Source organism: Paenibacillus sp. TSA_86.1, from assembly GCF_052691815.1.
In genome coordinates, this window is the sequence record NZ_JBQZGE010000003.1 from 403700 (window position 1) to 461370 (window position 57671).

Here is a 57671-nt window from a genome sequence, read left to right on the forward strand (position 1 = left end):
GGGAAATCCAGATTCGCGGGGAATCGGTGACTTCCGGATATTATAATCTGCCAGAAGTGAATCAGGAGTTATTCGTGGACGGATGGCTTAAGACGGGTGATCTCGGTTTTATGGCGGAAGGTTCCCTGGTAGTAAGCGGACGAATCAAGGATATCGTATTCATCCGTGGACAGAATCATTACGCGCACGATCTCGAAGAGATTTTATATCATAATCCCAGCATTCCAAGAGGCAATCTGACGGTCGTGGGACATTTCAATAGCGTTTCTCAAACGGAAGAACTGCTTGTATTTGTGAAGTATAAATCGAACACGCCGCAGTTCCTGGAAATCAGGCAGGACTTGATGGACCGGATGAGAGCCGGTCTGGGAATCGAGATCACTCATGTTCTTCCGATCAAGGTCATCCCCAAAACGACCAGCGGCAAAGTTCAGCGCTTCATGCTGAGAAACGAGTATGAGGGTGGCACATTTAACAAAGATATCGAGGCTATTGAAGACATGCTTCTTCAAAACAAACCGAGGTCCATTGCGGAGACTGTTCATCCTGTATCTTTGGAGCAAGTGGTACGGGCTGCCTGGGCTGAAGTTCTACAAACACCTGTGGAGAAGGTTGCGGTCAACACTCCGTTTCTGGCTCTAGGGGGAAACTCCATTCTTGCCTACCAATTACTTGATAAGTTGTCTGCTCACATGGGGCGTGAACTTGGACAGGAAGTGCTCGTTTTTGGCAGAACCGTACAGGAGATGGCGGAATATCTTCAGGAACTTCCCCAAGAGAAGAAGTTACTCGAAAAGGAAATCCGCTCGGATAATCAGCTGAATATACATCGAGCGATTGCAATAACCGGGTTGTCCCTTCGTCTGCCTGATGCAGATACCCAAGAGGAATTCTGGGGCAATCTCGTTCAAGGTTTGGACAGTGTGGATCGGGTGAGTCTGGAACGGGCTACTCGTTCCAAGCGTCCGGATTGGGATGATTGGATTGGTGAATTAAAACACCCGGACACCTTTGACCATGAGTTTTTTGAGATTCCATCGGAACAAGCTGCATTTATGGATCCGCAACACCGCAAACTGCTGGAGGTTGCTTATGAGGCACTTGAAGATGCGGGTATGATCGTGGATCGGGAAGAGAAACGTGATGTCGGTGTATACGTTGGAATTAACCCCAGCTCCTACTTTGATCTCGTTGTAGATTACATGAATCGTAGCAAGGAATGTGAGGTGCACTCGCACGCAATGGTTGGCAATATGTCCAATATCGCAGCAGCATCCATCTCACACCTGTACAATTTCACGGGCCCGGCTCTTGCCATCGACACAGCCTGCTCTTCCTTTCTCGTGGCCTTGACACAAGCGGTGGCAGCGATTCAGGACAAGCGTATCTCCGGTGCAGTCGTAGGTGGAGCGAGCATTCTGGCAACACCTCATGTGCACCAGCTGTCGCGCAATGCGGGAATATGTTCTTCCACACAGCATACGAAGGTGTTTGATCAGAGTGCGGATGGTTCGGTTATCGGTGAGGGTGCGGTGGTTGTGTACCTCGAGCCGCTAACAGAAGCAGTTCGCGCGAACAAACATATCTATGGCTTGATCCGTGGTACAGCGGTGAATAACGACGGGTATTCATTAGGCATTATGGCACCTAATCCTCAGGGACAATATGAAGTGCTGCGTGCTGCATATAATGATGCCAATCTGAATCCAAAAGAAATTTCGTATATTGAGGCGCATGGATCAGGAACAAGAATCGGAGATCCCATCGAGGTGAATGCTTTACTCCGATTGTTTCAGGAGAAGGGATACGGAGAAGGTACCTCTATTGGTCTAGGTTCGGTCAAAACCAATATTGGACATTTATTTGCAGCATCCAGTGGAGCCAGTATGGCAAAAGTTCTACTTAGTATGCAGCACAAGGAACTTGTTCCGAGTCTACATATGGATCATCCTAATCCAGCTCTCCGGCTGGAGAAGTCTCCTTTTTATATCGTCAATGAACACAAAGACTGGACGGTAACCGAGGGGAAAACACGTAAAGCTGGCATTAGTTCATTTGGTCTGGGTGGCACGAATGCCCATATTGTGTTGGAGGAATGGAACGCACCTGCAGTTTGGGGAGAGGACCCGGCGCGTGATCAATTGTTAACCTTCTCTGCCAAGTCAGAGCAGGCATTGCAGAAGTTGATTCATAACACAAAACACTACGTGCAAGAGCATCCTGATCTGCGCCTGACCGATCTGTGCTTTACGCGGAACAGGTATAGAAAACATTATCGTCACCGTGCTGCTGTAACCGTAAGTGGCACCGGAGATTGGAGCCAGGAAGAGGTGCAATTTGGCTTCAAAGCAAGAAGCCGAGCGGCTCGCGTCAACATCATTATGGGAGGAAACAAGCTGGATCCGGCTGATCAGGAATACTGGTTGAATCTGCTTGAATCGCTCGTTCGCGCTGTACCTGCCATCCAGGAGATTCGTGGCATTGATGGCGCAGAACCAATGTTGTCGCAATTCAAGCAGAAGGATCAGGGCGATTCTATCCCGACTTCGGATCAGCGGGCATTCCTGCTGAGCAACAAAATAACATTCGGAGATATTCAGGACACGAGCTGCGCGATGGGAAATGCAGATATTGTTGTAACGCTGGCTACAGTTGAGGCGATGAAACCGGCGGGAAGCACAGGCAAAGAGAGTTATATCCATCTGCCTGCAGTGACATCACTTGTTGTGGAAAAACAATTAGCCGTATTGCTGGGGCAACTCTACGTGCGAGGTGCTTCACTGGATTGGGAACAGTTACACCCGGATGGATCTGGCCAGATCGTACATCTGCCAGCGCATCCTTTCGAGCCATATGTCCATTGGGTAGATGTGAATCAGGGAACGGAGGTCTTGATATGACAAGAGAAGAGATTGAAGGGTTTATCAAAGGCGAAATTGCTGCGGCACTGAAACAGGATCCTGATGAGATTGATGAAGAGACGAATTTTCTGAAAATAGGCGTGTCTTCCGTTCAGGCACTCAAGATCATTAATCGTACACGTAAACATCTGCAGGTGGATATTAGTCCTGTTGCGTTGTTTGAATACAAAACGATTGCAGAGTTCGCTTCGTATCTCCATGAATCCCTTCTTCAAGGGGAGGCAGTCGAATGATTGAACTGGATTCGAGACAGGAGCAAGAGATTCTTCATGAAGCCGAGCTGTTTGCTGCCCGTGAGATTCGCCCTTATGCCCGTCAAATTCAGGAGCAGCAGTCCATTCCCAAATCACTGATTCATGCCATGGCTGAAAAGGGTTATTTAGCCGCCTCCATTCCACATGAGTATGGGGGAATGGGCCTTGGCCCGAAAGCGTATGGACTATTAACTGAAGTATTTGGCAAAGCGCTTCCGGCGGTTCGAAGTTTGTTAACGGTACATACTTCACTCGTGAGCGAAACTTTGGTACGTTTCGGATCGCCCGAACAGAAGGCGTCCTGGCTGCCTAAGTTAGTCCGTGGGGAATGGATCGGAGCATTCGGCCTGACTGAGCCTGAGGTTGGATCGGATGCAAAGAACGTGAAGACCACTTGGCGGGAAGAAGCGGACTGCTATGTACTGAACGGAAAGAAAAAGTGGATTACTTTTGGAGACGTAGCGGATGTATTCATTATTGTTGCCTCCCAAGAGGGAAGAAGTACAGCATTCTGGGTCGAACGGCAGTTTGAAGGTGTTCAGACGCAAGCTATCGAGGGTGTAATGGTTGGCGGCGAGACGGGGATTGCTGAAATTGATCTTCATGAGGTTCGTGTACCCAAAAGCTATGTCATTGGACGTATCCATGAAGGCTTTGAGTACATCGTAAGTGGTGCACTTGATCAGGGAAGATATAGCATCGCATGGGCAGGATTGGCCATAGCACAGGAAGCTCTTGATTCCATGGTGACCTATTCTCGGAAACGAAAGCAGTTTGACCAGAAGCTCAGTCATTTCCAACTGATCCGCGGCATGATTGGTGATGCCGTAACGAAAGTGCATGCAGCCAGAGCATTATGCTTGCGAGCTGCCGAGCTCAGAGAAGCGAAGGATCCGCAGGCCATTATGGAAACAACCATTGCCAAATATTTCACATCCAAAATTGCTGTAGAAGTGGCAAACGATGCACTTCAGGTTCATGGAGCCAACGGAATCAGCAGTGAGTACCCGGTGTCCAGACTGTACAAGGAGGCTAAGATCCTGGAGATTATTGAAGGCTCCTCCCAGATGCAACAGGAGATGATCTCACACTACGGGTTGAAAACCTACTACAAGCGTGGCGGTGGACTATGACAATCTGTGCATTGTTCCCTGGGCAAGGAAGCCAATATATCGGAATGTGCAGTGATCTCTTAAATAACGAACCGGAAGCCATGTTGATTTTTGCTGAAGCGAGCGAAGTTGTCGGATTTGATCTGAGAACGTTGATTCTGGCAGGTTCGCTGGAGCAACTGACCCAATCCGAATATGCTCAGCCTGCTGTGCTTACTGCTAGTTATGCACGGTTTGATTCCTTCGTTCGCCGGACAGGAATTACTCCGGATTATGCGATTGGTCATAGCTTGGGAGAGATTGCTGCCTTGGTAGCTGCAGGCGCATTAAAGTTCGGAGATGCAGTCCGCTTTACAGCTGCACGGGGCGCATTGATGCATCAGGCGATACAGGAGCAGAAGGGTAGAGCAGGCATTGTGGTTGATATGAGTCAAGCGGAACTCGAAAGTATCGTTACAAATATTCGTGAGACTCATTATGTGACGATCTCGGGGTATAACTCGCCTAACCAATTTGTTGTTGCAGGAGAGGCGATCGGTTTGCGTTTACTGGATGACATTGTGGATCGAGCCGGAGGGGAATTCATTCCCTTCCGCATGATGCCTATGAAGGCAGATGCGCCATATCATAGCGAACTGATGCAGTTTATTCAGCCTGAAATGGAAGCAATGGTATCCAAACTTTCTTTCTTTACACCTGAATTTTCGATATGTTCTACCGTAAACGGGAAGTTCATTCGTGAAACGGAAGAAATTCCAAGGTTGCTGACGGATCAGCTTCTGCAGCCGATTCACTGGATTCAGGCTTTAGCACAAGTCCAGCGTATGGGTGCAACAACCTGGATGGATGTCGGTCCGAGCCAAAGTGTAAGAAATATGCTCGCTGAGTATGACACCTCAATCATTGCCTATTCATTGGATGATCCGCATGATCATTCAAAACTGCTGGAGATCTGTAAGGCGGAGATTCAAACATACCGGGGAGGCGAAGCTCGATGATTACTACATATATGACGGAGTATAACCAGCGGGTGAAACAGCATCTTCCTGGCGGTGTGCATTATAATTTCCATCTTCCCTGGGAAGAGACGCCGCTGCACTTCACCCATGCTTCTCGAAGCAGGGTAACGGACATGAACGGCCGTGAATATTTGGATCTCTACGCCCGCTTTGGTGCACTTATTGTAGGTCACGGTAACGAGGAGTATAACGAGTGTCTGAAGGATACGATTGACCGTGTTCTGTCAGTAAGCCATTGTGATCTGGATGCTGAGGCATTGGAATTAATTCACCAATATGTGCCTTCAGCAGAGATGATCCGGTTTGGATTGTCAGGTACGGAAATTGTGCAAAATGCACTACGCCTTGCCCGCGCATGGACAGGCAAGAACCGTTTTGTCCGTTTTGAAGGCCATTATCACGGCAATTCGGACAACATTATGGGAGGTAAAACGCCTCGGACAGGCTTGCCCGTACCTTCCGACTATCCTGGCGACATGAAGGGAACGCAGGGAAGGGCAAGGGATATCATGGAATCCCAATCCTATCTGCTGCCTTGGAATGATGCTGTCCGTTTAGAGGAGCTGTTTGTTGAACATGGTGATGACATTGCAGCGGTAATTATGGAGCCGGTATGTGTGAACGGAGGCGGGGTCATGCCATCTCCAGGATATCTGCAAAAGGTCAGACAGCTATGTGATCATCATCAGGTTGTCCTTATTTTTGATGAGATCATTACAGGGTTTCGCATGGGACTTGGCGGGGCTCAGGAGATGTTTGGTGTTACGCCTGACCTGACTACGCTGGGCAAAGCGATTGCTGGCGGCGGTGTTCCCGTGTCTGCTCTAGTTGGACGAGCCGATATTATGAAGCTGCTGGTGGACAAAAAAGTAATTCATGCGGGAACGTTTAACGGTTATCCGTTAGGCACAGCCGCGGTGAAAGCAACGCTCGAAATGTTGGGCCGCAATGGAGGAGAAGCCATGAATCGTATGAATCTTCACGCCGAGATGATTCATGACATTCTCACAAGGGAAGCGGCGAAGGCGGGGCTCCCCCTTGTTGTTCAAGGCCCAGCGGGATGCGCTTCCTATCATTGTTGCACCGAAGAACTTAGCAGTACGGCCGATTATACATTTGAATTGATGTCCTTTGATATTTTGTTAAATAGCAAGCTTGCGGAGCACGGTATTCTCGTATCTACGCTCTCCCGCATGTATCCCAACATTATGCTGGATATGAAGGATGTGGCCTGGTTCAACGAGCGTGTACCAGCGGCTATTGCAGAGATGAAAGAGATTTACGATGAACTTGTATAAGACCAGATCAACAGGGAGAGAGGTTAGGTATGCATAATCAGCTCATCGCAATCATTGGCGCAGGCGTTATGGGATGTGCTACGGCACTGGATGTTGCCAGAGCCGGATATAAGGTCATTTTGCAGGATCATTCGGAGTTTGCCATTGCCCAGGCTCCAGATATCATACGACGTGAATACCGCTCGGCCTGCTTCTTGAAAAGAGGATACGGTGAGGTTCCGCTCGATGTCATTATAGATCGAATCTCCTTCCAGATACAGGACGAAGGTGTGGAAGAGGCCAGCATCATTATTGAAAATGTGACAGAACATATAGAGTCCAAAAAGGAAGTCTACGCGCGTTTAAGTCAAAAGGCTCGTCCTGATGCTCTTTATGCGTTGAACACAAGCTGTATTTCAGTCACTAAACTGGCTTCCTTTTTACCTGACCCGAGCCGTGCAATTGGCGTGCATCTGATGAATCCGGTTCCGGTTAAATCCTTGGTGGAGGTGATCAAAGGACATCATACAACACCTGAGACAGAGCAGGAGATGGTAACGTTTCTGGAGTCTCTTGGCAAAAATCCGGTCGTCATCGAGGATCTGCCAGGCTTTGTATCGAACCGGCTCTCTCATTTGTTAATGAATGAAGCAGCCTTTATTGTCCAGGATGGTATTGCTACAGCTGAGCAGATCGATGCCATTATGAAGAAGGGGTTTAGTTATCAGATGGGTCCGCTGGAAACAGCAGATTTGATCGGCCTGGATACCGTCGTGCACTCGCTTAAAGTGTTGTACGAAAGTTACCAGGATCCTAAATTCCGCTGTTGTCCGCTATTGCAGAAAATGGTGGATGCTGGACACTGGGGACGCAAGACAGGTCAAGGGTTCTATGCCTATTAACCAAAGGGAGGCATGTCCGTGGAGCAGATAAAAGATATCAAATGTATCGTATGGGATCTGGATCACACGATCTGGGATGGAGTCTTGCTTGAATCGGGGGATGTGCAGCTGAGGACGCGCATGAAGGAGGTGATTGAACAATTAGACCGCCGCGGCATACTGCATTCCATCGCCAGTAAAAATGATGCAGAACTGGCCTGGGCCAAACTTACCGAATTGGGCATTGCCGAGTATTTTTTATACCCCGAGATCCATTGGGATGCGAAGTCCATATCCGTTGGACGTATTCAGCAAAATATCAATATCGGAATGGATGCCATCTTGTTTGTAGACGACCAACCTTTTGAACTGGAGGAAGTGAAGAGCGTACATGCCGACATCCATGTTCTTCATGCAGATCAATATGAGACGATGCTGGATGATCCGAGACTGATGCCTCGATTTATTACAGCAGACTCTTCCCGCAGAAGGCAGATGTATCAGGCAGATACACTTCGAAAGCAGGCTGAAGAACAGTATGAAGGTCCTTCGGAGAAGTTTCTGGCTTCACTTGGTATGAAATTTACCATCTATGAAGCGACAGAGGATGATCTTCAGCGAGCTGAAGAGCTGACGGTTCGAACGAATCAGTTGAATGCTACAGGGATCACCTACAGTTATGAGGAGTTACATCAGTTGATGACTTCGCAGGATCACTTGCTATTGGTGTGTGAACTTGAAGACAAGTACGGAACATATGGAAAGATCGGGCTTGCGCTTATTCATAAGCAGCCGGATATATGGAGACTGAACATGTTACTGATGTCGTGCCGAGTTATGTCAAGAGGAGCAGGAAGTGTACTGCTTACTTATATCATGCGTGAAGCACAGCAACAGGGCAAGCAGATGCTTGCTGATTTCAGAGATACCGGCAGAAACCGGATGATGAACATCAGCTATCGTTTTGCTGGTTTTACACAACGGTCTGCAGATCCTGATGGAAAGATCGTCTTTTCACATGATTTGAAGCAGGTTGTGGAGTTTCCAGACTATATTGAAGTTTGTGTGCCTGAAAGACAACATCAATAACAAGGGGGAAGGAAATTGGATTATCGTCAGGAAATTCGAGAGTTTATTGGAAACAACCTCACCATGGAACATGAGGATGCTCAAATTAGTGACAACGATAACTATTTTGAAATGAGATTTGTCAACTCACTCTTTGCCATGCGTTTGGTGGATTTTGTAGAGCGCAGATTCCAGATTGAGATCGGAAATGACGATCTGGACTTGTCTAATTTCAGTACGATTAACCGGTTGCATGATCTCATTGAGAGAAAGCTTGCTGCGAAGGAGGTGGCACGATGATTTCAGCAAATCAGCCATCGGTGCGTCCAATCGCGAGCCCGGCAGCCAGTCCTTCCAATAAATATATGTACCTGTTCCTGGCGATGTCCTTCGGTACTTGCTACGGTATTGCCAGTTTGTTCATGTTCTTTCCTGATTTTATTGTGCCCATCACAGGTGAGCTGCATCTGATGCACCCGCTAGCCATGGTTGCTTTGTACTCTCCTTCCATTGCCGGCTTAATTACCTGTTATTTAATGGGGGGCAAAGACGCGCTGAAAGGCATGTTCCTGAAGCTGGTCCCGCGCAAAAAGGATCTGTTCTGGATTCCTGTGATTATCGGTATATCCGTCGTATTTGCTTCATCGATGCATTTTGGTTCTCTGCTATTCGGCATACCGGTTCCTGATCTGACATATAGTGTACCGGAAATGATCTGGCTTGGCATTTTGAACTTGTTCAAGGAGACCGGGCTCATCGGCGGGTTGTTTGGATGGATTGGATTTTTGCTTCCGTTCCTGCAAGGCAAGTTGAAAAACAATGTAACAAGTGCTCTGATTACAGGACTCCTGTTTGGATTATGGGTGCTTCCGGGTTATTTGATCTCATCTTTCGGCACCTCAACCACATACATATACTACGTGGTGCAACTTATGGCATTTATCGTATTTCAGAGCTACATCTTCAATGCTACCAAAGGCACGCTGTTATTTTACCTTTTGGCATTCTGGCTTGTGGCTACTGGAAGTCAAATCGATCTGTATTACTTTAATCCGCAGGTACAGATCATGCAGTTTTTCTTCTTCGTAACATCGGCAATTATTATTCATATCATCTTTAAGCGTAAAAAAGTAGACACAACGCTCCAGACTTTTCCTGCATATGTTCTGGACACGAAATAGCAATTAACGGTGGTGATGGAGTGATGGCACAGACTTATCTTGAACGACTGCAAAAGGGCAGGGGGAACAGGCAGGTGATCTGTTTTCCTTATCTGGGTGGGTATGCCCAGAATTTTTATCCTTTAGTGTCTCACTTTCCGGATACGGAAATATGGGCATTCACACCTCCCGGTCACGGGATGAACTCCGAAAAGCCTCTGGAACATATGCGGCAGCTTGTAGACCTCTACACAAACGAACTGCTGCCTGTCATCCAACCTGGTGCAATGTTGTTTGGGCATAGTCTGGGTGGAATTACAGCTTATTATGTTACCCAGCGGTTACAACAGGAACTTCCAGATGTAGCGAAGACATTGCGGCTTGTGTTATCCGCCTGCAACACGCCTGCCGAATGTGGAATGAACCGTTACGACCAGATGTCTGATGAGCATCTGATCGATCACCTCTTTTCCTATGACGGTCTGCCCAGAGATCTCATCCACGAAAAAGAACTTTTGCAGTATTTCATGCCTGTAATTCGGTCGGATTTTCGAATGCTGGAATCCGCAGCAACACTTGAATGTCAGCCTCTTTCATTGCCAGTGCTGTATCTGTGGGGAGAACGTGACAGTGCCGTTCCCCTGCAGTCAGCGCTAAAGTGGGAACGATATTTCAATGTGCCGATGAAGCTTCAGACCATTCGAGAAGGTACACACATGTTCATCATGCATCTACCTTCAACGGTGGCGCATTACCTGACAAGCTTTATGACTCCAGAATTAGAACGACTAAACATAGTAGAGTAGATGAGAGGAGCCATGTTCTTTTATGCTGCTGAGAATGCTGAGAAACGACTTAATGAGGAAAAAAGGAATTACGGCTGCACTGTTTATCTTTGTAATGCTTGCCGCATTGCTGGTGTCTTCCGGTTCTCGAATGATCATGGAACTGACAAGTTCCATTCAGTACCTGTTCTCTGAATCAAAGACACCGCATTTTGTGCAAATGCACTCTGGAGAACTAGACCAGGCCAAAGTGAACACATGGGCTGAAGGTAATGCAATGGTTGAGCAGCATCAGATTGTCGAGATGGTTAACATCAATGGAGCCAATCTGTACCTCGGGGCGGAATCCGAAAAAAACACGGTCATGGATATTGACCTTGTTACACAAAATCAGCAATTCGACTATTTACTTAATCTGAACAGTGAGATTATCCAGGTTCGTGATGGTGAGATTGCTGTGCCTGTGTACTATTTGCAGCAAAACAAATTAAATATCGGTGATCAGGTTCGGATCAATAATGGGGATTTTGAGCGTTCGTACACCATTGTTGATTTTGTGCGTGATGCGCAGATGAATCCGTCTGTAGTCCACTCCAAGCGTTTTATCGTAAGCCCAAGTGATTTACAGCAATTAAAGCAGGGCGTAGGCGAGATGGAGTATCTGATCGAATTCCGTCTGCATGATCCTTCCAAAACCAGTGAATTCACGCAAGCTTATCAAAATGCAGGGCTTCCTAACGCTGGCCCGGTGGTGACATACGGTTTGTTCCAATTGCTTAATGCGATGACAGATGGGATTATCGCGGCTGTCATTATTTTGGTCAGCCTGGTGCTGATTCTAATTGCGATGCTGTGTATTCGGTTTACCATGCTTGCGACCATCGAGGAAGATTACCGCGAGATTAGTGTAATGAAAGCCATCGGGATCGCGGAGAAAGATATCAAGCGGCTCTATCTTGCCAAGTATGTGTTTATGGCAGGGGCGGCTTCCATACTTGGATACGTGGCTTCCCTCGGAGTGAACCAACTTTTTGTATCCAACATTATGCTTTATATGGGAAAAGCACCGGCAACATTGCTGCATTTCGCCATTCCTTTGCTCGCAGCAGGCTTAATCTTCGCGATGGTTGTCCTGTTTTGCCGGACGGTGCTGCGACGTTTTCGTTCCATCTCTGCTGTGGAAGCCCTTCGTACCGGAAGTCTGGGCGATACAAAAATCATCCGGAATCGGTTAAGTCTGTCACGTAATCGATGGTCTTCCGTCCCTGTTTTTCTCGGGCTCAAGGAAGTGTTGCAGCGTGTCAAAATGTTCCGTTTGTTATTGTTCGTGTTCATTGTCAGCTCATTTATTATGATTGTGCCACTTAACTTTTTGAACACACTACAGGCTCCAAGTTTCATATCTTATATGGGTGTAGGGCAAAGTGATATTCGAATCGATCTTAGGCATAGCGATGATGTAGAGCAGCGTTATGCTAATCTGGTTACCCAGATTAAAAATGATCCAGAAGTCCAAAAGTATTCACCACTCGTAACGAGCCAGTTCAAGATCCGTAATGAAGAAGGCAGTTACGATAATCTTAGCGTAGAGAGCGGAGATTTCAGCATCTTTCCTTTATCTTATCTGAGTGGAAATGCCCCGGTGACTGATCGAGAGATTGCTCTCTCGGATGCAAACAGTAGTTCACTCAAACTCAAAACGGGTGATCAACTAACCTTGCAGGTAGGTGGCAGAGATCAGGTGATGACTGTCAGCGGTGTCTATCAGGATGTGACGAACGGCGGAAAAACAGCGAAGGCGCTTGTACCTTACAACAAAGATAGTGTGCTCTGGTATGTAGTCAGTCTGGATCTGAAAGACCGTGGTGTTATGGCTGCCAAAATTTCATCGTATGAGAAAGACTTCTCTCCAGCGCGCGTAACCGATCTCCAAGGATACTTAAGTCAAACGCTTGGTGGCACCATTCAGCAATTGAAACTGGTGACTACACTTGCACTGACGATTGGTGTATTCATATCGATTCTGATCACTTCACTGTTCCTTCAGATGATGGTTGCCAAAGATAACAATGATATTGCTGTATTACGAAGTCTCGGTTTTGCTTTATCCAAGATCAAGCTGAAGTATGTTGTGATGTCACTCGCCATCCTGATTGTGGGTGTGGCAGCAGGTACAATCCTGTCGAATACACTTGGGCCGAAGCTGGTTAGCGCTATAATGTCCTCGTTTGGCGCTTCGGATATCGTGTTTGTAGTTGATCCGATGCAGGCGTATGTGCTCTGTCCGTTGCTGCTGGCAGGAACGATTATTATTACAGCGTGGATCAGCATTCAGTCGATTCGGGAAACTAGCATTTCGAAAATGATTGTGGAATAGGGAGGCATAACCATGACAACGATACTTGAAGCAAAAGATGTGAATAAATCGGTGGCAATTGGCGAGAATGAAGAACAGCGTATTCTGAAAGATATCAATCTTCAGCTAAAAAAGGGAGAGTTTGTTTCTATCATGGGCCCGTCCGGTTCGGGCAAATCGACCTTGCTCTATAACATCAGCGGCATGGATCAGATCAGCACAGGCAGTGTGTTCTTTAATGGCAAGCAAATATCAGCGTTTCCAGAGAAAGAGCTGGCGAGTCTGCGCTTGACCAAAATGGGTTTTATTTTTCAAAATATCCATCTGCTCAAAAATTTAAATCTGCTGGACAATATTATTCTTTCCGCTTATCTGGCCAATAACAGCAACCGGGATACCATCAACAACCGTGCAATGTCATTAATGAAAAAAATGGGGATCGACGAGCTGGCTCAGCACAACATTACCCAAGCTTCGGGGGGACAACTGCAACGGATCGCGATCTGCCGGGCACTGATCAATAATCCAGACATTCTGTTCGGAGATGAGCCGACGGGGGCACTGAATTCCAAATCTACTCACGAGATTATGGATATTCTCGGTGATATTAATGCAACAGGAACTACGGTTCTACTCGTGACACACGATGTCAAAGTTGCCGCCCGCTCGGAACGAGTGCTGTTTATGATGGACGGCAATCTGGTTGCGGATAAAAACATCGGAAAGTATGACAAGGATAAACAAGATCTGAAGATGAGAGAGAGTCGATTGGCTCAATGGTTAACGGAAATGGGGTTCTAAACTTAGAGCTTCATGACTAAAATAGACCGACAGTCGGTCGAGAGGTAATGGAGGACAGAATATGAGATTGATGAAAAATCCGGAGGAACGCAGAAATGAAATTTTGAATGCGGCCGAAATTCTGTTCGTGACCAAAGGGTACACCAAAGCAACGATTATGGATATCCTCCAAGCCTGTGACATTGCCAAAGGCACATTTTATCATTACTTCCAGTCCAAAGAGGAGGTCATGCATGCCATCGTTATGCGTTTTATTATGAGCGGCGAAGCTGCGGCGAGACGTGTGGTCGCAGATCCCAAGCTCAGTGCACATGATAAAATTTTTCGCATTATTATGGCCCAGAATCAGCCTGACGATCGGAAGGTTGGCGTGATCGAGCAACTGCACAGTGTGCAAAATGTGGAGATGCATCAAAAAAGTTTGGTCGAGACCGTACTTCGTCTAAGCCCCATCCTGGCAGAAGTGGTGGAACAGGGCATTCAGGAAGGGGTATTCCATACCCCGGATCCTCAAGAGAGCATTGAGTTTTTACTGGTATCTTCGCAGTTTCTGCTGGATCAGGGCATTTTTCATTGGGAGGAAGGGGAGTTTCAGAAAAAGGTGAGAGCATTCAGCCAGATCATGGAACGGGTGCTGGGTGCCGAAAATGATAGCTTTGCCTATGTAACGGAATTGTATTTTCCACATCAAGCTTAACAAGTAAAGGAGTCGTAAATATGGAACAAACTGCTCACAAATCGTTTGGTAAATTTCTGATTGTCTGGTTTGGCCAGTTGATCTCGATGATTGGTATCGGGCTTACCGCGTTCTCTCTGGGGGTGTATGCCTTCGAAAAAACAAACACAGCAACCAGCGTTGCGCTGATTACCTTATTCACATTTTTGCCCAACATTCTGCTTCGTCCTATTGGCGGTGTGTTGGCTGATCGATTTGACCGCCGTACGATGATGATTATTGGTGACCTTGGCTCTGCAGCCGGACTGGTGTTTATACTGTCTATTATGCTCACGGGGGATATTCAGTTATGGCATATCTACGTGGGTGTGGCATTCAGTTCTATATTCTCGGCGCTGCAAAGTCCGGCATATAAAGCCTCAGCAACGGACCTGCTGGATAAGGATCAGTTCGCTAAAGGCAGCGGGCTTGTGCAGCTCGCGGAATCCTCCAAGTTTTTATTTTCACCCATTATCGCAGGTATTTTGCTTAGTGTCACAACGATTGAAGTTATTATGGTCATTAATATTGCGACGTTCCTGATTGCCATTCTGGCCGTGCTGGTTATTCGCAAGAGCATGAAGGTGGAGCGGGAGGACAAAGAAGATCACAACTGGTTGACGGATATTAAGGAAGGCTGGAGAGAGGTTGTAACGAATAAAGGAGTACTGCTGCTCGTTATTATCATTTCTTTGGTAACTTTTTATCTCGGGTTTCTGGAGACACTTATCGGTCCTATGCTGCTGTCGTTTACCGATGCCAAGACCCTGGGAACGTTTCAGTCCGTTAGTGCAATCGGTATGCTGATCAGCAGCCTATGCATCGGTATTTTCACCATGACCAAGAAATATGCAAGTGTGCTGGTTGCAGGATTAGTCATGTGTGGTCTGGCCTTCTCACTGTTGGGCGTTTCAACAAATATCTACTTTATCATCTTTGCCGGATTTTTGTTCCTCTCCTCATTGCCGTTTGTTAATATGAGCGCAGATGTGTTGGTGCGTAATAATATAGCGAATGAAAAGCAGGGCAGAGTGTGGGGGATTATCGGTATCTTGTCCCAACTTGGATTCATTGTCGCCTACAGTTTAGCTGGATTTTTGGCAGACCATGTGTTTAATCCACTTATGATGGAGGGCGGAGCATTGGCATCATCCGTAGGTCAGATTATCGGAACCGGGCCAGGTAGAGGCATTGCTTTGTTGTTTATCATTGCAGGTATATTCGTCATTCTGATCGCAATCGTGACGTCACGTCTGAAAATGATCAAGTCACTGGAGCAAAGCAGTGATATTACATCACCTCCCGATGTGGGCGGGCTTGCACATGATTAATGCATCTTTAGTTTTGTAGGAAGCAAGATAGCCCTCGTCTGATCCGTGTACCGTTCTTGATATCGAACGAGGTACAGTGGGTTCAGACGAGGGCTTATTTTAATGGATATCCATTATTAATGCTGAGTTCTGATCTAACCTTTCACTGCACCGGAGGTCAGGCCTCCCACGATGTATTTTTGTCCAATGAGGAATACGATCAGGACGGGCAACGAGGTAAGTACGATATCGGCGCTGACCAGATTCCACTTGGCGCTGAATTGTCCGAAAAAATTGTAAACAGCCAGAGTCATTGGCCACATCTCTACGGTGTTCAGCATATAGAGCGGGGCAGTGAATTCATTCCAGACACTGAGGAAATTCAGAACAAATACGGTAACCAACACCGAGGTTAACAAAGGCACAATGATTCGCAGGAACAGTGTGATCCCATTGCAGCCGTCCATAATCGCAGCTTCATCTAGCTCTTTCGGAATGTTGCCCACAAACGCATACGTGATGAACAGGGAGATGGGAATTCCCATCGCGGTATAAAGCAGAATCATGCCTGCATGGGAGTTGATCATCCCCAATGTTTTCATCACTTCCATGAGCGGAATGTAGTTTAGTGGCAACGTGATGCCCAGGATCAGAAAAAAATACAAAAACTTGCTCAGTTTCGAATGATTACGGGATAACGTGAACGCAGAGAACGCCACGACAAATACCAGCAGCAGAGACGACACGCCCGAGTGCAGCAAACTGTTGAAAAAGGAACCTCCCAAGTGTCCTTGTTCATAGACGATTCTATAATTTTCAAATATAAACTTCTCGGGAAGTGTAAGTTTCAGTACCTTGGCTTCGGCATCTGATTTGAATGAATTCAACAGAATGACAGCAAAAGGAATTAATACAACCAGACTTAATAACCAGGCGAGTACATTTAACGTCAGAGAGAGGATCTTTTTTCGAAAACGCATATCAATATTCCACCTTTCGATTCATCAAACGGATGATGAAGAAAGAGATGATCGCCATGATGACAAAGAGAATGGTGGATAGAGCGCTCCCGAGTCCCCAATATCCTTTGGCAAAAGAGGAGTAAACAGCCGTGTTGATAACATCTGTAGCATTGCCCGGGCCGCTGTTTGTCAGCACGTATACCGCATCAAAGACGCGTAGACCATACGTAATATTGAGTACGGTGGCAATGGTGATGGTGGGCATCAACATGGGTAGGGTAATACGAAACAGCTTTTGGATAAAGCCCGCACCATCGATGGATGCAGCCTCATAGTAGTCCCGTGGAATGGCGAGCAGTCCCGCGATAAAAAGCACCATAATATACCCCATGCCTTTCCACGTATCGACAGCCATAATCGATGGCATCGCCCAAGTGAGAGACCCCAGCCAGTTCTGGGCCAGTGCATCCAAACCGATGGAACGCAGGGTAACGTTAACGAAACCGTTGTTCGGATCAAGCAGGCTTTTGAACACCAGACCTACAATCAGGAAGGATAGGACTTGAGGCGAAAAGATAATCATCCGATGCCAATTGGCGGCTTTCACACCGCTGACTAGCAGCAGGGCCAGGAACAAGCCCAGAACGGTTTTGGAGATGGAGGTAACCACCGTAAACAGCACGGTATTTTTAATAAATAGCAGATAGGTTGGGTCACCTGTCAGAATCGTGCGAAAATGTTCCAGACCAATAAAGTTTTTCTCCGAACTATAGCTGTTCCAATCGGTGAAGGAATAGTAGATGCCCAATAGTGCAGGAGCAACGATGAACAGCAGGTATAGTAAAATCGCTCCGGATGAGAAATACCAAGGGTAGATTTTGTTCGTATTCATAACTCTTAACACCAATCCTTCCTGCAAAACGGGAAGAAGCACCCCAGCGTTTGACCGATGGAGTAACTCCATTCCAGTTGTGCATTTGTTTCCGAAATAACCTCCGGCTGTTACTGCCACTTCTCATCCTTCAGCACTTTGGCTTGTTCGGCTCGGCGTTTATCAATATTTTGCAGAATCTGATCAGGGCTCATCGCTCCTGCGAACATACCTGACAAGTCTTTGCCGATATCCATCCATTGTGGATCAATATATTTTACGGCAGCCTGCATGACGGTGCCTTTTTCATGATTTTTCTCATAATCAATGTAATCCTGTGTCAGCTTCGGTTCGATCTCGGGCCAGCAGATCGTCAGATTTCCTTCGCCTCCATCAAACACCTGTTGCAGATGATCATGCTTGGTAATCCAGCGGAAAAACTTCAACACTTCTTCGGGATGTTTGCTGTTTTTGTTGCCAAACATGGCCGCTGAACCTCCGGGGTTCACACCAATTGTCTGATTGTCTCCCCAAGGCATCACGAAGAATCCCATATTATCTTTCATCGCCGGATAGGCTTCAGATACTTCCTTTTCCGTACCTGGAACCCGCAGCAGCATTGCAGCTTTTTCCTGTCCGAACGCTTCAATTCCCGCTTCTACTGTATTGGATAAGAAGTCTTTGCCGAAATAGCCAAGATCAGCAAATTCTTTCAATTGCTCGATAACGGTCTTCAATTGGGTCAGATCTGCGACCTTCATCTCATTATTGTTCAGCTTTTCATAGGTTCCTGCGGCCTTCTGCTCATAGTTTGGCCCGGTCTCGAACAACGGCAGCACCTGATACCAGCCGCTTGCTGGAGCTTGATAGAATGGAATGATATCTTTATCCTTAATTTCCTGGCTAATCGCTTTGAATTCGGCATAGGTCGTAGGAGGTTCAATACCTAGGTCAGCAAAGATACGTTTGTTATAGTACACATACCAGATTTTCGTAGGGGCAAAAGAAACTCCGTACACCTTGTCATTATGACTGACGGTAGGCAAGATCTCTTCCGACATCCGTCCCGTAAACTCCTCATTGGTCAGATCAATTGCATTTTCCTCTGGTCTGACATTGGCTGGCATGCTCAGCGGGTCGACATCTACATTAAAAATATCAGGAGCCTCACCGGAAGCCAGCTTTACCTTGATCAGATCACGCCACTGCGCGTCAGGAACCACCTGAAAATCAATTTTGACCCCGGTTTCCTGCTCGTATTCCTTCGCCATCGTCTGCATAATCCCCGTTCGTGGAATACCGGATTGGCTTGTGCCAAAGGTTAGTGTGACCTTGCCTGTGCCTTCCGCGTTTTTGTTCGAGTTGCAGCCGGCAAGCAGCAGGACAGAGAGAAGCAGCATACTTGTCATTGGAAAAAGAAATCGTTTTCTCATTTTGAACCTCCCTAAAATTCAATCATTTATGCACTTGCCGAAACGCTTTATGTAAGCGTATTCTTATGTGGATAACTTTACTTTGAATAACGAGTAGGCTCAATAGACAAAAGCGTTCTTCGAGGTGGACATTTTCGAAGTCATCGCAGATACGCAGATGTTGATAATGAAGAAGGGGGGTATGGAATTGCGGTATCGATTCAGAACATTACAGCAGAGTTTGTTTGCGTATTATTCAGCGGTATTTATTACGTTTTCCCTTATTGTGGCTGGACTGTTATATGTGTATCTCACCAGTGATATTCGTCATCGAAGTGAAGAGCAGCAAAAACAATTGGGGTTGTCCATTGTTAGTCATCTGGATCAGGAAGTTGTGAAAATGAACAATTTTTCCATGAACATCGTATATTCCAATCTGGTCAAGGAGCATTTCAGTCATTACTTGGCCCCGGCAGAGGGGGTTGAACGAACGATGACAAGTGACCCCTCGCTGTATAAGGACACAACTACACTAATTGATGTCATTATGGCGATTATTAGCAGCTCCAATACGGCCAAACAGGCTAACATTTACGATGTGAATGGAAAGATGCTGGGGGCGGGAGTATTCAACGGACAGCTTCCGGTAGATCTGAAGCAGCGCCCCTGGTATAAGGAAACCTGGGAACGGAGCGGCTGGCGTGTCATTCGTCTGCTACAAGGTGGTGCATTGCCCATGCCCACCGGGGAAGGGAGAACGGATCAACCTTATATCTCGCTTACACGGGTTTACAAGGATGGCAATTACGTCAGTCAGGGTGTCGTTGAAATTTTGCAGCTTGCCGAAGACCTATTCCAGTATTTGCGCGAACTGCAAGCAGGTAATAAGGAACTTCGAGTTTATGTGCTGGATGAGCAGGATACCTTGTTGTACCCGCTTCCTTCAGCCACGTTAGATGCTGATTCCTCTTCAGCTTCAGCTGGCTATTCGGAAGATATGAAACTGATTCAACATCGTACATCTCCGCCTGAAACGATGCAGGAAGTCACCCATTCGCCTACGGGGTCAAGGCAGATGATGACGTATATGACATCGCAGGAAACCGGATGGACTGTTGTTGTCATGCAGTCCAAGCAGTCCCTTTTCGCCAATCTGAACCGGATGGCATTGATCTTTGCAGGTGCTACGCTAGCTACCCTGTTGATTATTTTGATGTTTTCGTATCTGATCTCGAAAAGGGTTACTCTGCCGCTTCATCGGTTGCAGCGCATTATCCAGAAAACAGGTGAAAACGACCTGATGTCAGGTCAGGAGGCTGGTCAGTTGTTATTCAAGCTGGAACATCCTGCCTCCATTCGTGAGATGGCGGAGCTGAATGATACCTTCATCCGGTTGAATCAGCAGCTTGTGCAGTCTTTTCAGGACCAGATGGCCATCAAATCCCGGGAAACAGAGGCGAGGTTGCTGGCATTGCAGTCACAGATGAACCCGCATTTTCTATACAACAACATTACCAATATAAGCATCATGGCGGAGGAGGGCATGAATAAACAGATCGTGGTGTTCTGCGATCATATCGCTTCTATGCTTCGTTATATCTCTACTTCTGGCAAAAACGGCGTCCCGTTATCTCACGAACTTGAGTATTGTGAACGGTATCTTGAATGTATGAAAATTCGCTTTGAGGATGATTTGCACTACGAGTTCTCGATCCCTGATGAGATGAAAAATATCCGGGTTCCGATGTTGATCATCCAGCCTTTGCTCGAGAATACGATGAAATACGGTTTGAGTGATACACTGCCATGGAAACTGCATATCACAGGTGAATTGCATATCGATCAGGAGACCTGGCGGATTCACGTTGAAGATAATGGCCCCGGCATGGAGCCTGAAACGCTCGCACAACTTGTGCATTATATCGACGAATCTCAGGAATGGGATCAAATGCCTCAGCTTGAGATTAACGGGATGGGACTCAAAAATATCTGGGCTCGCTTGAAGTTATGGTATGGTCCGGCAGCCAGGATGTGTATCGAAAATAAATCTACCGGCGGTGTCAGCATTCGTATAAGAGGTTCCATTCGAAAGGAGTAGGGTCGAACGTATGAATATGATGATGAAATACAGAACCATAATTGTAGAGGATGAGGCTTTAATTCGTCGTAATGTGTCACGAAAGTTCAAAGAGCTGAATACAAGGTTTGAAGTCATCGGGGAGGCGAGAAATGGTCAGGAGGCGTTGCAACTTATCGAACAGAGTGTACCTGATCTGGTCATTACCGACATTCAGATGCCCGTGATGAACGGGCTTGAACTAGCGAAATATCTTTATTTTGCTTACCCGCATGTTAAAATTGTTATCCTTAGCGGGTATCATGAATTCGAATATGCACGGCAGGCGATCCATTATAAGGTAGAAGATTATCTGCTCAAGCCGTTGTCGGAAGAACAGCTTCGTGCGCTGCTGGTTGCGATGGAGCTGAAGCTGGGAAGCGCTGTGGATTCACTGTCACATGTAAGTGTCGTGCTAGAGGATCAGGTGAAAACGGAAGATATTGCAGCGTCGGTTAAACTTTATCTCAAACAAAACTACATGCATGAGATTACATTGCAGGATATGGCAGCACAGATGCATTTCAGCTTAGACTATCTGGGGAAATGTTTTAAAAAGGTAACAGGGGAGACACCATTGAAATACCTGACGGGTCTGAGACTAAACGAGGCAAAACGTCTGCTTGCAGCGTATGAGCATATGGATATCAAGACCATTGGCGGAGCGGTAGGGTATGCGGATTCACATTATTTTAGCAGGATTTTCAAAAACAAAACGGGCCTGTATCCGAGCGAGTATCGGCAACAGTGGCTGGTACAAAAAAAAGCTCTGTCCATGGATCAAGACAATCCGGATGGGCTGAGCTGATTATTGGGATAATGCTTCTTCCGTAATTTTGCGGATATCAAACGGGGAACGGTTACCTTCTTCAATGATGTCAGGCAGAATGTGATTGAGGAAATAACGAACACAGTGGAGGTCAATATTTTTGATCTTGATCAATGCGTAGCGGTACATGATAATGAATTCTTTTTCCGTATTGCCGCGTTGTAGCTCTGCAAATGCTTCATACACTTGGTCCATTTTATCAGCTACTTCAAGGATAAGCCCTTCAACGGAGTTGTCTTTACCTTCGCGCAGTTGTCTGCGGAAGATGTCTTGGAACTCTGGCGGGATATTTTCATTAATAAAATGGGATACCATGCCTTCTTCCACCTGCTGCAGCATGGAACGGAGCTCCAATGAGTAATGTTTGACCGGTGTTTTGATATCACCAATGAAAATTTCGCCATAGTCATGGCTGCTGGTGATCTCATACAACTTTTTCCAGTCAATGCTTACACCTTGCTGTTCCTCGATATCGGCGAGGGTTTTAGCATACTGCACGACTTTCCAGGAGTGGGCCGAAACACAGTGTTCTTCAAACTTGAATTTGCCCGGGGTGCGAATGATGCGTTCGAGATCGTTCAGCGATCGGAAGTACGTATGGATTCCCATAGAAGTGATCATCCTTTGCTTGTTTGGGTGGTCAATACACCGACTATACTGCTGTTATGTTAACCGGAGATTAAGGATGTATACACCATTTGTAAATTTGTAAAAGGAAGATCAAAAAGCCACGGAGTGCTGAATCAGATTCAGCATCCCCGTGGCCGTGAGATAAAGATTAAATCGATTTCCAGTGAAATTTCTTCATTTTAGAAATCGATGTCTAATAGAAATGTAGGAACGATCATGACATTACGCTTTTTTACGTACCGGTGAAGTGTACCAGTAAGCCATGCCAACAAACAGGGCGCCACCGATAATGTTACCAATTGTGACTGGAATCATGTTATGGAACCAGCCAGCGAGAGAAATCGTATCCGGGTGGTTGGGCAACAGCCAAGCCAGGGACAGGAGTGTCATATTGGCTACACTGTGCTCGTATCCGCTTGCGATAAAGGCGTACAGACACCACCAGATGAGAACCAGCTTGGCAATATCTTCTTTGGAGCGGGCAGACATCCAGATGGCCAGACATACGAGCCAGTTACAGAGAATGCCGCGGAAGAAGAGTTCAGTCACTGGAGCAGCCATCTTTTTGGCAGACACGACGAACAGCAGATGCTCCGGGGCAGCTGTTTTGAACAGGCCGCTTCCGACAATCAGCAGGCTAAGCAGGATGGCACCGATCAGGTTGCCGAGAAAGACAAGTCCCCAGTTTTTCAACGTTTCATTTACTGTGGTTCGCCCTGCAAGTGTGCTCATCGTAAAAAACATGTTGTTGCCTGTGAACAGTTCCGACCCGGCAAAGATAACCAGCGTCAAGGCGAGGCCGAAGGACATGCCCATCAGCATCGTTTGCAGCGGTGAATGTGCAGCGAGCAACGGAGCTCCGATACTGAAGATCAGGATGATGCCCAGACCCACATATGCACCTGCCATTAGGGCAGCAACCATGTAACGTGGCAAACTTGCATTCATCTGGTCTCTTTTTTTAACGGCTGCTTCAATAATTCCTTCAACACTTGGTGTATACATCTTGGTTTCCCCCATTAATCAACATCAATCTCATCCCCAATGTTACAGTAGAGCAGAGGTTATACAGCAATCCAGACCTGGTCATTCTCCACCTTGACCGGATACATCTGCACTTGACCGTTGTCTGGTGCTTGCACCTGACCTGTTGTCAAATCAATTTTCCAATCGTACAGCGGATCATAGAGATAGTGTCCAGAGACAATGCCTTCCGCCAGCGGCCCACCCTTAGGGTGGGGGGTATGGTTGTCAGCAGCAAAGATGGTACCATCCGAAGCACGGAATACCGCAAGCTGGAGATCTTCGATCTCGACAACTCTGCCAATGCGTGGCAGAAATTCATCTATAGCTCCAGCCGGGAAATACGTGCCTGTTTGTTTGGTTGTCATCGTAAACCACTCCTTTTGTATCCAATTTTTTCTCTACTTGACTCCGATATAATCTGATTTTGGTTATGGGCGAGCCGTAACTTCAATGCTATGGAACATTTTGCTCTGGCCTTCTTCATCACGAATCGCTTTTTGCCATGGTTCTTCCACCTGTTCAAGGGCAAACTCGATCCGTTCCATCAGGGCTTTACGTTCCACAACGTTATCTACAACAACCGAGCGGATATGTTCCAGACCCATACGTTCTACCCATTCGGAAGTACGTTCCAGATAATTACCTGTCTCGCGGTAGTACTGCATGATGGCTCCGCACAATTCAATTAGTTCATCATCGGTTTTCACTTTGCACAACGAGTCAGCAAGTCTTGCTTTGATCCCGCCATTACCACCGATAAAGATTTCCCAGCCGCCGTCATTACCGACGATCCCGATATCCTTCGTGCATGCTTCTGCACAGTTCCGAGGACACCCGTTTACGGCATATTTGAATTTGGCTGGCAGATCCAGACGTTCGAATTTACGTTCGATTCTTTCACCCATTGCCATGGAATCCTGTGTACCGAAGCGGCAGAATTGGGAACCGACACATGTTTTAACCGTACGAAGCGACTTCGCGTAGGCGTAACCTGAAGGCATATCCAGTTCAGCCCATACTTTAGTCAGATCTTCTTTTTTGACACCGATTAGATCCAGACGCTGACCGCCAGTAACTTTAACGGCTTTAATATCATATTTGACTGAAACGTCAGCGATTCGTTTCAGATCGGCTGGTGTCGTTACACCGCCATACATCCGAGGAACAACGGTGTATGTTCCGTCTTTTTGAATGTTGGCATTCATACGTTCGTTAACAAACCGGGATTCTTTTTCATCCTCGTGTGTGTCCGGATAGATCATGCCCAGATAGTAGTTGATGGCCGGACGGCATTTCGAGCAACCCTCAGGCTGGCTCCAGCCAAGTACATTCATCACTTCTTTGCTTGTTTGCAAGCCTTTTTCCCGGATTTCAGCAACAATCTCATCCCGTCCGAGGGATGTGCAGCTGCAGATTCCCTGTTTGCCCCCGGCAGTGAAGCCATCTCCAAGCACATATTGCAAAATCTGTTCCACCACCGGTTTACATCCTCCGCAAGAGCGGGTTGCACCGGTGCAGGCTTTAATTTCATCAATTGTGGTAAGACCTTGATTGGTAATGACATCCACGATCGCACCTTTGGTTACCCCGTTACATCCACAGACGATTTCGTCTTCAGGCATGGTCTCAACAGAAGTTGTTTTTTTGTGACCGCCACAACCCGTACCCATAAGGGAACTGTACAATTCATCCGTCATTTCCGTTTGGTTTTTGATTAGTTTCTGCAGTTCGGCAGAATCGGTAATGTCTCCGAAGAGTACGGCACCTACCATTTTGTTGTCACGAAGCAGAATTTTTTTGTACGTTCGTTTCCAGTCGTCTTTTTGCGAAATCACGGTATGTTCCGGGCTGTCAATGAATTCACCAGTAGAGAAGACGTCTACACCCGAAATTTTCAATTTGGTGGATACAATCGAGCCTTCATACGGAGCAGTTTCGACCCCGCAGATATGTTTTGCAAGAATCATCCCTTGTTCAAACAGTGGCGCCACAAGCCCGTAACACACACCGCGATGTTCATTACATTCTCCGACAGAGTAAACGTCTTTCAGTGAAGTCTGCATGTAATCATCCACGATGATGCCCCGGTTGACTTCGATGCCGCTCTCGCGAGCTACAGCTGTATTGGATTTAATACCAACCGCCATGACCACAAAATCAACATTCAGCACAGATTCGTCGGCAAAACGTATACCTTCAACCCGGTCACCACCCAGCAGTTCGGAGGTTTGGGCACCCATTTTGAACTTGATTCCCTGACGTTCCAGTTCAGCTTTCAACATGGCAGAAGCCTGAGGATCCAGCTGTCGTTCCATAAGATCATCCATAAGATGCACAACGGTAACGTCCATACCGAGTTGTACCAGTCCTTTGGCTGCTTCCAGGCCTAGCAGTCCGCCCCCGATGACAGCTGCCTTTTTGTATTCTTTTGCAGCTTCCAGCATGATATTGCAATCGGCGATATCACGGAAACCAACGACACCCTGCTTGTCATGTCCGGGTACAGGGAGGATGAACGAATTTGAACCCGTTGCGATGATAATTTTGTCATAAGGAGCACGGTGCCCGTCTTCAGTTATCACTTCACGAGTCTCGGCATCAATGCGAGCAACCGTTGTTCCTGTGTGAAGCGTAATGCCATAGTCCTTGTACCAGTGGAGATCATTAAGGACAATGTCATCCAGCGTTTTGCTACCTTCAAGTACGTAGGATAACATAATACGATTGTAGTTAGGATAAGGTTCTGTACCAAAAACCGTAATATCAAAGCGTGAAGTTAATTTTAGAATTTGTTCCACTGTGCTGATTCCGGCCATACCATTACCGATGACGACTAATTTTTCTTTATTTCCGTTCATGTGTGTAGCCCTCCCTTGGATAAACCTGTACATTTACCAACATTTTTAATGGCTTATATTTGAATTATACATCGACTAACTCAATCATAATGTGATTTATTTCACTAATTACGATAGATCATTCATATTAAAATAAGTGTGATGACCGTCACGAAAATAAAAATATTTTTTAGAAATGAGAAATACGAACTATTGTTCTTATTTTTGGTTCGAGGTATGATCATAGTGGGGTCGGTTACGTTCCCTATTTTCTCGAAAGGACGTTTTTGCATCATGATGGGAAGATCCCACCTGATTATCGGTACAGGCGTTTCACTTTCAGTGTTGCAACTCCTTGGAATGCAGGTTACTGCTCCGGCTGTAACCGTTGCACTAATAGGCTCGTTGTTGCCAGATATTGATGAGCCTAATTCATTGCTGGTATCGAAAGCATTGCCGAGCAGTTTGATTCGACTGTTGCAGACGATTCTTTTGCCTGCGGCTGTGTTTGTGTATTTTTACGTTCCGGCCAAACCGTGGAATCTGCTACTTGCTGTATTCATTGGGCTTGTGTCGTTTCTGCCTTCGCGATCACTGCGTAAAGTATTGATGTTTGCCATTGGACTGGGCTTGGTCTTTTATGGTCATGCTTTTGCTCCGTGGAATCTGATTGCAGGCAGCCTGCTTATGTTGTGCACGACACTTACACACAGGGGATTAACGCATACCTTGTACGGAACAGCTGTTTGGACGGGGTTACTGTACAGTACAACGCAGCAACAAGGCCCAGAAATTTGGGTCGCTGGAGGTTCCGCTTATGCTCTGCATTTGATTGCTGATTCGTTGACCAATCGGGGTATACGGCCTTTGCCGCCGTTAAAGCTGCGCATCCGGGCGAACCTAATGAGTACCGGAACCAAGCATGGGGCGGTTGTGGAAAATGTCTGCGTTATACTAACACTGATTTTGGCCTGGTTTGCTTTCTCACCTTTATTTCTGTAGTGTAAGTAAACTTCCAAGTTACGAATAAACGCCAGTCCTAGCCATGGAACTGGCGTTTATCATCATCTGATTGTTGTGGTATGTTTCTGATTTTATCATTCAAAGGTAAAGCCTCAACCTTGTGAAGGTGAATCTGTCAACGCGTCAATATCAGACGAACCGAATACAAACAAAACAACCAAGATGACTACAATTAACAGCTCAGCAAATCCATTTCCGTCAAAGTCAGACATCATTTAAACCTCATTTCTTTGGCGTTAGGAATTCATTCTTTGCTGGAAAGCACGTATGACGTCGTTAAGTGTCATGTCGCCACCAATCTCATCCAGAAATTGCACCAGTTTGTCTTGGTTGGACGGTGTGACTTTTTGCAGTGTTTTATATTGGCCAACCAGCTCTACAACAAGAGTAGCCTCGCGAAACAAAGTTACCGCATCTACTCTTAATTTCCCGCTAACTAGAAGTGCTGCCACGATTAGCTCAAGATTTCTTCCTTTTATATTGCCACCCAAAAGGGTGTTTGCAGCATTTGTTTTTTTGGAACCTTTATTTGATTTTCCAGTCCTCCTCATTGCCATATAAAGGTCCCCCGCTGGTTGATGTGTTTAATATCTTATGTACTCCACTCCCAACATGTTCGAACAATTAATCTGTTTACATCAATAGAAAAAGAGATACCCCGAAAAAGATTCGATAAGGTATCTCTGTAGTTTTAAGCTCGCATAATTTTGCTATATTCCTGAATCAAGCGTTATTAATAATGGTTTCCATCGTTGTGCGATCGAGACCTTTCACCAGTTTTACGATCAGCTCTTTGGCTGCATCATAATCATCCGTATGAATAATGGAAGAAGAGGTGTGGATATATCGGCCACAGATGCCGATTACCGTGGAAGGTACACCAATACCGCTTAAGTGAACCTGACCCGCATCAGTACCGCCTGGCGAGATAAAATACTGCATTTTAATCTGATTGGAGGAAGCTGTGTCCTGAACATATTCAACGATACCGCGATGCGTGAACATACCAGGGTCAAGTATGCGGAGCAGTGCACCCTGACCAATATGCCCAAAGGACTGTTTGTCACCCGTCATATCGTTGGCAGCACTACAATCAAGGGCGAAGAAAATGTCCGGTTGAATGAGATTAGCTGCTGTACGTGCTCCGCGCAGACCGAGTTCCTCTTGAACCGTTGCACCTGAATAGAGAATATTAGGCAACTTTTCCTTGTGGAGCTCTTCCATCAGTTCAAGGGCTAGTCCAACACCGTAACGGTTATCCCAAGCTTTTGCCATGATTTTCTTGGGATTGGCCATCGGTGTGAATTCACAGATCGGTACGATTTGCATCCCCGGACGGATACCCCACGATTCTGCTTCTGCCCGGTCATCGGCTCCAATATCCAGATACATCGAATTCAGATCTACCGGTTTGTTACGTTGGGATTCGTCCAGAAGGTGAGTAGGTGTAGAGCCGACAACGCCTGTAATCCGGCGCTCGGGTGTAATGATCTGAAGGCGCTGTGATAGTACAGCCTGACTCCACCATCCACCCAGTGGACGAAATTTAACCATACCTGCTTCTGTAATACCTGAGGTCATGAAACCTACTTCATCAAAATGTCCGGCAACCATAACTTTTGGTCCAGATTCTTCTCCGCGCAGTACACCAAAAAGACTCCCCAGACGATCCTGTACAAATTCATCCGTATAGGCGGACATTTGCTCTTTCATCCAGCCGCGCAGCTCGCGTTCAAAACCGGAGGCAGAAGGGAATTCCGTTAACGTACGGAACATGTCCAACGTTTTTTCATTCATTTGTTAACAACTCCTCTGTCGATATGTATATGAGCTCACAGTAGAACGGCTACTGGGCTGATGTCCTTTGTTTCGTGTAAAGGACTTCTTTATTAACCACTGGTCACATTATAGTATGAACGTTGTACATAGGATTGTCTATGTTTATATTACGTTTTTAAGGCATGATTTTGCAGGGTCAGTCGGGATTTTCCGTTCATCCCTCCGCATTTGTCTCAATCCCCAGGCTGCTCCCATGAATATGATTATAGAAGGCAGCCATGTTCCTCCGTCGTCCGACTGCCCTGTTAAACTACGTTTAAGCACAAGGGGAAGGAGTCAGATATTAGATGAAGCCTCCTGAAGAAGGTAATGAGAAGGTGTTGTTCATTGTGCTCTTTATTTTGCTCGTCATCATTCTTCTTTATTTATAAACCCATAAGATGTAAACCAGATTAAGCGGCGTGATCTCCTAAACCATTCTCCATCGGTCCTCTTTGGAAACATATGCTGTTCCTCGCCGGATACATAACCTTCCCGATAATAACAAACAATGTATAGAAGTGCTCCACACACGCCATTCAGCTGTAACTGTAAACATTCACATAAAGGAGGTCCTATGCTTGCCAGAACAATCTGCAACCGGAAAAAAGAAAACCTCATCGCTCTCGATGGATGAAAAGGAATATAAAAAGGTCGCCAAAAAACATGAGCCTTCACGCCCGATTTTAAAGAACTGTATCAAGGCGTTCTTTGTGGGGGGAACCGTCTGTTTGATTGGACAAGCCATTCAGGAAGCTTTCATGGCTGGGTTGGACATGACTTCCAAAGAGGCTTCCAGTCCTACTGTCGCGGTTATGATTCTGATCTCGGTTATTCTGACTTGTCTTGGTATATACGACAAAATCGCGCAGTGGGCGGGAGCTGGCACAGCTGTACCGGTGACCGGGTTCGCGAATTCCATGTGTTCCGCTGCATTGGAGCATCGTGCGGAGGGACTGGTACTCGGTGTTGGAGCAAATATGTTTAAACTTGCCGGCTCCGTCATTGTGTTTGGGGTTGTTGCAGCGTTTATTATCGGGATCGTGTATGCCTTTCTGGGATTCGGAGGTGGTCATCTATGAAACGGCTCGGCCGTCAAACATGGGAGTATGATCATCAGCCGCGAATTATCGGGAGAGCCACCGTTGTAGGGCCCGATGAAGGCGAGGGACCGTTATCCTCTGATTTTGACTACATCTATGACAATCTGGAGATTGGTGAGAAAACGTGGGAAAAAGCAGAGCGGAAATTGCTCGAGCAAGCGTCTCAACTGGCATTGGTGAACGCCAATCTTACCAAGGAAGAATTGCATTATTTTGTCGGCGGCGATCTCATGAACCAGATTATCAGCAGTTCATTCGCTGCTAGACAACTCGGGGTTCCTTATCTCGGTGTGTTTGGAGCCTGCTCTACCTCCATGGAAACGTTAGCGCTGGCTTCCATGATTGTGGATTCCGGTGCCGGGGACTATGTACTCGCTGGAACAGTGAGCCATAACTGCACGGTGGAGAAGCAATTTCGTTATCCGACGGAGTATGGTTCCCAGAAGCCACCTTATGCGCAGTACACCGTTACGGGCTCGGGTTGTAGTGTTGTTTCTCGCACGGGTGAAGGCCCGATTATTACCAAAGCGACCATTGGACGGATCATGGATCTCGGTATCAAAGATCCCTTTAATATGGGAGCAGCGATGGCGCCGGCAGCGGCAGATACGATTATTTCTCATTTCAGAGATACCGGGCTGGAGCCAGGGTATTATGATCTGATTGTTACAGGGGATCTGGCATCTGTCGGCTTGCCAATTACCAAGGAACTTTTGCATAAGGAAGGTATTCCGATGGAGCAGACGGTTTTCAACGATTGTGGACTGATGATCTATGATCGTGAGAAACAGACTCAAGTTGTTGCCGGGGGAAGCGGCTGCGGTTGTTCGGCTACCGTAACTTACGGGCATATTCTGAACCGGATGCAAAAGGGTGACCTGAAGCGAGTGCTTGTTGTCGCAACGGGGGCGCTTCTGTCTCCGCTCTCATATCAGCAGGGTGAAAGTATTCCATGTATCGCTCATGCTGTCGCAATTGAACAGGAGGGTTAAAAGACATGCAATTTCTCTGGGCTTTTATCGTTGGAGGTCTGATCTGTGTGATCGGACAGCTGTTGATGGATGGTGCGAAACTGACACCTGCCCATACGATGAGTACGCTGGTAGTGGCCGGTGCTGTAGCGGATGCATTAGGGCTCTATGACCCTCTCGTAAAGTTCGCAGGTGCAGGTGCGTCGGTGCCCATCACGAGCTTTGGCAATTCATTGGTGCATGGAGCATTGACGGAGCTGGAAAAAGAGGGATGGATCGGTGTAATTACCGGTATTTTCGATCTAACGGCAGCGGGGATATCGTCGGCGATTATCTTTTCTTTTCTCGCAGCACTGGTTGTTCGGCCCAAAGGTTAAAATTTAAAGGATTCAAATGATGATATGATAAGGCTTCGGATGAAATTTGTCCGGGGCCTATTTTGTCGTATTCATGCGTTAAATGCGGTGAACCGGACGACTGGAAACAAATTGTGAGTTCCTTCGAGTGTACTCGTGACCCCGGATCATGTACAATAAAAGGAAATCTGTATGCTTTTTTAGGAGGTTAGACCACATGCCTGTGCGCAAAGAGTCGATCCAAATCATATCTGCAGTTCGTTCGAATCTGGAATCCTGCATTATGGGGAAATCCTTTGAAATTCAACTTTTACTCACAGCTTTGCTTGCAGGCGGACACGTTCTGATTGAAGACGTACCGGGAACGGGCAAAACACAGTTAATCAAAGCACTGTCGAAATCCATGCGCGGGGAATACCGGCGTATTCAATGTAATCCTGATATTCTACCGAGTGATATTACGGGAGTTTCTGTTTTTCATCCCAAGGACGAGCGCTTTTATTTCCGACCGGGTCCGGTCATGACCAATATTTTGCTGGCAGATGAGATTAACCGTGCGACGACGAAAACACAATCGGCTTTGCTGGAAGTTATGGAAGAGCGCAGTGTAACCGTAGACGGTGACACGTATGATCTGCCACATCCTTTCATGCTCTGCGCAACACAGAATCCGATTGATTTTGAGGGCACATATACACTGCCAGAAGCACAGCTTGATCGCTTTATGTTAAAGATCAGTCTGGGTTACCCTGACAAAGATATTGAGAAAACATTGCTGAAGCAACATCAATCGGGTCAGCCTGTAGATCGGCTTGAATCTGTCACTCACATGGATCAAATCTCGGCGATTCAGCAGGAGATCAAAGAGGTGTTTATCGGAGATCCTGTGATGGATTATCTGCTCGATGTGGCTCGTCACACGCGTACTCACCCGTCTGTATTGTTAGGTGCCAGCCCAAGAGCGGCCATTTCTTTCATGATGGCCGTGAAAGCTTTTGCCTTTTTGCAAGAGCGAGACTATGTGCTGCCGGATGATGTGAAAACGATGGCTCCATATGTAATTTCTCATCGTATCGTACTTCGTCCTGAATCCAGACTGGACAGTATGAGCTCGGAGGCTGTTTTGAATTCCGTACTACAGCAGGTTCGTGTACCTGTATCCATGGGGCAATAGTTGATGAGACCGCTTTTGACTACAGTTAATCGAGGCCTGCGCCACCCTCGCGTATGGGGCATCGTAGTGGTGTGGATGTGCTGTCTGGCGTACGTTTTATTTCAGGGAGGAAAAACCTCCCTTATGCTCTTGTCCATGGTCACACTGATCTGCCTGTATCTGGCGATTGCCGGGTTCAGTGGAGTGAAACGGACTCAGGGGGTGCGCACGCTCTCTTCTGGTCAGGATCATGAAGAACTGCTTCATGCCGGAGATCAGGTTCAGGTTAAGCTGAGCTTGACCATTCCCGGATTTCTTCCATTACCTTATGTTGTTGTTCGTGAGATATTGCATCGGCACAATGGAGAATTGTGGTCGTTTAAGGAAAGTCTGATCCCCAGTATGCGGGGATCAGGTGAATTGTCCTTCCAGACACCGCCGCTGGAGCGGGGAAAGTACGTTTTTTCGGAAACGGAATGTGCCAGTGAGGATATTTTCGGGCTGATTGAACATCGGGGAACATTCCAGGCAAGGGGGGAGTTTCGTGTATTGCCTCGCACCGTGTTTATTCCTTATTGGCAGTTGTACGATCGCAAGTCGCGTTTGTCAGGGCCACAGACGGCATTGACACGTTCTCGCAGGGAAACTACCCAGATCAATGGGGTGCGTGACTACGTGTATGGAGATCGACTTTCCCGCATTCACTGGAATGCTACAGCAAAGACAGGCAACTGGAAGTCTAAAGAATTCGAACATGAGTCTGTGCCTAAAACGATTCTGGTTCTGGATGCGCTGGCTGGAAGCTACCCACACGGAGAAGCATTTGAACTGGCCGTTTCCACGACAGCCTCTCTGCTGGATTACGGTAGCAGAGAACGAATGGGCATGGGATTGTTAACCTTAGCTGAAAAAGTATCCTTCATGCCTCCAAGTGAAAGTCTGATCGAACGACAGAAAATGATGCATCATCTCGTGGATATTCAGGATAATGGGCAGGATGCCAGCTTGCTTCCCGGGGTCGAGAAAATAGCACGGCAGTTTCCGCAAGGAGCCTATTTTGTGGTCATCTCTCCACAGAAAGATGAAAAAATACTTGAGCTGCTTCGCTGGGCGGATACACGCGGAATGACTCCATGTCACATCCTGATTGATGCAGCAGAATCCCGCCGAAGCTCCGAATGGAATGCCATGCTGCGCGGCAGGGGAACAAGATCATTCACCGTTGCTCACCTGCAGGAGCTTCCAACGGTCATGGGGGGAGGTTCGGTATGAATACCAAAGGACATGAAAGCTTCGGATTGAAAAGGTCCTGGTATCACGCGGCATCTTTGCTCTGGATATTTCTAATTGCTATGCAATGGATATCATTTACACAGGAATCCTGGTATACCGAGACGACTTCGCTGGTGCTGTGGACACTGGCAGCTGTAAGTATTTTGGAGGTTATTCTTCCCTTCAAAGTGGTGTACCGAACGGTGATCAAGGCCGCCGTTGTATTATATATTTTGCATAAAACATTGATCGATTATATGGTGTACATCCCGTACGGTACGTTAACAGAGCGCGTGGAGCAGTTTATCCTGCACATGCCTCCGTATATCTGGTTTTCTTTATGTACCTGGGTGATGTTGGAGGCTGCGCTTCGTCTAGTGAACACAACCCGTCGCATCCTGGTTTTCCTGGGGGTTAATATCATTTCAATGGGGATCCTGGATTCATTCACACAGATTCCGTTGTGGGTTGAGATTGCTTGGGTAATGTTTGCAGGCATGGGCTGGCTCGTATGTCAGCACTTCCGTAATTATCAGCTGCAATACCCGCAGGGTTGGAAACGAATGATTCGGTATCCTTACAAAATACTGGCGAATATCGCTATCATCTTCTCATTAATCATTGTAGCCAGTGTGAACATGCCGGAAATTCCGCCAACTTTGACGGATCCATACACAGCTTGGCGAAATTACACCGGATCATCTGCGAACCCATCTGGAAATGGCGTGTTGGATGTTCCTGCAGCGACGGAATCGGGATACAGTCGGGAAGACAATCAGCTTGGCGGAGGATTTAACTTTGATTACACGCCTGTGATGTCGATTACGACCAGTGACCGCAGCTACTGGCGCGGTGAGACGCGTTCAGAGTATACAGGGACAGGTTGGGATGAGCCTGGACGTGCGGCCATGGAAAATGTGGCAGCCAGTCAGACGCTGGAGAATGAACAGGCCGGGAAAGTGAATACGAAACAGGTCACGCAAAAAGTAACGATGCTGAATGACACCAAATATCCGATCTTGTTCGGTGCGTATTCCATATCAAAGGTAAGCTCGGTGAACGGTGAAGAGAGAGCGGATCGTATGCTTTGGAATACGGAGCGTGCTGAGTTGCATGTGGTAACGTCGCGTCAGCAGCCACAATATCCTAAAAACTATACGGTTGTATCCGAAGTGCCGATTATCGTGGAGGATGAGCTACGTACCAAATCATCTGAGGCTCTTTATACAAGTAATCCGGCAGAGGACAAGTATTTGCAATTGCCGTCCCGCTTCCCTGAACGGGTAAAGGATCTTGCTGCCGAGATTACAGCTTCTGCAAAAACACCGTATGAAAAAGTGGCATTACTGCAAAACTATTTACAACAAAACTTTAATTACACCAACAATCCGGATTTATCCCGGAAAGTGAGCAACGATTTTGTTGAAGGTTTCTTGTTTGATATTCGTGAAGGATACTGTGATTACTTTTCCACTGCGCTTGTGATGATGGCCCGGTCCGAAGGTATTCCAGCCAGATGGGTTAAAGGGTACGCACCTGGACAAATGTCTCTAAACTCGGACTTACAGACCCCTCGTCAGCCTGGTGCGCCGATTGAAACGACATACACCGTAACGAATGCAGATGCTCATTCGTGGGCAGAAGTGTATTTTGGCGAGTACGGATGGATTCCGGTTGAAGCAACACCTGGATTTGATATGCCGCTGCTCACCGAAGCACCAGAAGTTCAGCCAGCTGATCAGCCGGAAGATCAGCCAGAGGAGGAGCCGGTTCAAGAAGAAAAACAAACACCGGCTCCTGAGCAGACTACAGCAACGATTCCGACCTTTGTGATCTGGATTGCAGCTGCTGTTATTGCACTGTGGGTAGCTTACATGTTCTGGCGCAACCGGCTTTCGCTGCGATTCTTGCTGCTGCGCCTGCGTACAGGCAAACCATTAACACCTGAACAGAAGGTGCTAGCTGAGACAGAGCGCTGGATTCGTTATGCAAGAAGACAAGGCCTGACTCGTAGTGGAGACGAAACGCTGCGCGAGTCTGTAACCCGCTGGAGTAAGCTTAGACCATCAGCTCAAGCGACACTGGAAGAGCTGCTGATGAAGTTTGAACAGACCCGCTACAGTCCAGATGCGGTAACCGCCGATGACTGGAAGGTTGTCTATCAGGCAGCCCTGAAGCTGCGGAAGGAACTGAAAGCGGAACGGGCGTAAATGCTGCCCGTCCCGTTTTTCCTTTTTTTATAGTGATAAAGGGTGTTTGCATTTTCAGGAAAGACGGATTTGTGATATAGTGTGTCGTATGAAACTGAGGTGACTTCTTTGTTTAAAATGTTACTACCCAAGCTGCGTGTAGACACAGTTTTTGATATTAATCTGGAAGAACTGTACGCTCAAGGGTATCGTGGAATCATAACTGATCTGGATAATACACTTGTTGGAGCTAAAGCACCTGATGCCACTCCCGAATTGATTGAATGGTTCGCGCGGGTAAAACAGGTGGGATTCAAGCTGATGATTGTGTCCAATAACAATCGGAATCGAGTGTCCCTGTTTGCGACTCCGCTGGATATCCAGTTTGTGCATAGTGCACGCAAACCATCGAATGTACCGTTTCGTAGAGCAATGAAAATGATGGAGCTTGCTCCCGAGAAAACGATTGTTGTGGGGGATCAAATGCTTACCGATGTTTATGGAGGTAACAGACTAGGATTATATACCGTTCTGGTGCTGCCGATCTCTGTCGGAGATGAGGGCTTTATGACCCGCTTTAATCGGAGAGTAGAACGGATTGCCCTGTCGAATTTGCGTAAGAAAGGCTTATGGCTTGAGGAGGAAAAGAAGAAATGACAGAACCGCATAACGGCAATATTGCCGTAAGATGCAGTGGATGTGGCGTGAATCTGCAAACGGAAAATCCGGATTTGCCGGGATTTATTCCTGAGAAAGCACTTGATCGTGAACCGGTCATCTGCCAGCGCTGTTTCCGTATCAAAAATTATAATGAGTCATCATCTGTCACGGTAGATCAGGACGAGTTCCTGGCTCTGCTCAGCAAAATCGGGGATAAGGATGCACTCGTCATTCATATCGTTGATTTGTTTGATTTTGATGGCAGTATCATCTCTGGTTTGCAACGTTTTGTTGGAAATAATCCGGTATTGCTTGCCGTGAACAAAACGGACCTGCTTCCTAAAGTAACCAACTGGAACAAGGTTCGGAACTGGGTACAGAAACAAGCAAAAGAACAAGGATTGCGAACGGTAGATGTTGTCCTGTGCAGTGCCAAGCAGAATCAAGGGTTCGACCGTCTGCTTGAGCTGGTGGGCACGTACCGTGAAGATCGGGATGTTTATGTGGTCGGCGGAACCAATGTAGGTAAATCAACACTGATTAACCGCTTGATTCGAGATTACAGTGATCTGGAGCAGGAACTGACAACGTCACGTTACCCGGGAACAACACTGGATATGGTGAACATTCCGCTGGATGATGGAAAATATATTATCGATACGCCGGGAATTGTGTATCCGTGGCGGTTCAGTGAGATTGTATCACGTAAGGATCTGGCTGCGATCATGCCGGAGAAACCGCTTAAACCTGCGGTATATCAATTGAATTCCGGTCAGACTCTGTTCTTCGGTGGTATGGCTCGGTTTGATTTTATCGAAGGTGATCGTCAATCGTTCACTTGCTTTATCAGTACTGCCCTGGACATTCATCGGACAAAACTGGAACGAGCAGATGACCTATACCGTGATCACCTGGGTGAGTTGCTGTCTCCGCCAACGCGTGAGCACGCGGCCGAGATGCCGGAATGGACGAGACATGAATTCCGGATCAAACGTGGTAGTCAGTCGGATGTATTCATCTCTGGTCTGGGCTGGATCAAGGTTAACGGAGATAACGGTGCCCTGGTGGCTGTCCATGTTCCAAAAGGGATTCGGGTGCAGATTCGTCCTTCCCTGATCTAGTTTGGATGCCAGAACGAATTCCAACAACGGATCAGATCGGAGGCGAGTCGATGTCGGCAGAAAACAAGTTCAATTCTTCACTTCCTGTATTGCTGGGTGTAATGGGTGATCCCATTGCTCACTCCAAGTCTCCGGCCATGCATAATGCTGCTTTGCAGGCAGCGGGTGTGAACGGCATGTATATGCCGCTTCATGTACAACCTAATCAGCTCGAAGCTGCTGTTCGTGGAATCGTTGCACTAGGCTATCGTGGTGTTAATGTTACGATCCCGCATAAGGAGCAAGTGATGCAATATCTCGATGTAATCGATGAAAGTGCTCGTTTGATCGGGGCAGTCAATACCATCGTGAACGAACATGGTACGCTGACAGGCTACAATACGGATGGGACTGGATATGTGCGTTCTCTGAAGGAGGAAGCTGTTCCGCAGATCCAAGGAAAACGAATTGCTGTTCTGGGAGCAGGTGGCGCCGCAAGAGGTGTCATTTATGCACTTGCACTCGAAAAACCCGAGCAAATCAGCATTTTGAATCGTACAGCCGATAGAGCAATCACTCTGGCTGCGGATCTGCGAAATCATGATCTGGGAGAGATCTCCGGTAATGGAATGGAAGATGCTCAAAGGATACTTGCCTCAGCAGATATCGTTATTAACACAACTGCAGCAGGCATGCATCCACACATGGATGACGTACCTGTCAATCCTGCATGGATTCGTGAAGGGGCAGCCGTTAGTGATCTGATCTACAATCCGCTGGAGACACGTTTGCTGCGTGAGTCTCGTTTACGTGGATGTATCGTGCATGGCGGATTAGGCATGTTTGTTTATCAAGGAGCTGTCGCATTCGAACACTGGCTTGGCATTCCGGCTCCGGTAGATACGATGAGACATGCGGTACTGGAAAGTTTTAAAAATAATAATTGAACGGTCAGATCCCTGAATCAGCTTCGCGCTGGATATGGGGTCTGCTCAATATAAGGAGTATGGAGTATTCATGTTAACTGGTAAACAAAAGCGTTTCTTGCGTTCAGAGGCTCATCATCTGACCCCTGTTTTTCAAATTGGTAAAGGCGGCACGAATGAACACTTGTTCCGTCACATTGAAGAGGCGATTGAGAAGCGCGAACTGATGAAAGTACAGGTGCTGAACAACAACCTAGATGATAAAAATGAGATTGCAGCAGAGATTGTCCGTGAAACAGGCAGCGAACTTGTACAAGTGATCGGCAGTACAATTATCCTGTACAAAGAATCACGGGATAATAAACAAATCGAACTTCCAAGATAAGGAGAGTGGCGCGGGTGAAGATCGGCATCATGGGCGGTACGTTTGATCCGATCCACATGGGGCATCTGCTGGCAGCCGAAGCGGCGAGGGATTCGCATGCACTGGATGAAATCTGGTTCATGCCTTCCCATGTCCCGCCTCACAAACCCGGAGCAGGTGCAACAGGGCAGCAGCGCCTCGAGATGACGGAAGCGGCTGTCAAAGATGTTCCTCAATATGAGGTTCTGGGCATTGAAATGGAACTTGGTGGCGTATCCTATACCATCGACACGATGCGTGAATTGTGGCGCCGTCATCCTGAACATGAATTTTATTTCATCATTGGGGCGGATATGGTGAACTATCTTCCCAAATGGGAAGAGATTGAAGAACTGGCGTCCAAATTGACCTTTATCGGTGTTGGACGCCCGGGCTTTCAACTACATCTGGATGATCTGCCGGATGCATTACAGAATCGGGTGCTGCTGGCTGAAATGCCGCTTGTCGATATTTCTTCCACGGCCATTCGCAGACGTCTTGCGAAAGGGCATTCGGTTCGGTTTATGATTCCTGATGCAGTTCATCAATACATTGTAGGGAGCGGTTTATATGGAACTAAGCCGTGAGGAGTTAATACAGTCTGTGTCTGCACAGATGCCCGCCAAACGCTGGAAGCACACGCAAGGTGTTATGGAATGTGCAGTTGCTTTGGCAGAAAAGTACGGTGCTGATCCGGAAAAAGCGGATATTGCGGCGATTTTACATGACGTGGCTAAATATTGGCCCATCGCGGAGATGGAAGCGGTCATTCGTGATAACGGATTAAATGTGGAACTTTTACAGCATGACAAGCAGCTTTGGCATTCGGAAGTGGGTGCTTTTGTAGCTGAACGTGATTACGGTGTGTTGGATTCTGAAATTATTCATGCAATTCGGTGGCATACTTCAGGTAGAGTGGGCATGAGTCTGCTGGACAAAGTCGTATGCCTTGCCGATTATATTGAGCCTGGGCGTGATTTCCCGGGGGTGGAGAATATTCGTGAGCAAGCTCAGCGCAGTCTGGAGGAAGGCTTAATTGCGGGTTTTGATTCGACCATCAGCCTGTTGCTCTCCCAGCGCCGTGTGATCTATCCGCTCACGGTACTCTCACGTAATGATTTAATTGAACAATTATAGATTATGGAGGTTGGTTCATGACAGTATCATCGAAAGAACTTATGAACATGGTAGTTGCTGCCGCTGACGATAAAAAAGCATCAAACATCGTAGCTCTTGACTTGAACAACATTTCGCTTGTTGCAGATTATTTTGTGATCTGCCACGGGAATTCAGATACACAGGTGCAAGCCATTGCTACCGAGATTCGCAAACAGGCGCATACAGCCGGTGTAACCATCAAAGGTATTGAAGGTATGGACTCTGCACGCTGGGTGCTGATGGATCTTGGCGATGTCGTGGTTCACGTATTCCACCGTGATGAGCGCGAGTATTACAATATCGAGCGTCTCTGGTCTGACGCCAAAGTGGTGGAAACGGTATGAGTTTGATCGCAGGAACAGTCGTCTCACTGCCGGTTTCACGTGAAGTGTCTCCATTTGGCTTTTTTTTGACGACAGGATCGGAAGATGTATTGCTTCACTATACCGAGCTAACTCGGGATATCAAGATTGGTGAAACGCTGGAGGTTTTTGTATTCTTTGATACAGAAGACCGTCTGGCTGTCACGATGAAAAAGCCTTACCTCACGCTGGGTGAGATGGCTAAACTGGTCGTAGCTGATGTGCATCCGCGACTCGGCTGCTTCCTGGAGATGGGACTCGGACGTCAGTTATTGCTTCCGATTCGTGAATTACCTGAACTCGAAGAGTTGCGTCCTCAAGTTGGGGACGAGGTGTTCGTGATGATGGAGCACGACAAACAGGGACGACTACGTGCCAAATTAGCCGGTGAACGCGAACTTGCACCGCTTGCCTTCCACGCGCCAACCACTTGGTTGAATGAGTGGGTAGAAGCGCTGGTGTACAAGCCACTTCAGATGGGTACATTTGTACTTGTTGATGGTGGTGTACTCGGCTTCGGGGCAATCGGGATGATCCATTCCTCCGAGCGCAGTCATATGCTGCGTTTGGGTGAAAAGGTGAAATGCCGGGTTACGCTGGTGCGGGAAGATGGTCGTGTGAATCTGGCCATGACACAGCGCAAAGAAGTTGGGCGTAATGAAGACGCAGACAAGCTGCTTGCTTTTATGAAAGAGCGCCCGATGGGTGGTATGCCGTATTCGGATGCAACACCGCCGGATATTATCAAGCAACGTTTTGGCATCAGCAAATCGGCGTTTAAGCGTGCCTTGGGCAAGCTGATGAAAGATGGACTGGTGGTACAAAAGGAAAACTGGACGTATCTGTCCGAATCCGCTCCTAAACAGGAGCAGGAAGAGAAGTAAACCTGCGATAACGGGGTTCATCTTTTATTTAAAGTTAAATACATTCATTCTGTACGAAGTATAGTATGTCTCTTGAAGCGAAGCGGATGCGTGGTGCACCGATTTAAGTAAAGCAGGGCCAGACTGGGTAAACACCGGATGCCCTGCTTTTTCTTTGATTTTGATTCAATCCGATGGAAAAATGATATTGAAAGTGCGGTGCCGACATGTCTTACCGGAAATTTGCCTACGTTTACGATGAATTAATGGAAGATATGCCTTATCCGGACTGGATAAGGTTTGCAAGAACAGCCTGGGAACAGCATGGCATGCCCAAAAGTGTGGTCGAGCTTGGTTGTGGAACAGGTTCGATCACGATTCCGCTGGTGAACTCCGGCTTTGAAGTGACGGGGATTGATCTCTCCTCCGATATGCTGTCTGTTGCCCGTAGCAAAATGGAAGCCACATCCCAGGGACATCGTTTGTACCGGGAAGGCAGTGTGCGCTGGGTGCAACAGGATATGCGGGAATGGAGAGTGCCGGAACCGGTAGACTCGGTCATTTCGTTCTGCGATTGTGTGAATTATTTGCTGGAGTCAGAAGATGTAATTCGTACATTCGAACGCACGTATGAGATGCTGAAGCCGGGAGGTACGTTTCTGTTTGATGTGCATCATCCGAATACACTGATTCGTTATGATGAGGAGCAGCCTTTTGTGTTGGATGAGCGCTCTGTCTCATATATCTGGACATGTGATTTTGATCAGGAACGGTGTGAAATTGAACATCATTTGAGCATTTTCTCGCGAATAGACGGTGGCAGTAAGGATACCTATCAGCGGTTTGAGGAGGTTCATATGCAGCGTGCTTATGATCCGGACTGGATGAAGCTGGGGTTAAGCAAAGCGGGCTTCCGGGACGTGAAGGTGTATGCCGACTTTGAGTGGGAAGAGGCTGGAGAGAGCGCACAGCGGTTGTTCTACGTAGCCGTAAAATAAAGGTTTAACGAAAATTATAATGTGTAATGCTTAATAATTTAGATTAATTTAGATCAGGAACTGTCCTTCAGCAGCATGGTAACATGTTGCCAGGGGCAGTTTTTTTCAACAGATATGATCAAAGGTATTGCCGCATGAAGTAAAGAAAGACATAATGAATTAAATGCAGAAAGCGTTTTCTAAAAAGGGTATTGAACCTAATCTAGTAACGGAGGGATTACCAAGATGGAAAGTACATATAAAACAAGGCTGTGTAAAGAGCAGCTCGATCAGATTATCAGGCAACATCTCGCTGCAACCATTCAAGATTATGAGGAAATGATTGAAGGCTGGGCAAACCAAGCGTATAAAATCATGCTTGATGACGGACGAAAAGTCGTCCTTAAAATTGCGCCCTCGGCTGCGACCAATCTGATGCGCTGTGAACAGGATCTGATGATGGCAGAAGTGGAAGCGCTCCGACTTGTTGCCGAGCTACAGGATGTTCCTGTACCTCAGGTGCTCGTGTATGATGCTTCGCTACAATACGCACCGGCGCAGTATTTTATTATGGAATACATGTCAGGAGTGCCATATAACCAGGCCAAAACTCAGTTTACTGCCGAAGAGCAGGAAGGGGTTGAGCAGCAGCTAGGCCGATACAATAAGCGAATCAATGAGATTAAGGGTGAGCAGTTTGGTTATTTTTCAGGAAAGGACAGACAACGAGCGACGTGGAGAGAAGCTTTCTTGATGTTGATGGACGATATGCTTGCTGATGGTGAGGAAGCTGAAGTTGACATCGGGATGGATTACAGCGAGCTGAGGGGTCTGATTGAGGAGAAATCGGATGCACTGGATGAGGTGACCGAATCCGTTCTGATCAGCTGGGATTTGTGGGATGGCAATGTGCTTGTGCAGGATACGCAGATTACGGGAATTATTGATTTTGAACGCTCGTTATGGGGAGATCCGCTCATGGAGCATTATTTCAGTCACTTTAACTACACTCCGGGATTTCTGAAAGGGTATGGACGGGCGATTACGACAGAGAATGAGAGGCAACGGAGAAGTCTGTACGATTTGTATTTTGACCTTGCACTGCGGATTGAATGTGACTACCGTAAGTATGATAATCAGGAGCATATTCAATCGACGATTCATAATTTGGAGGAAGGTATCATACGTTTTCGGAAAATCTGAACAGCACCCAGGTGCGTTGATGTGTGGAGAAACTTGTCATTTGAAAAGGATGAATGTGACGCGTCATATTGACTTTGGGCTTGCATTTTTATATAATGTTCCCCATATTGTATACATATTTCGATGATGAGGATCAGTAGTGATTTCTGTACATGACAGAGAGTCGGCGGGTGGTGCGAGCCGATTGACAGTATTTTGCGAACTCGCCTTGGAGAAATGCGGTGATTACATGGTTCTATGCCTTATGTGCATGTGTAGAACGAGAATGGAAATCCGCATCGGTTAACCGCCGTTACAGGTCTAAAGGGAGTGGATGACGAAGCACGTTCATCCGCTAACTAGGGTGGTACCACGGGAATTCAACCTCTCGTCCCTAGCGCTGCAAACGCTACGGGATGCTGAGGTTTTTTTGTTGCTATAAAAGCGCTTATAACCTGAAGGAGGAATATAGATGAGTGAGAATCACCAGCCGAAGCACGGCTATCAGCCGCAAGTGATGGAGAAAAACTGGCAGCAATTTTGGGATGAGAATAAAACGTTTAAAACAGGTGAGGATCCTTCCAAACCGAAGTTTTACGCATTGGATATGTTCCCGTATCCATCCGGTTCAGGACTGCACGTAGGTCACCCGGAAGGATATACAGCAACGGACATCGTATCTCGTTACAAACGTATGCGCGGATACAATGTACTGCATCCGATGGGTTGGGACGCTTTCGGTCTGCCTGCGGAACAGCATGCACTGGATACGGGCGAGCACCCGCGTCATATTACATTCCGTAACATAGACAACTTCCGTCGTCAGATCAAGTCTCTTGGATTTTCGTATGACTGGGATCGTGAGATCAGTACGACAGACCCTGAGTATTACAAATGGACGCAGTGGATTTTTATCCAGCTGTACAATAAAGGTCTGGCCTATGTTGATGAAGTACCAGTGAACTGGTGTGAAGCTTTGGGTACGGTACTGGCGAACGAAGAGGTTATTGATGGCAAAAGTGAGCGTGGTAACCACCCGGTTGTTCGTAAACCGATGCGCCAATGGGTACTGAAAATTACGGAATATGCAGAACGTCTGCTGGAAGATCTGGAAGAGCTGGACTGGTCGGAAAGCATCAAAGACATGCAACGCAACTGGATTGGCAAATCAACCGGTGCTGAAGTGGTCTTTGCTATTGAAGGCCGTGAAGAAGTGATTAAAGTATTCACCACCCGTGCCGATACATTGTTCGGTGCAAGCTTTGCCGTTCTGGCTCCAGAGCATGAACTGGTGGATGCAATTACGTCCGACGCACAACGCGGGGAAGTCAAGGCTTACCAGGAGCAGGCTTCGCGGAAGAGTGATCTGGAACGTACCGATTTGGCGAAAGACAAAACAGGTGTGTTCACAGGCGCATATGCAATTAATCCGGTCAATGGAGCGAAGCTGCCGATCTGGATTGCAGACTATGTACTGGCTGGTTACGGTACAGGAGCGGTTATGGCTGTTCCGGGTCACGATGCACGAGACTGGGAATTCGCGAAGCAGTTTGACCTGAATATCATCGAAGTTATTGAAGGCGGAGATGTGACAAAAGAGGCTTATACAGGCGACGGCGCACATGTGAACTCCGAATTCCTGAACGGATTGAATAATGAAGAGGCTGCTGCGAAGATGATCGCTTGGCTCGAAGAGAACGGCAAAGGACAAGGGAAAACAACTTATCGTCTGCGCGACTGGCTGTTCAGCCGTCAACGTTATTGGGGAGAGCCGATTCCGATTCTGCATCTGGAAGACGGAACGATGAAGACTGTGCCAGAGGATCAATTGCCGTTGCTGCTGCCTGACATCGACCAGATCAAACCTTCAGGTACAGGTGAATCACCACTGGCTAACGTTACTGACTGGGTGAATACGGTTGATCCAGAGACGGGCATGAAGGCTCGCCGCGAAACGAACACCATGCCACAATGGGCGGGAAGCTGCTGGTATTACCTGCGGTTTATCGATCCGCACAATGACAAGGAACTGATCTCACAGGAGAAACAGCAGCAATGGCTGCCAGTTGACCTGTACATCGGTGGAGCAGAACACGCCGTGCTTCACTTGCTGTATGCTCGTTTCTGGCACAAAGTGCTGTACGATCTGGGTGTTGTACACACGAAGGAGCCGTTCCACAAGCTGGTTAACCAAGGTATGATCTTGGGAACCAACAATGAAAAAATGAGTAAATCTCGCGGTAATGTCATCAATCCGGATGAGATCGTTAATGAATTCGGTGCGGATACACTGCGTCTCTATGAAATGTTTATGGGGCCATTGGAAGCAACTAAACCTTGGAACGCTAACGGGGTAGAGGGGATGCATCGTTTCCTGTCACGTGTATGGCGTCTGTTCATTAACGAAGATACAGGTATGATTAATGAGAAGATTACGGCTGACGGTGGAACCGATGAATTCAAACGCACAGCGCACAAAACGATCAAAAAAGTAACGGAAGATCTGGAGCATCTGCGCTTTAATACAGCAATCAGCCAATTGATGATCTTCATCAACGACGCGTACAAAGCAGATACATTGCCTCGTGAAGCGATGGAGAACTTTGTTCAGTTGCTGTCACCTCTCGCGCCACATATGGCAGAAGAGCTGTGGAGTCGTCTTGGATATGAGGGTGGAATTTCTTACGTGGCTTGGCCTGAATACGATGAGACCATGACGGTAGATGCTGAAGTTGAAATCGTGGTTCAAGTGAATGGCAAAATTGTAACTCGTGCGACTATCGCGAAGGATCTGGATGCACAGGGAATGCAGGATTATACGATGGAACTGGCACCTGTAAAACAGGCGCTGGAAGGCAAGACTATTCGCAAAGTCATTGCCGTTCCAGGCAAACTGGTTAATATTGTCGCCGGTTAATTTCACTGGCACGGAACACCTCATCCAGCTTGACTAAATCTTCATCATATTTTTCATGTGTTGTGTGGATCAGGCTGTCAAATACGCCATTCAAGTTATTTCTCAGCAGAGCAAGTGCCTGTGCGGTTATTCCGCCAGGTACAGCGACACGCGCTTGAAGCTCTTGCGGAGTATAACCTCCCTCGGTGAGCAGCTTGCCTGTACCTAGAAGCATCTCACCGGCAAGGGCACAAGCGTCTGCGCGTTGGATATCTGTCAGTCGAACAGCGCTTTCGATCCATTGCTCCAAAAAGAAGGATATGAACGCAGGTCCACAGCTGGAGAAGTCGGATGTGATCCGGGTACAGGCTTCGTTCACCTGATAGGGTTTGCCGATATGGCTCATCAGGCCTTCCAGCACATTGCGGTCTTCGGCAGTCATTCGTTCGCCATGGATGAACAGTGTTGCTCCGCTACCGACCTGATGTGTGACGCTGGGGATAACCTTGGAGACTTTGCAAGGAAGTGAAGATTCCAGATGGCGCAGCTGCACGGGGCTGGTGATCGAGACGATTATTTGATTGGAATTCACAACAGGCAAGATGTCATCAATGACATGTCTGAATTCCAGCGGCTTCACGCACAGGAAGATGATGTTGCTGCGAATCACGGTTTCCCGGTTGCTCTGCGATTCATGAAGCCCAGGGTAACGGAGGGAAAGCTGGCGTACTTTGGAAGGGGTTCGATTGCTTGCTGCAATCTGACGAGGTTCGAGTGCACCGGATTGAATCAGGGCATAGATCAACAGGCTGCCCATGCTGCCGGTTCCGATAAATCCAACCTTCATTGGTTCAGGCCTCCTTTCATGCTTTACGGTAATGGCGCAGTATCTTCCCTTAATTGTATGCATGAGAGTCTGGTTCACATGACATGAAAATATGTAACTTGTATAAGTAATAGTATGAAACGGTTCGGAAGCACCGCCCGTGTTCGAAATGATTTCTATTTTGAATATGAGGGGGATGTGGAAGATGAGATGGAATAAGGGGATGTCCATTGCTGCAGCAGTGGTTGGAAGTATACTGATATTATGGTCGGGCAAAAGTGAACAGCCACCTAGTGGCTGGGAACCGATGCTGCTCGGCGCCAATCAGCCGACAAGTAAGCAGAACTCTTCTGCGGTACAGTCGGCTGATTCGGTTGTCGAGAAGGTAACTGCTCCGCCTGAAGGTAAGGGGAGTGACCAGCAGTCTGGTGCTACAGCTAAGGCGGGGGACTCGAAGGATAAGGAGTCCCAGGTTAATGTTAATACGTCAGGTGATCCATTGCCTGAGCCAAAAGTTCAGACCGTTGAGAATCGTTCACCTGTATCTGAAACGACTGACAATGGCAAGATTGATGTGAACACGGCATCTGTCTCCAAACTTACGGAACTTCCAGGCATTGGGCAAAAAAAAGCTCAAGCCATTGTGGATTATCGCAATGCCCGTGGCCCTTTTGCCAAAGTCAGTGATCTTACGAAGGTGAAAGGCATAGGCATGAAGATGCTGGAGAAGATGGCTCCATATGTACAAATTCGCTAGGTTGTTTTCAAACACGCCCTAGTACAGCATGATAGAAATGGCTTCAAAGCGGGAGGAGAAGACTGTATGGGTACAGTAGAGCTTCGCAAGGATTGGGACACTTATTTTATGGACATCGCTTATATGGTTTCCACACGTTCCCGTTGTCCGCGCCGGCATGTAGGGGCTGTGCTGGTTCAAGGGAAAAAGTTGCTAGGTACTGCTTACAATGGTGCACCAATGGGGGTAGCGGATTGTTCCGAGGCTGGCTGCATGATATCGGAAGAATACGAGCTTGTGGTCACGGACGGCCAGGAGGAAATGGTTAAAAAACAGCGCTGCATTCGTACTATTCATGCGGAGCAGAATTTGCTTTTATTCACAGATCGTATTGACCGTGAAGGCTCCACGGTATATGTAACCGATGAGCCTTGCTGGACATGTGCGAACATGCTGGCCAATAGCGGCGTGACTGAGATTGTATTTCATCGTTCGTATCCCAAAGATACCAGCAAAGTAACGAATATGATGCAGCAAAAAGGCGTAACATTCCGTGGACTCGACAATTACCAGCCTCCACGGGAAACGATGATGACCGTAAGCAACTAACTAAGTTTCATAATTATGGGGAAGAACCTCCGGCAAGCCTGAATAGGCTTCCGGGGGTTTTTTGTGTATGTACTGGCACGGGGGATGATAGGCAGAGGGGAGAGGGACGGAATGCAAGGCAGACCATTGCTTCGCTTTACGATCTTTTGGCTGTGCGGAAGTGGTATGGCATGTGTGTTGACAGGATGGACGTTATTTTGGGGAATAATTGGGGCTGTGGCATGTCTTCCACTCTTATTGCGTTTCATGAATATTCGTGGGTGGTCTATTCTTCTTCTACTCATCGCTTTTGCAGGGGGAATTGTGCAATGGGAGTGGAATGATTCTCGTAATTACAGCAAAATACCAGAATACTTACATCTGTCTAACGATGCCATTGATGGGGCTCAGGCCAAAATGGAAGGGAAGCTTGTATCGGATGTACAGGTGGATGGGGATCGGGCTGGTTTCGAAGTGCAGATTACATCTTTGATTTTGGATCATGAAACAGAGAACGTCACTGAGAGTAGTGCTATATCGCCAGGATCAATAACGTCACTAGCTCCACTGGCGTCACAAGTGCCCTCAGCCAGAATGAATGAACGAGTCATCGTGCAAGTTCGATTAATGGAGGAGCAGGAACAAGAGATAGCAGCTTCCTGGAAGCGAGGAGACAGGTTGATCCTGTCCGGTTCTTTGGCTCTCCCAGGTGAAGCCAGAAATTTCGGGGGATTTGACTATCGTAGCTATCTAAGGACGCAGTATATCCATTGGATGGTCAAGGTGAAGGGAGCCAGTGCGGTCAGCGCTGTGTCTCCAGAAGGGCTGGGGAAAATAAGTATACTGCGCTGGACAGATTCGGCAAGGCAACTGCTCGGTTCAGCGGTAGATCGGTTGTTTCCTGAGCCACATGCCGGTTACATGAAAGGGCTGATCATCGGCATGGCGAAGGATATTGATCCAAATACGTATGGTCAATTCTCTCAGCTCGGACTAACCCATATCCTCGCCATCTCGGGTACACATGTTGCGGTGTATGTTGCTTCATTACTGATGCTTTTATCATGGCTGAGATTAACCAGAGAGACAGCTTTAACGATTGTGCTGGTTCTCATACCAGCGTATGTATTGCTTTCGGGTGGGTCTCCATCTGTCATTCGGGCGGGCATCATGTCGATGATTGGACTGTACATGGCAAAGCGCGGATTGGCCAGAGATGGCATTCAGATCATCAGTGCAGCCGCTTTGCTGATGCTCTGGTGGAATCCCTACTTTTTATTAAATGTCAGTTTTCAACTCTCTTTTCTGGTGACCGCCGGGCTGATGATGTATATGCCACTTATCAACAGATTGTTCAGCAAATGGCCCAAATCGCTGGCGGCGACAGCTTCGGTTACGGTAACAGCGCAACTGATTTCTTTTCCGGTGACGATTCTGTATTTCAACCAGTTCTCATTGCTGTCCTTTGCAGCCAACTTTTTGCTGGTATCTTTGATTAGTGCGGTGGTGCTGCCGTTGGGGACGATTGCGATGATTCTGTCCTTCGTGTGGTTCCCGGCTGCGAAACTTCTGGCATGGATTGCGATTCAGCTGAATAAGCTCACCTTTTTTAGTGTGGAATGGATGAATAGTTTGCCCGGTTTTGTCATGATCTGGCCGTCACCTTCGCTGTTATGGATCGCAGCCTATTATGTCATTCTGTATGTGTTGCTATATTTGCTTCATCAGCGGAGCGGTGGTCATAAGCCGCAACATATAAATGCTGGAGAAGAGGATACAGCTCCGTTGGGTATACATAAACGAACCGTTGCCCAAGCGGCAGAACCGGGTCGAGGTTCACTTACTGTTCTTGGTGCCAGCATCGCTTGGCCTGAGTATGCGAGTGCTTTTACGTCTAAGGGTGCCGGGTTCTATAGCGAAGTACCTATGAGCACAGTTAAGCGAGGGTTATGCGGTGTGCTTGCGATCAGTTTTATAGCCGGATTATGGTGGGCATACCAGACGCCGCGGCCTGCGGGAACAGGTGTGGTGCAATTTCTGGACATTGGTCAGGGAGACAGTACTCTAATTATTACGCCAGAGGGCAAACATATTCTTGTAGACGGCGGTGGTACGGTTCGTTTTGGAGGCAGCGAAAATTCGTGGAAAACGAGGCGTGACCCGTATGAAGTAGGAGCTAAAGTCGTTGTTCCATTATTGAAAAAAAGAGGCATTCATCAGCTCGATGCCGTCATTGTAACCCATGCGGATCAGGATCACGCTGGCGGGCTGCAGGCTGTACTGGAACAGATTCCGGTGAAACGCTTGATGTTTAATGGAACAACGAGTGGAAAAGAGAAATTCGATCAGCTTCTGGATACAGCGGTGCAACGTCAAATCCCGCTATTCGCTATACATCAGGGCATGACCTATAAGCCGGATCAGGAAACAGCTTTATATTTTATCTCACCAGAGCGGAGTGAATTACTTGATCTATCAGGAGGGGTTCCTGTTCTTGAGAATCAGAATGGTGGGTCGGTTGTTTTTTTGCTGGAGATGGCGGGCACGTCGATGCTATTCACCGGAGATATGGAAGCAGCAACGGAACAGAACGTGCTGTATGACATTCAGGACGGTTCACTTGCAGCCTCTTTTCAACAACAAATTCAAGATTCGGCGGAGACCATTCGGAATAGCGGAACGGGTGCAGGTGTCGTGCGTAAATGGATGAACAGTGCGGCTGATATTAGCAAAAATGATGTTTCCTCCACAACTCCATCCTTATCCCGACTACGATCACACCTATCTATAGACGTACTTAAGGTTGCTCATCACGGTAGCAAAACATCATCCTCAGAAGCATGGCTTCAGTATTGGAATGCCAAAGCTGCACTGATCTCTGCGGGGGTAAACAATACCTATGGTCATCCCAATCCAGGAGTGATGACACGTTTGGAAGCAGTAGGTTCCCGGATTTATCGGACGGACGAGATGGGGGAAGTACAGATGAAGGTGAAAGCTGGGAAGATCGATGTGCGATATAAGCTGGCTCCGAGATGAGAGTGGTGAAGTAGCCAGGGGAATGAATGCTACACAAGCACGTTTGGCATGATGGAGATAATCCAATACCATCACTCTGTTATAGAATTACTATAAACACAAGAAAAGCCCGCTTTTCCGTTACTCTCTATAGAAGAGAATAACGGGAAAGGGGCCTTTTTTACATATCCGTTCCAATTAATGAATATAAATGAAAGTATTTAATTACTCCACGCCGTCCTTGAAATGTTTATCCCAGTGTTTATCACCTTTGTGCAGAATATCTTCAACCGTTTTTTCCAGTGTCGCCAGTAGCTGTGCTCTGACATCCAGTACCGTTTCTCTGTACAAGCGTTCTTCCGATCCGACAATTTTATCGCCGTACAATGCTTGTGCTGCTACGTATTTCCGATGTTCCTCCACCAAAGTATCAATGGATTGTAAGGCATGTTCCACAAAGTGGGAAATGCTTTGATATTCCTTTGGCATTTGTTCTTTTAATTCTTGAATTTTCGCTAGAGCTGGCATGCTCATCACCTCGTCTTATGAATGTAAATTTACAATACACCATTTTCATGAAAAATGCATTAAAAAAACCTTAAATTTGGACAAATTTCGACTTTTTTTATTTTTAGGGCTCAAAAAGTGCTTAATTATAATGTATGCTATTGCAATTGTTTTGAGTCGTGTAAGTACTGGAATACATGATGTCAGACGTTTGGTGACTACGTTTGCATTTTCTGTTATTCTAAGATAAGATTCGGCGGCCCTTATACATAAGCCGTTATTTTGTGATGGAAAATTAAAATATACTTAACTTTGCAACAATTTTATCGATGATTACGTCAGTAAGGTTGCAGGGAGAGGGGGATCCTTTGTGGTAGAGCCGGAACTCATCAGAGCCGCTCAATCGGGCGATCGCGACGCTCTAATTACCCTATTGCGGGAGATTGAACAGCACGTCTATCGTACCGCATATTACATTTTAAATAATGAACAGGACGCCTTGGATGCTGCTCAGGAAGCGTTAATTCGAATTTACACCAAGATTAACTCTTATGAAGAAAAAGCCCAGTTCAAAACCTGGGTGCAGCGCATCGTGACTAACATCTGCATTGACAAGTTCAGAAGAACCAAGCCTTCTGTGTCTATTGATGAACATGAAATGGTTTTTCAGGATAAGCAGGATGTGGAGTTCGAAGTGATGTCCACGTATGTGGCGAAAGACATTCAAGAAGCGATTAACAAGTTGCCAGAGCATCATCGAACCGTCATTGTTCTAAGATATCTGCAAGATTTATCCTATAACGAAATTGCGGATTGTCTCGATCTTCCGCTAAATACAGTGAAGTCTTACTTATTTAGAGCCAGACAACAGTTACAAAATCTACTACAGGAGTATCAGAAAGGTGGTGTGACAGGATGAAATGCGAAGAGGTGGTGGAATGGATGCACCGGTATCTGGATCATGATCTGGGCGAGGCCGAAACGGCACAGATGCTACAGCACGTGGCCAAGTGTCCGGAGTGCGCCGAAAATTTTAGTATGCTCAGAGCTCTATCCAGGGAACTGGAAGATTTGCCGCAAGTAAGCCCCAAGTTCAGTCTGGTTGATGCGATTATGCCTCAGTTGGATGCGATGGACGAAGCCCGTAAAGAACAAAGCAGTACCGTGCAAGAGATGAGTCCTGTCCCTGCGGCATTTGAGAATTTACAACGTTCAAGTTCAAGTGAGCAGAAAGCAAAGACCAAGTGGTTTAATTCGATGGCAGGACGTATGTCTGTGGGTGCAGCAGCCGCGGCGGTTATATTGGGATTTGCCATCTGGGGGCATCAGCCAGAGCAGATTGAGAATGCAGACTCTATGATGTTGAGATCTGGCGCATCGCAAGATAACAATGGTAACGAGGAGCCTGTACAGAGGATGTATCTAAATAGTGATCAAGCAGACACAACGAATCAAGCAGAAGGTAGTACGATTGCACCTGACTCATTACATGATCCCGTGACGGAAGGTTCTGCGCAACCGAATGCGGATCAACCTGACGAAAGCAACGGAACAGAACTGAAAGCTCCAGATGCTTCAGATAACCAAGAATCGGCTAAACCTTCCACAGAGGGGACAGCTTCACAGGATAAAGGCAATCAAGAGGTAAATTCAAGACCTTCTTCTGACACTTCCAGTAATCAGAAGAGTATGAATCCAAATCAGGGAACGGAGCAGAAAAAGCCGGATACAAGTGAAGCTGGTGCTTCCACTCCTAATGACAAGGATGGAAAAAGTACGTCCGATTCCAACGAGCAGCAAGACGACACATTTTCAGTTCAAACGATCATTCCTAACCAGGATGGTCCTGATCAACGCAGTGAAGCTGACAATTCAGGGACGGAGTCAGGTGCAGCTGGCGGTCATCAGGGACTTATGGCTCCTGAACAGGGGGGCAGCACGGCACTAACAACAGCAAAAGAATGGAAATCTCCGGATGGTTCCTATATTGTGATGTTGATGGGTGACCAGATAAGTGTTTATGCGAAGTCTGCGAATGATCCGGATGTTCTGAATCTAATTGAGCAACGGAATGTAGTGGGCACGTTAAAGTCGGGAAACTGGTCCAAAGACAGCCAGCAGTTTAATTATGAAATGGACAAAGACGGAACGACGACCAAAGACACGTTCAAAGTGGGTACGGCATCTAATGCTCCTGCAAAATAGTTCTGGATATGCTGTTCATTTATGAAATATAGAAAGCACTTTTCTAAGTGACAAGCATATACTGAGAGTAACTAAAGAATGCTTTATTTCTGTTCTAATAACTGACGTCGTATGACCGCACGCCGGCTATTTCTAGAATGGCTGTGCTTGCGTTTATATAGATGCAGAATAAGGGGCCTTTATCCATCCGTGGATAAAGGCCCCTTTGTTGTCTTGTATTTTTTCTGGTAGGATAAGAGAGATAAGGAGGTACGGTGAATGGATGTAAAAAGCGCAACAAAGGCAATTCGCAGCGGAGACACTGCGCCAATCTATGTGCTGTATGGAACGGAGAAGTATCAGATACAGCAATTTACGGAAATGTTAAAAGAGCAGGTTATCGAAGAAGAACATCAGGATTTTGCGATTATCCCTTATGACCTGTCTGAAACACCGATTGAGGCTGTCGTTGAAGAAGCAGAAACGGTTCCTTTCCTGGTTCCGCGAAAATTGATTATTGTGAGGGACACCAGCTTGTTTACAGCAGGAAAAGAGTCCAAAATAGAGCATCAGGTAGATCGCTTGATTACATATATGGATAATCCAGCTGATTACAGCACGATCGTTTTTTTAGCACAAGGGGACAAGCTGGATGAGCGAAAGAAACTGGTGAAGGCGGCCAAGAAGCAGGCCGTTGTGCTGGCCTTTGCGCCATTGAGTGGAGAAGAGTTGATTCAATGGACGGTCAAGCTTGCGAGACAACGAGAGGTTACCTTTGAAGCGGGAGCAGCGGAAACACTGATTAGTTACGCCGGGACGGGACTGCAATCCTTATCTGCCGAAGTCGACAAACTTTGTCTGTTTACAGGTCAAGGAGGAACGATTCGAAGTGCAGATATTGAATCACTCGTGGCTCGAAGTACGGAACAGAATGTATTTGCACTGGTGGAGGAACTGGCTAACTTGAGGCTGGAAAAGGCATTGACTCTCTTCTATGAACTTTTGAAGCAGCGGGAAGAACCGATCAAGATTGCCGCGCTAATCGCCCGTCAATTCCGCATTATGATTCAAGTTAAGGAGCTTGGGCAGCAGAGCTATTCACAGCAACAGATTGCCAGTCAGCTTGGCTTGCATCCCTATGCAGTCAAAATTGCCGGGGAGCAAGCTCGAAAGTTCGATGCTGATCGTCTGCGGAATATACTTAGTCACTTGGGTGAGCTGGATTATCAGATGAAAACAGGAGCTGTGGATAAGGTGCTAGGCTTGGAGCTGTTTTTGTTAAGACTTGGTGCGTAACCCATGTGAGATAGCAAAAAAACAACCTGAATGTATGTTCTTTGTATGCGGAAACCATCATACAGAGAAAGACCTCAGGTTGTTTTTTTATGCTTATGTTCTTTTTACTTGGCGGAACAGATGCTAAAAAATCCTGAAAGCCCATGCTGTTCAGGATTTTTCCATTGGTTCGTATAAGTAACGCTTCTTACGCTTGTGCGGAAAGAGCGTTCAGTTTTTTCGCCAAGCGAGACTTTTTGCGTGCTGCAGCATTTTTATGAACCAGACCTTTAGTTACAGCCTTGTCCAGCTTTTTGGAAGCAGCTTGAATCGCAGCTTTAGCAGTGTCAACTTCGTTGCTTACCAGAGCAGCATCAGCAGCTTTAACAGCTGTACGGAGTGCAGACTTCTGAGAAGCGTTAAGTGCGCGGCGCTTGTCGCTCGTTTTTACGCGTTTAACAGCGGATTTGATGTTTGGCATTACATTCACCTCCTGTAAGGCATTTGCATGAATACAAACGTTTCACAACTTAAAATATTCTATCACGCTAGCATGTAAATTGCAACAGATTTTGCATCGTTGTTCGGCATGCTGCATAAAGTAAGGCTTTTTCCCACACAATATCCTCAAATGGAACAAGGGAGGCAGGCACAGATGACACTGGATTTGCAAAATTATACCGTTCGCACCGATTTGGCTATCGATTCCAAAGAAATGGCGCAAGGAAGCCAGAGACAGACCATTCCTGGACTGCGTGAGGATGTGGATACTAAAGATGGTATTACCATTACCCGGATCGATGTTTTAAATGATGAAGCAGCAAAAACAATTGGACGTGTCAAAGGTCATTATGTCACATTGGAGGTGCCTTCCCTTCGAAACGGAGATACCAACTTGAAAGAACGGGTAGCTGCCCAGTTTACGCGGGAAATGGAAGCATTTATGACTAAAGCAGGCATTGGTAAAGATTCCAAGGTACTGATTGTAGGCCTCGGAAATCTAAATGTCACTCCAGACTCTCTCGGTCCGTTGGTGGTAGAGAATTTGATGGTTACCCGGCAGTATTTTGAATTGGTACCCGATCAAGTTGCACCAGGGTATCGTGAAGTCAGCGCCATTGCTCCGGGTGTACTGGGTACAACGGGGATTGAATCGAGTGACATTGTGCAGGGTATCGTTGAGCGCACCCGCCCCGATGCCATTATCGCTATTGATGCACTTGCTTCCCGCTCTCTTGAACGTGTGAATACAACCATTCAGGTGGCGGATATTGGTATACATCCAGGCTCAGGCATCGGAAACAAGCGGCGTGGATTAACCAGGGAAATCCTTGGTGTTCCTTGCATTGCGATCGGCGTGCCAACGGTATGTTATGCCTCTACCATCGTGAATAATGTCATTGAAATGATGCGTTCCCATTTTCGCCAGGAGACGGATCAGACGAAACAGATCATGGGTATGCTGGATGACATTGGTGAAGAGGATCGCTTGAGTCTGGTCAAAGAAGTGCTTGAACCACTCGGGCATGACCTCATCGTTACACCGAAGGAAATTGACGAGTTTATTGAAGGTATTGCCAACGTTATCGCAACGGGGCTGAATGCGGCACTCCATGAGGCAGTCGATCCAGGTAACGTCGCGGCTTATACTCACTAGAGCGTACCTAATAAATCAATTGTCTAAATAAGCAGAGGGAGGTCCGAATCTATCGGACTTTCTTTTTTTGTTCACTTTATCTTTCTACTTCCTGTTCTATCATATTGCACACGCTCATAGAGTTGA

54 protein-coding genes and 1 other annotated feature (1 of these 55 cut by a window edge) are annotated in these 57671 nt (G+C 47.0%); of the genes, 41 read left to right on the forward strand and 13 right to left on the reverse strand.

Annotated features, from left to right (window positions below; all coding sequences use genetic code 11):
- The 14 genes from ACUTVW_RS10745 to ACUTVW_RS10810 all read left to right on the forward strand — a co-directional run.
- Nucleotides 1-2900, forward strand: the 3' portion of a protein-coding gene (locus ACUTVW_RS10745; protein ID WP_445645781.1) for a beta-ketoacyl synthase N-terminal-like domain-containing protein. Its footprint begins 1240 nt before the window's first position; 2900 of the gene's 4140 nt are visible here — the last part of the coding sequence; the start codon falls outside the window, past its left edge; its stop codon occupies nucleotides 2898-2900.
- Nucleotides 2897-3154, forward strand: a complete 258-nt coding sequence (locus tag ACUTVW_RS10750; RefSeq protein WP_434750020.1) for an acyl carrier protein — start codon at nucleotides 2897-2899, stop codon at nucleotides 3152-3154. Before ACUTVW_RS10745 ends, ACUTVW_RS10750 begins: the two co-directional genes overlap by 4 nt.
- The gene (locus ACUTVW_RS10755; RefSeq protein ID WP_445645782.1) at nucleotides 3151-4308 is read left to right on the forward strand and encodes an acyl-CoA dehydrogenase family protein; all 1158 of its coding nucleotides are present in this window, start codon (nucleotides 3151-3153) and stop codon (nucleotides 4306-4308) included. Before ACUTVW_RS10750 ends, ACUTVW_RS10755 begins: the two co-directional genes overlap by 4 nt.
- Nucleotides 4305-5285, forward strand: coding sequence for an ACP S-malonyltransferase (locus tag ACUTVW_RS10760; protein WP_445645783.1), 981 nt, complete (start codon nucleotides 4305-4307; stop codon nucleotides 5283-5285). The genes ACUTVW_RS10755 and ACUTVW_RS10760 overlap by 4 nt, the downstream gene beginning before the upstream one ends.
- Nucleotides 5282-6604, forward strand: coding sequence for an aspartate aminotransferase family protein (locus ACUTVW_RS10765; protein ID WP_445645784.1), 1323 nt, complete (start codon nucleotides 5282-5284; stop codon nucleotides 6602-6604). The genes ACUTVW_RS10760 and ACUTVW_RS10765 overlap by 4 nt, the downstream gene beginning before the upstream one ends.
- 29 nt (nucleotides 6605-6633) lie before the next feature.
- Nucleotides 6634-7485 (forward strand): 3-hydroxyacyl-CoA dehydrogenase family protein, encoded by an 852-nt coding sequence (locus ACUTVW_RS10770; RefSeq protein ID WP_445645785.1) that lies wholly within the window; start codon nucleotides 6634-6636, stop codon nucleotides 7483-7485.
- A 12-nt stretch (nucleotides 7486-7497) separates the two neighbouring features.
- The gene (locus ACUTVW_RS10775) at nucleotides 7498-8553 is read left to right on the forward strand and encodes an HAD-IIIC family phosphatase (RefSeq protein ID WP_445645786.1); all 1056 of its coding nucleotides are present in this window, start codon (nucleotides 7498-7500) and stop codon (nucleotides 8551-8553) included.
- 15 nt (nucleotides 8554-8568) lie between these two features.
- Nucleotides 8569-8832: an acyl carrier protein gene (locus tag ACUTVW_RS10780; RefSeq protein WP_445645787.1), complete on the forward strand. Its 264-nt coding sequence runs from the start codon at nucleotides 8569-8571 to the stop codon at nucleotides 8830-8832.
- Nucleotides 8829-9713 carry a hypothetical protein gene (locus ACUTVW_RS10785; protein ID WP_445645788.1) on the forward strand — a complete coding sequence of 295 codons (885 nt, stop codon included), beginning with the start codon at nucleotides 8829-8831 and terminating at the stop codon, nucleotides 9711-9713. The genes ACUTVW_RS10780 and ACUTVW_RS10785 overlap by 4 nt, the downstream gene beginning before the upstream one ends.
- Nucleotides 9714-9736: 23 nt before the next feature.
- The gene (locus tag ACUTVW_RS10790; protein ID WP_445645789.1) at nucleotides 9737-10498 is read left to right on the forward strand and encodes a thioesterase II family protein; all 762 of its coding nucleotides are present in this window, start codon (nucleotides 9737-9739) and stop codon (nucleotides 10496-10498) included.
- A gap of 22 nt (nucleotides 10499-10520) precedes the next feature.
- On the forward strand, nucleotides 10521-12854 hold the full coding sequence (locus ACUTVW_RS10795) for an ABC transporter permease (protein WP_445645790.1): 2334 nt from the start codon (nucleotides 10521-10523) through the stop codon (nucleotides 12852-12854).
- Nucleotides 12855-12866: 12 nt separating this feature from the next.
- A complete protein-coding gene (locus tag ACUTVW_RS10800; protein WP_445645791.1) occupies nucleotides 12867-13634 on the forward strand; it encodes an ABC transporter ATP-binding protein in 768 nt (255 codons plus the stop codon).
- Nucleotides 13635-13695: 61 nt separating this feature from the next.
- Complete coding sequence (locus ACUTVW_RS10805; RefSeq protein ID WP_445645792.1) at nucleotides 13696-14331, forward strand: TetR/AcrR family transcriptional regulator; 636 nt, start codon at nucleotides 13696-13698, stop codon at nucleotides 14329-14331.
- Nucleotides 14332-14351: 20 nt separating this feature from the next.
- Entirely contained in the window at nucleotides 14352-15680 is a 1329-nt protein-coding gene (locus ACUTVW_RS10810) for an MFS transporter (RefSeq protein ID WP_445645793.1), read from the forward strand.
- Nucleotides 15681-15814: 134 nt separating this feature from the next.
- Here ACUTVW_RS10810 and ACUTVW_RS10815 read toward each other — a convergent pair whose 3' ends face one another.
- The 3 genes from ACUTVW_RS10815 to ACUTVW_RS10825 form a co-directional block, all read right to left on the reverse strand.
- On the reverse strand, nucleotides 15815-16639 hold the full coding sequence (locus ACUTVW_RS10815; protein WP_445645794.1) for a carbohydrate ABC transporter permease: 825 nt from the start codon (nucleotides 16637-16639) through the stop codon (nucleotides 15815-15817).
- A gap of 1 nt (nucleotide 16640) precedes the next feature.
- A complete protein-coding gene (locus tag ACUTVW_RS10820) occupies nucleotides 16641-17513 on the reverse strand; it encodes a carbohydrate ABC transporter permease (RefSeq protein WP_445645795.1) in 873 nt (290 codons plus the stop codon).
- Nucleotides 17514-17623: 110 nt separating this feature from the next.
- A complete protein-coding gene (locus ACUTVW_RS10825) occupies nucleotides 17624-18925 on the reverse strand; it encodes an ABC transporter substrate-binding protein (RefSeq protein ID WP_445645796.1) in 1302 nt (433 codons plus the stop codon).
- Nucleotides 18926-19112: 187 nt separating this feature from the next.
- Between ACUTVW_RS10825 and ACUTVW_RS10830 the strand changes: the two genes are divergently transcribed.
- Nucleotides 19113-21002, forward strand: a complete 1890-nt coding sequence (locus ACUTVW_RS10830) for a cache domain-containing sensor histidine kinase (protein ID WP_445645797.1) — start codon at nucleotides 19113-19115, stop codon at nucleotides 21000-21002.
- Nucleotides 21003-21012: 10 nt separating this feature from the next.
- Nucleotides 21013-21828, forward strand: coding sequence for a response regulator transcription factor (locus ACUTVW_RS10835; RefSeq protein ID WP_445645798.1), 816 nt, complete (start codon nucleotides 21013-21015; stop codon nucleotides 21826-21828).
- Here ACUTVW_RS10835 and ACUTVW_RS10840 read toward each other — a convergent pair whose 3' ends face one another.
- The 4 genes from ACUTVW_RS10840 to nirB all read right to left on the reverse strand — a co-directional run bounded on the left by ACUTVW_RS10840 (nucleotide 21829) and on the right by nirB (nucleotide 26363).
- A complete protein-coding gene (locus tag ACUTVW_RS10840; protein ID WP_445645799.1) occupies nucleotides 21829-22458 on the reverse strand; it encodes a YfbR-like 5'-deoxynucleotidase in 630 nt (209 codons plus the stop codon). It lies immediately after the preceding gene.
- Nucleotides 22459-22701: 243 nt separating this feature from the next.
- Complete coding sequence (locus ACUTVW_RS10845; protein ID WP_445645800.1) at nucleotides 22702-23484, reverse strand: formate/nitrite transporter family protein; 783 nt, start codon at nucleotides 23482-23484, stop codon at nucleotides 22702-22704.
- Between the two features lie 59 nt (nucleotides 23485-23543).
- The gene (nirD, locus tag ACUTVW_RS10850) at nucleotides 23544-23870 is read right to left on the reverse strand and encodes a nitrite reductase small subunit NirD (RefSeq protein WP_445645801.1); all 327 of its coding nucleotides are present in this window, start codon (nucleotides 23868-23870) and stop codon (nucleotides 23544-23546) included.
- Between the two features lie 63 nt (nucleotides 23871-23933).
- Nucleotides 23934-26363, reverse strand: a complete 2430-nt coding sequence (gene nirB, locus ACUTVW_RS10855; protein ID WP_445645802.1) for a nitrite reductase large subunit NirB — start codon at nucleotides 26361-26363, stop codon at nucleotides 23934-23936.
- A gap of 273 nt (nucleotides 26364-26636) precedes the next feature.
- Here nirB and ACUTVW_RS10860 point away from each other — a divergent pair, with 273 nt between their 5' ends.
- On the forward strand, nucleotides 26637-27344 hold the full coding sequence (locus ACUTVW_RS10860) for a metal-dependent hydrolase (RefSeq protein ID WP_445645803.1): 708 nt from the start codon (nucleotides 26637-26639) through the stop codon (nucleotides 27342-27344).
- Nucleotides 27345-27457: 113 nt separating this feature from the next.
- On the opposite strand, the gene ACUTVW_RS10865 is transcribed toward ACUTVW_RS10860, so the two are convergent.
- The 3 genes from ACUTVW_RS10865 to ACUTVW_RS10875 form a co-directional block, all read right to left on the reverse strand.
- Nucleotides 27458-27580, reverse strand: coding sequence for a hypothetical protein (locus ACUTVW_RS10865; protein WP_445645804.1), 123 nt, complete (start codon nucleotides 27578-27580; stop codon nucleotides 27458-27460).
- A 21-nt stretch (nucleotides 27581-27601) separates the two neighbouring features.
- Nucleotides 27602-27922 (reverse strand): hypothetical protein, encoded by a 321-nt coding sequence (locus tag ACUTVW_RS10870; protein ID WP_445645805.1) that lies wholly within the window; start codon nucleotides 27920-27922, stop codon nucleotides 27602-27604.
- A 166-nt stretch (nucleotides 27923-28088) separates the two neighbouring features.
- Nucleotides 28089-29162, reverse strand: a complete 1074-nt coding sequence (locus ACUTVW_RS10875) for a M42 family metallopeptidase (RefSeq protein WP_445645806.1) — start codon at nucleotides 29160-29162, stop codon at nucleotides 28089-28091.
- Between the two features lie 650 nt (nucleotides 29163-29812).
- Between ACUTVW_RS10875 and spoVAC the strand changes: the two genes are divergently transcribed.
- The 17 genes from spoVAC (at nucleotide 29813) to leuS (ending at nucleotide 46775) form a co-directional block, all read left to right on the forward strand.
- On the forward strand, nucleotides 29813-30265 hold the full coding sequence (spoVAC, locus tag ACUTVW_RS10880; RefSeq protein WP_445645880.1) for a stage V sporulation protein AC: 453 nt from the start codon (nucleotides 29813-29815) through the stop codon (nucleotides 30263-30265).
- Nucleotides 30262-31278 carry a stage V sporulation protein AD gene (gene spoVAD, locus ACUTVW_RS10885; protein ID WP_445645807.1) on the forward strand — a complete coding sequence of 339 codons (1017 nt, stop codon included), beginning with the start codon at nucleotides 30262-30264 and terminating at the stop codon, nucleotides 31276-31278. Before spoVAC ends, spoVAD begins: the two co-directional genes overlap by 4 nt.
- 5 nt (nucleotides 31279-31283) lie before the next feature.
- The gene (gene spoVAE, locus ACUTVW_RS10890; RefSeq protein WP_434750039.1) at nucleotides 31284-31634 is read left to right on the forward strand and encodes a stage V sporulation protein AE; all 351 of its coding nucleotides are present in this window, start codon (nucleotides 31284-31286) and stop codon (nucleotides 31632-31634) included.
- 196 nt (nucleotides 31635-31830) lie between these two features.
- Nucleotides 31831-32787 (forward strand): AAA family ATPase, encoded by a 957-nt coding sequence (locus tag ACUTVW_RS10895; protein WP_445645808.1) that lies wholly within the window; start codon nucleotides 31831-31833, stop codon nucleotides 32785-32787.
- Nucleotides 32788-32790: 3 nt separating this feature from the next.
- Nucleotides 32791-34038 (forward strand): DUF58 domain-containing protein, encoded by a 1248-nt coding sequence (locus ACUTVW_RS10900; RefSeq protein WP_445645809.1) that lies wholly within the window; start codon nucleotides 32791-32793, stop codon nucleotides 34036-34038.
- A complete protein-coding gene (locus ACUTVW_RS10905; RefSeq protein ID WP_445645810.1) occupies nucleotides 34035-36248 on the forward strand; it encodes a transglutaminase TgpA family protein in 2214 nt (737 codons plus the stop codon). The genes ACUTVW_RS10900 and ACUTVW_RS10905 overlap by 4 nt, the downstream gene beginning before the upstream one ends.
- A gap of 108 nt (nucleotides 36249-36356) precedes the next feature.
- Nucleotides 36357-36884: a YqeG family HAD IIIA-type phosphatase gene (locus ACUTVW_RS10910; RefSeq protein ID WP_445645811.1), complete on the forward strand. Its 528-nt coding sequence runs from the start codon at nucleotides 36357-36359 to the stop codon at nucleotides 36882-36884.
- On the forward strand, nucleotides 36881-38008 hold the full coding sequence (gene yqeH, locus ACUTVW_RS10915; RefSeq protein ID WP_445645812.1) for a ribosome biogenesis GTPase YqeH: 1128 nt from the start codon (nucleotides 36881-36883) through the stop codon (nucleotides 38006-38008). Before ACUTVW_RS10910 ends, yqeH begins: the two co-directional genes overlap by 4 nt.
- Before the next feature lie 50 nt (nucleotides 38009-38058).
- Nucleotides 38059-38934 carry a shikimate dehydrogenase gene (gene aroE / locus ACUTVW_RS10920; protein WP_445645813.1) on the forward strand — a complete coding sequence of 292 codons (876 nt, stop codon included), beginning with the start codon at nucleotides 38059-38061 and terminating at the stop codon, nucleotides 38932-38934.
- A 70-nt stretch (nucleotides 38935-39004) separates the two neighbouring features.
- The gene (yhbY, locus tag ACUTVW_RS10925; protein ID WP_445645814.1) at nucleotides 39005-39298 is read left to right on the forward strand and encodes a ribosome assembly RNA-binding protein YhbY; all 294 of its coding nucleotides are present in this window, start codon (nucleotides 39005-39007) and stop codon (nucleotides 39296-39298) included.
- Nucleotides 39299-39312: 14 nt separating this feature from the next.
- Complete coding sequence (locus tag ACUTVW_RS10930; protein WP_445645815.1) at nucleotides 39313-39903, forward strand: nicotinate-nucleotide adenylyltransferase; 591 nt, start codon at nucleotides 39313-39315, stop codon at nucleotides 39901-39903.
- Nucleotides 39887-40453, forward strand: a complete 567-nt coding sequence (gene yqeK / locus ACUTVW_RS10935) for a bis(5'-nucleosyl)-tetraphosphatase (symmetrical) YqeK (protein WP_445645816.1) — start codon at nucleotides 39887-39889, stop codon at nucleotides 40451-40453. Before ACUTVW_RS10930 ends, yqeK begins: the two co-directional genes overlap by 17 nt.
- A 17-nt stretch (nucleotides 40454-40470) precedes the next feature.
- Complete coding sequence (gene rsfS, locus ACUTVW_RS10940) at nucleotides 40471-40818, forward strand: ribosome silencing factor (protein WP_123062611.1); 348 nt, start codon at nucleotides 40471-40473, stop codon at nucleotides 40816-40818.
- Nucleotides 40815-41720, forward strand: coding sequence for a CvfB family protein (locus ACUTVW_RS10945; RefSeq protein WP_445645817.1), 906 nt, complete (start codon nucleotides 40815-40817; stop codon nucleotides 41718-41720). Before rsfS ends, ACUTVW_RS10945 begins: the two co-directional genes overlap by 4 nt.
- A 206-nt stretch (nucleotides 41721-41926) precedes the next feature.
- Entirely contained in the window at nucleotides 41927-42697 is a 771-nt protein-coding gene (locus tag ACUTVW_RS10950) for a class I SAM-dependent DNA methyltransferase (RefSeq protein ID WP_445645818.1), read from the forward strand.
- A 225-nt stretch (nucleotides 42698-42922) separates the two neighbouring features.
- Nucleotides 42923-43879: a phosphotransferase family protein gene (locus ACUTVW_RS10955; protein ID WP_445645819.1), complete on the forward strand. Its 957-nt coding sequence runs from the start codon at nucleotides 42923-42925 to the stop codon at nucleotides 43877-43879.
- Nucleotides 43880-43993: 114 nt separating this feature from the next.
- Nucleotides 43994-44257, forward strand: a binding site (T-box leader).
- Between the two features lie 73 nt (nucleotides 44258-44330).
- The gene (gene leuS / locus ACUTVW_RS10960) at nucleotides 44331-46775 is read left to right on the forward strand and encodes a leucine--tRNA ligase (RefSeq protein WP_445645820.1); all 2445 of its coding nucleotides are present in this window, start codon (nucleotides 44331-44333) and stop codon (nucleotides 46773-46775) included.
- Here the strand turns inward: leuS and comER are convergent.
- Entirely contained in the window at nucleotides 46756-47601 is an 846-nt protein-coding gene (gene comER / locus ACUTVW_RS10965; RefSeq protein ID WP_445645821.1) for a late competence protein ComER, read from the reverse strand. The two genes, leuS and comER, sit on opposite strands and share 20 nt — an antisense overlap.
- Nucleotides 47602-47785: 184 nt before the next feature.
- Between comER and ACUTVW_RS10970 the strand changes: the two genes are divergently transcribed.
- From ACUTVW_RS10970 to ACUTVW_RS10980, 3 genes are all read left to right on the forward strand, one after another.
- The gene (locus ACUTVW_RS10970; protein WP_445645822.1) at nucleotides 47786-48337 is read left to right on the forward strand and encodes a ComEA family DNA-binding protein; all 552 of its coding nucleotides are present in this window, start codon (nucleotides 47786-47788) and stop codon (nucleotides 48335-48337) included.
- 66 nt (nucleotides 48338-48403) lie between these two features.
- Nucleotides 48404-48925: a deoxycytidylate deaminase gene (locus ACUTVW_RS10975; protein ID WP_445645823.1), complete on the forward strand. Its 522-nt coding sequence runs from the start codon at nucleotides 48404-48406 to the stop codon at nucleotides 48923-48925.
- 111 nt (nucleotides 48926-49036) lie between these two features.
- The gene (locus tag ACUTVW_RS10980) at nucleotides 49037-51943 is read left to right on the forward strand and encodes a ComEC/Rec2 family competence protein (RefSeq protein ID WP_445645824.1); all 2907 of its coding nucleotides are present in this window, start codon (nucleotides 49037-49039) and stop codon (nucleotides 51941-51943) included.
- Nucleotides 51944-52147: 204 nt separating this feature from the next.
- Here ACUTVW_RS10980 and ACUTVW_RS10985 read toward each other — a convergent pair whose 3' ends face one another.
- Complete coding sequence (locus ACUTVW_RS10985; protein WP_434750060.1) at nucleotides 52148-52450, reverse strand: hypothetical protein; 303 nt, start codon at nucleotides 52448-52450, stop codon at nucleotides 52148-52150.
- A gap of 349 nt (nucleotides 52451-52799) precedes the next feature.
- On the opposite strand from ACUTVW_RS10985, the gene ACUTVW_RS10990 reads away from it, so the two are divergent.
- The 3 genes from ACUTVW_RS10990 (at nucleotide 52800) to holA (ending at nucleotide 55909) form a co-directional block, all read left to right on the forward strand.
- Complete coding sequence (locus tag ACUTVW_RS10990; RefSeq protein WP_154983218.1) at nucleotides 52800-53348, forward strand: RNA polymerase sigma factor; 549 nt, start codon at nucleotides 52800-52802, stop codon at nucleotides 53346-53348.
- Nucleotides 53345-54634 (forward strand): anti-sigma factor family protein, encoded by a 1290-nt coding sequence (locus ACUTVW_RS10995; protein WP_445645825.1) that lies wholly within the window; start codon nucleotides 53345-53347, stop codon nucleotides 54632-54634. Before ACUTVW_RS10990 ends, ACUTVW_RS10995 begins: the two co-directional genes overlap by 4 nt.
- Nucleotides 54635-54892: 258 nt before the next feature.
- Nucleotides 54893-55909: a DNA polymerase III subunit delta gene (gene holA / locus ACUTVW_RS11000; protein ID WP_445645826.1), complete on the forward strand. Its 1017-nt coding sequence runs from the start codon at nucleotides 54893-54895 to the stop codon at nucleotides 55907-55909.
- 187 nt (nucleotides 55910-56096) lie between these two features.
- Here holA and rpsT read toward each other — a convergent pair whose 3' ends face one another.
- The gene (rpsT, locus tag ACUTVW_RS11005) at nucleotides 56097-56369 is read right to left on the reverse strand and encodes a 30S ribosomal protein S20 (RefSeq protein WP_024628504.1); all 273 of its coding nucleotides are present in this window, start codon (nucleotides 56367-56369) and stop codon (nucleotides 56097-56099) included.
- Between the two features lie 174 nt (nucleotides 56370-56543).
- Here rpsT and gpr point away from each other — a divergent pair, with 174 nt between their 5' ends.
- Nucleotides 56544-57545 carry a GPR endopeptidase gene (gene gpr, locus ACUTVW_RS11010; RefSeq protein ID WP_445645827.1) on the forward strand — a complete coding sequence of 334 codons (1002 nt, stop codon included), beginning with the start codon at nucleotides 56544-56546 and terminating at the stop codon, nucleotides 57543-57545.
- The last annotated feature ends 126 nt before the right edge of the window (nucleotides 57546-57671 follow it).

Bases quoted from the DNA above. Each gene is read 5' to 3' on its own strand.
- ACUTVW_RS10845 (WP_445645800.1), bottom strand. From the start codon at position 23,484: ATGTATACACCAAGTGTTGAAGGAATTATTGAAGCAGCCGTTAAAAAA.
- leuS (WP_445645820.1), top strand. From the start codon at position 44,331: ATGAGTGAGAATCACCAGCCGAAGCACGGCTATCAGCCGCAAGTGATG.
- ACUTVW_RS10815 (WP_445645794.1), bottom strand. From the start codon at position 16,639: ATGCGTTTTCGAAAAAAGATCCTCTCTCTGACGTTAAATGTACTCGCC.
- holA (WP_445645826.1), top strand. From the start codon at position 54,893: ATGGATGTAAAAAGCGCAACAAAGGCAATTCGCAGCGGAGACACTGCG.
- nirD (WP_445645801.1), bottom strand. From the start codon at position 23,870: ATGACAACCAAACAAACAGGCACGTATTTCCCGGCTGGAGCTATAGAT.
- ACUTVW_RS10955 (WP_445645819.1), top strand. From the start codon at position 42,923: ATGGAAAGTACATATAAAACAAGGCTGTGTAAAGAGCAGCTCGATCAG.
- ACUTVW_RS10870 (WP_445645805.1), bottom strand. From the start codon at position 27,922: ATGGCAATGAGGAGGACTGGAAAATCAAATAAAGGTTCCAAAAAAACA.
- spoVAC (WP_445645880.1), top strand. From the start codon at position 29,813: ATGGATGAAAAGGAATATAAAAAGGTCGCCAAAAAACATGAGCCTTCA.
- ACUTVW_RS10825 (WP_445645796.1), bottom strand. From the start codon at position 18,925: ATGAGAAAACGATTTCTTTTTCCAATGACAAGTATGCTGCTTCTCTCT.
- ACUTVW_RS10985 (WP_434750060.1), bottom strand. From the start codon at position 52,450: ATGCCAGCTCTAGCGAAAATTCAAGAATTAAAAGAACAAATGCCAAAG.
- ACUTVW_RS10835 (WP_445645798.1), top strand. From the start codon at position 21,013: ATGAATATGATGATGAAATACAGAACCATAATTGTAGAGGATGAGGCT.
- ACUTVW_RS10790 (WP_445645789.1), top strand. From the start codon at position 9,737: ATGGCACAGACTTATCTTGAACGACTGCAAAAGGGCAGGGGGAACAGG.
- ACUTVW_RS10810 (WP_445645793.1), top strand. From the start codon at position 14,352: ATGGAACAAACTGCTCACAAATCGTTTGGTAAATTTCTGATTGTCTGG.
- ACUTVW_RS10765 (WP_445645784.1), top strand. From the start codon at position 5,282: ATGATTACTACATATATGACGGAGTATAACCAGCGGGTGAAACAGCAT.
- ACUTVW_RS10755 (WP_445645782.1), top strand. From the start codon at position 3,151: ATGATTGAACTGGATTCGAGACAGGAGCAAGAGATTCTTCATGAAGCC.
- ACUTVW_RS10800 (WP_445645791.1), top strand. From the start codon at position 12,867: ATGACAACGATACTTGAAGCAAAAGATGTGAATAAATCGGTGGCAATT.
- ACUTVW_RS10760 (WP_445645783.1), top strand. From the start codon at position 4,305: ATGACAATCTGTGCATTGTTCCCTGGGCAAGGAAGCCAATATATCGGA.
- ACUTVW_RS10785 (WP_445645788.1), top strand. From the start codon at position 8,829: ATGATTTCAGCAAATCAGCCATCGGTGCGTCCAATCGCGAGCCCGGCA.
- spoVAD (WP_445645807.1), top strand. From the start codon at position 30,262: ATGAAACGGCTCGGCCGTCAAACATGGGAGTATGATCATCAGCCGCGA.
- ACUTVW_RS10805 (WP_445645792.1), top strand. From the start codon at position 13,696: ATGAGATTGATGAAAAATCCGGAGGAACGCAGAAATGAAATTTTGAAT.
- spoVAE (WP_434750039.1), top strand. From the start codon at position 31,284: ATGCAATTTCTCTGGGCTTTTATCGTTGGAGGTCTGATCTGTGTGATC.
- rsfS (WP_123062611.1), top strand. From the start codon at position 40,471: ATGACAGTATCATCGAAAGAACTTATGAACATGGTAGTTGCTGCCGCT.
- ACUTVW_RS10995 (WP_445645825.1), top strand. From the start codon at position 53,345: ATGAAATGCGAAGAGGTGGTGGAATGGATGCACCGGTATCTGGATCAT.
- ACUTVW_RS10895 (WP_445645808.1), top strand. From the start codon at position 31,831: ATGCCTGTGCGCAAAGAGTCGATCCAAATCATATCTGCAGTTCGTTCG.
- rpsT (WP_024628504.1), bottom strand. From the start codon at position 56,369: ATGCCAAACATCAAATCCGCTGTTAAACGCGTAAAAACGAGCGACAAG.
- yqeK (WP_445645816.1), top strand. From the start codon at position 39,887: ATGGAACTAAGCCGTGAGGAGTTAATACAGTCTGTGTCTGCACAGATG.
- ACUTVW_RS10950 (WP_445645818.1), top strand. From the start codon at position 41,927: ATGTCTTACCGGAAATTTGCCTACGTTTACGATGAATTAATGGAAGAT.
- ACUTVW_RS10770 (WP_445645785.1), top strand. From the start codon at position 6,634: ATGCATAATCAGCTCATCGCAATCATTGGCGCAGGCGTTATGGGATGT.
- yhbY (WP_445645814.1), top strand. From the start codon at position 39,005: ATGTTAACTGGTAAACAAAAGCGTTTCTTGCGTTCAGAGGCTCATCAT.
- ACUTVW_RS10820 (WP_445645795.1), bottom strand. From the start codon at position 17,513: ATGAATACGAACAAAATCTACCCTTGGTATTTCTCATCCGGAGCGATT.
- ACUTVW_RS10970 (WP_445645822.1), top strand. From the start codon at position 47,786: ATGAGATGGAATAAGGGGATGTCCATTGCTGCAGCAGTGGTTGGAAGT.
- ACUTVW_RS10860 (WP_445645803.1), top strand. From the start codon at position 26,637: ATGATGGGAAGATCCCACCTGATTATCGGTACAGGCGTTTCACTTTCA.
- yqeH (WP_445645812.1), top strand. From the start codon at position 36,881: ATGACAGAACCGCATAACGGCAATATTGCCGTAAGATGCAGTGGATGT.
- aroE (WP_445645813.1), top strand. From the start codon at position 38,059: ATGTCGGCAGAAAACAAGTTCAATTCTTCACTTCCTGTATTGCTGGGT.
- ACUTVW_RS10945 (WP_445645817.1), top strand. From the start codon at position 40,815: ATGAGTTTGATCGCAGGAACAGTCGTCTCACTGCCGGTTTCACGTGAA.
- ACUTVW_RS10975 (WP_445645823.1), top strand. From the start codon at position 48,404: ATGGGTACAGTAGAGCTTCGCAAGGATTGGGACACTTATTTTATGGAC.
- gpr (WP_445645827.1), top strand. From the start codon at position 56,544: ATGACACTGGATTTGCAAAATTATACCGTTCGCACCGATTTGGCTATC.
- nirB (WP_445645802.1), bottom strand. From the start codon at position 26,363: ATGAACGGAAATAAAGAAAAATTAGTCGTCATCGGTAATGGTATGGCC.
- ACUTVW_RS10905 (WP_445645810.1), top strand. From the start codon at position 34,035: ATGAATACCAAAGGACATGAAAGCTTCGGATTGAAAAGGTCCTGGTAT.
- ACUTVW_RS10980 (WP_445645824.1), top strand. From the start codon at position 49,037: ATGCAAGGCAGACCATTGCTTCGCTTTACGATCTTTTGGCTGTGCGGA.
- ACUTVW_RS10900 (WP_445645809.1), top strand. From the start codon at position 32,791: ATGAGACCGCTTTTGACTACAGTTAATCGAGGCCTGCGCCACCCTCGC.
- ACUTVW_RS10795 (WP_445645790.1), top strand. From the start codon at position 10,521: ATGCTGCTGAGAATGCTGAGAAACGACTTAATGAGGAAAAAAGGAATT.
- ACUTVW_RS10775 (WP_445645786.1), top strand. From the start codon at position 7,498: ATGTCCGTGGAGCAGATAAAAGATATCAAATGTATCGTATGGGATCTG.
- ACUTVW_RS10875 (WP_445645806.1), bottom strand. From the start codon at position 29,162: ATGAATGAAAAAACGTTGGACATGTTCCGTACGTTAACGGAATTCCCT.
- ACUTVW_RS10840 (WP_445645799.1), bottom strand. From the start codon at position 22,458: ATGGGAATCCATACGTACTTCCGATCGCTGAACGATCTCGAACGCATC.
- comER (WP_445645821.1), bottom strand. From the start codon at position 47,601: ATGAAGGTTGGATTTATCGGAACCGGCAGCATGGGCAGCCTGTTGATC.
- ACUTVW_RS10865 (WP_445645804.1), bottom strand. From the start codon at position 27,580: ATGATGTCTGACTTTGACGGAAATGGATTTGCTGAGCTGTTAATTGTA.
- ACUTVW_RS10750 (WP_434750020.1), top strand. From the start codon at position 2,897: ATGACAAGAGAAGAGATTGAAGGGTTTATCAAAGGCGAAATTGCTGCG.